Origin of the sequence: Emcibacter sp. SYSU 3D8 (assembly GCF_039655875.1) — a bacterium.
Lineage (GTDB): Bacteria > Pseudomonadota > Alphaproteobacteria > SMXS01 > SMXS01 > RI-34.
The window spans coordinates 281,128-337,018 of sequence record NZ_JBBYXK010000001.1 but is presented as its reverse complement, the minus strand read 5'-3'; the positions used below and the strand labels follow the sequence as shown (position 1 = coordinate 337,018).

Below are 55,891 nucleotides of genomic sequence, written 5' to 3'. Positions count from 1 at the left end.
CTCGGCCAGGATGCGGGCCGTGTCGTCGTCGGCGTCGCGGGTGTGGACGATCAGCGGCAGGCCGGTGTCGCGCGCCGCCTTGATGTGCTCGCGGAACACGTGCTGCTGGATGTCGCGCGGGCTGTGCTCGTAGAAATAGTCGAGGCCGGTCTCGCCGATGCCGACCACCTTCGGATGCTTCGCCCGCTCGATCAGCTGGCGCGCCACCGTGTCCGGTTCGGCTTCCGCTTCATGGGGATGCACGCCGACGGTGCAGTAGATATTGTCGTAGCGCTCGGCGATGGCGAGCACCTTGTCGAACCGGCTGAGCGCCGTGGAGATGGTCAGCATCATGCCGACGCCGGCCACCTCGGCCCGCGCCACCACGCCGTCGATATCGGCGATCAGCTGCGGGAAATCCAGGTGACAATGTGAATCGACAAGCATCCGTAAGCCGTTCCATAGCCTGCTGTATTCAGTTGTTTCCTGAATACACCAGGATCGCTTCCAATCTAGGGCGCCGTTTCCTCGACAAAACGCGGGAAAAGTCCCTGCGGCTGCGCGATAGGCGTACCGGCCGCGAGGCGCCCTGCTCTGCCCAGTGAACTAAAGCTGCGGGCGTCGCCGGCAACCCCGAGCATGTCGAGAAGCTTGCCCGCCGCCGCCGGAATCACCGGCTGGCTGAGGATGGCGATATTGCGCAGCGTCTCGGCCGCCGCGTAGAGCACCGTGCCCATGCGCGCCGGATCTGTTTTCTTCAGCGCCCACGGCTCGGTTCGCGCGATGTACCCGTCGCCTTCCGCAACAAGCGCCCACAAGGCGCTGAGTGCATTGTGGATTTCCTGGACCTCAATGGCATCGCGCATGGCCGTCGCGGTGGCGTCGACAGCGGCCAGCAGCGTCTCGTCTCCAGAATCGAAGGCGCCGGGCTGCGGCATGGCGCCGTCGCAATTCTTGAAGATCATGCTCAGCGTGCGCTGGGCCAGATTGCCGATCCCGTTCGCCAGGTCGCCGTTGATGCGGTGGATGATGCCTTCGCGCGAAAAGCTGCCGTCCTTGCCGAACGGTACTTCGCGGGCGAGGAAATAGCGAATCTGGTCGAGGCCGAACTCGTCCACCAGCGCCTCGGGCGTGATCACGTTGCCCAGCGACTTGGACATCTTCACGCCTTCCAGGTTCAGGAAGCCGTGGGCGAAGACGCGCTTTGGCAACGGCAGTTCGGCCGACATCAGGAAAGCCGGCCAATACACTGTATGGAAACGGATAATGTCCTTGCCGATCACATGCACGTCGGCTGGCCAGTAGCGCGCGAACTTCTCCGCGTCCGTGGGGAAACCGGCGCCGGTGATGTAGTTGGTCAGCGCGTCCAGCCAGACATAGACGATGTGTTTCTGCTCGCCCGCCGCGTCGTCCCCGGGAATCGGAATGCCCCAGGTGAAGCTGGTGCGCGACACCGACAGATCCTTCAGGCCGCCCTTCACGAAGCTGACGATCTCGTTGCGGCGTGTGTCGGGCAGGATGAAATCCGGCTGGCTCTCGTAGAGCGCCAGCAACTTTTCCTCGTAGGCCGACAGCCTGAAGAAGTAGCTGGGTTCCTCGACCCACTGCACCGATTTGCCCTCTTCCGTGCGGAACTGGCCGTCCTCGCCCTTCACCAGCTCGGATTCGGGAAAGAATGCTTCGTCGCTGATCGAATACCAGCCCGCATACTTGTCCAGATAGATGTCGCCCCGGGCGATCATCCGGTCCCACATCTCCAGCACGGCCGCGTGGTGACGCGGCTGGGTGGTGCGGACGAAGTCGTCGTTGGAGATGTTCAGCAGCCGGCACATGGCCTCGAACTTGCCGGCGTTCTCGCCGGCGAATTCGAGCGGCGTCTTTCCCGCCTTGCCCGCCGACTGTTCGACCTTTTCACCGTGTTCGTCGGTGCCGGTCAGGAACAGCACGTCATAGCCGTCCAGCCGCTTGAACCTGGCGAGGATGTCGGTGGTGATCTTCTCATACGCATGGCCCAGATGCGGCGCGCCATTCACGTAGTCGATCGCGGTGGTGATGGTGAACGTCTTCGTCATGCCGTGATGGCCTGGAGCCTGCTGAATATTGTGAGCGTCACCTGCTTCGGATCGAGATTGACCGCCTCGCCCCGAGCGAACAGGTGGCCGGTGTTCTCCCATACCTCAAGCCATTGATCAAGGCCGGCTCGTCCGGCGACGCCGGCGAAGATCTCGGCCTCGCCGGGCACGAATCCGTTTTCGGCGCCCCGGGTGGCCGCATAGGTGATCAGCCGCTTCAGTATGCCGTCGAGCAATTCGCCGAGCAGGCGGAAGTCGTCAATGGCCTGGCGGCCCGCGACGGCATCGCCCAGCGCGTGCAGCGCCGACGGATTCATCCGCGGCAAATCGGCCAGGAGGGCGGCGGCCTTCCTGTAGAGTTCGGCGCCGCCTGACTGGGCCAGCGCCATGGCTCGTCCCGCGCTGCCGGCCGAGAGTGCGATGATCAGGTCCCGGTCGGCGGGCGGCAGCAGCACGCCCTGCCCCTCCAGCACCGCGGCCACCTGGTCCGCCGTCAGCGGCCTGAGCGGCAGTGTCTGGCAGCGCGAGCGGATGGTGGGCAGCAGCCGTCCCGGCGCATGGGCGAGCAGGATGAGCACTGCGCGCTTGGGCGGTTCTTCCAGCATCTTCAGCAGCGCATTGGCCGATTGCCGGTTCATTTCGTCGGCGCTGTCGATGATGGCGATGCGCCAGGATGCGTCCGCCGTCATGCCGAAAAAGCCATGCAGCTTGCGCACGTCGTCGACCACGATCTCGCCGCGCAGGCGCTTGGCCTTGTCGTCCCAGGCGCGGGTGACCACGGTCAGGCCCGGATGGCCGCCTTGCGCCAGCAGGCGTCCGGTGTGTGATTCCGGGGATACCGCCAGATTCGCCGGTACGGGCGCGCCGAACAATCCGCCTGCGTCGTCCGGCTGGCCGTTCTCCAGGAGGAATCTCGCGAACCGGTAGGCCAGCGTGGCCTTGCCAACGCCGCGCGGACCGGTAATCAGCCAGGCATGCGGCACCCGTCCGCTGTTATAGGCGCCAAGCAGCAGGTCCTCGGCGGCGCCGTGGCCGATCAGGTCAGCTGTCAACCGGGGATGGCGCTCGTTCGCCTCGGGTTTCAGCGCCGCCTGAGCCATCAGCCTACCTTGAAGCGGTTTTCGACCGAGGCCCAGATGGCTTCGTGAACGGTTTCAACCGGCCGATTGGCGTCGATCAGCACGCAGCGCTCGGGCTCTCTCGCGGCGATATCAAGAAATGCCTCGTGAACGGCATCGTGAAATTTGCGGCCCATCTGCTCGTAGCGGGTTTCGTTGCCCTGACGGCGCGCCGTGCGGTCGAGGCCCAGGGCAACCGGCATATCCAGCACCAGGGTCAGGTCCGGCTTCAGCCGGCCGGCAACAAGGCGGTAGAGCTTTTCGACAGCCGGCCGGCCCAGCTGCTGCGCATAGCCCTGATAGGCCATGGTGGAATCGGCGAAACGGTCGCACAGCACCCAGGCGCCTTCGTCCAGCGACGGCACGATGGTATCGGCGAGGTGTTCGGCGCGGGCGGCGAAATGCAGCAATGTCTCGGCCATGGGCGTCCAGGCCCGATCCCCCTGCACCAGCAGGTTGCGGATCGGGCCGTTAGGTTCCCGGGTCTCGACCACGCCGATGCCGTGTAGCCTCAGCCGCGCCGCGAGCAGTCCCAGCTGGGTCGACTTCCCGGCGCCCTCGCCGCCCTCGAACGTGACGAAGATGCCGCGCCGAGGCATCACTTCTCGCCCGACGAGCCCGACAGCAGATAATCGATCGCCGAGCCGATCTTGCCGGTGGCTCCCACCTTCTCGATGTCTTCGGCGACAATCAGCGGCACCTGGATATCGTCCATGCCCGGCAGGCTCACGGTAACGGTGCCGACCTGCGTCCCCTTGGCAGTGCCGGCCTTCACCGGGGCGACATATTTGATCCTGGCCTTGGCGCCCATCTTGGCCTCGCGGCTCAGGGTCAGGGTGACGTCCTCGGCAACGGTCAGGCCGACCTTGGCCTTGGTGCCCAGCCAAACCGGCGCTTCCTCGATCACGCTCCCGGCCTTGAGCAGGGTGTAGGTGTCGAAGTTGCGAAAGCCCCATTCCATCAGGCCGCGCGATTCCTCGGCGCGAACCCTGGTGCTGGGCATGCCGTTGACCACCAGGATCAACCGGGTGTTGCCGCGCTTGCCTGAAACGGTCACGCCATAGCCGCCGTCTTCAGTGTACCCGGTCTTCAGGCCGTCAACGCCATCGACCACGCCCAGGGTAGGATTGCGGTTCTGCTGGCTGATCGGGTCGCCGGTCTGCAGGTTCTCGCCATAGGCGAATTTGCGCTGGGCGTAGTACGGATAATATTCCGGAAAATCACGGATGATATGGCCTGCGAGAATCGCCAGGTCGCGCGCCGTGGAATAGTGCTCGGGGTCGGACAGGCCGTGCGGATTCACGAATTGCGAGTTCTTCATGCCGAGCTGGGCCGCCATCTGGTTCATCATGTTGGCAAAGCCTTCCACCGAACCGCCCAGGCCCTCGGCCAGCGCCACGCAGGCGTCGTTGCCGGACACGATGATGGTGCCTTTCAACAATTCCTCGACCTTCACCCGGTCGCCGACCTTCAGGAACATGGTCGATCCGCCCATTTTCCAGGCGCGTTCGCTGACGGTCAGTTCCTCGTCCAGCTGCATGGCGTTCTTTTTCAGCGCGTCGAAGATGACGTAGTCGGTCATCATCTTGGTCATCGACGACGGCGTCATGCGCTCGTCCGGGTTCTTTTCCATCAGCACGGTGCCGGTGGTGTAGTCGACCATGATCGCCTGCTTCGCCTGGATCTCGTAGGGCGGCGGCGCGGCATACGCGGCCAGCGGCAGGCCGATGATGACAGCCAGTAGAAGCGGCAAACGGTGAAGTCGCGGCATGAGTAGGGTTCCGTGTCGTTGATGCGGGTTGATTCTAAGCGCACGCCGGACCTATCGCAAGCCGTGCGGCACAATACGTTGTGGTCCCATAGGGAGTTATCCACCATAAAATGCGACCGGCATCAAGGGTGCAGACGTTGCGCCGTACACGAAATCCGGCGTAAATTTGTCGGGGTCAGATCAAGTTTATGGCGAACGTGACAAGACCGAAGTAAATACAGCTTACGTCAAAATGGAAAATGTGGTGTGTCCATACCGCCCCGTTGCGGCGCGGCACATCAAAGTGGAAACAATCCCCGAATACTGATATAGAGAACCTACTGGGCTGGGTTCTACATGGGCTATGCTGCCTTCTCGGCAGTCGAGGTTGAACATGAAATTGTATCGAGCTTATGTGCGATGCCGCAAGGCGAGTGTCGCAACCGTATTCGCGCTGGTTTTGCCGGTGCTGCTGGGTTTCACGGCGCTGGTCGCCGAATATGGCAGTGTGCTGGTCACCGAGGCCCACAACCAGCGGGTCAGCGATCTCGCGTCCTATGCGGGCGCTGTCGCCTATAATTCCGTGTCATCGGGCAAGGAAGCCGCCGCGACCGCCGCTGCCCAGCGCATCACCGCGATGAATGGGGTGCCGAGCGACAAGGTAACCGTGACCTTCCCCACTTCGGTGAAGACGCCGGGCGCCGTGTCGGTACAGGCGCAGGTCACCACGGAGTACCCGTTGCTGATCGCCCGCGTGCTTAACGCCTCCACCAAGGTGCCGGTGACGACCGACGCCTTTACCGAGATCAGCGGCGGGGCCGCGAGTTGCATCCTGGCGCTGGACGCTGGCGGCACTGGCGTGACGATGACGGGTGCGGGCGCCATCAACGCGTCCACCTGCGCGGTCAATTCCAACAACAAGGTTGCCGCGCCGTGCGGCACCAGCATCACCGCCGCGGCCGTGAGCTGGAATACGAGTTATTCCTATTGTACGTCGACACCCAATGTCACGGCGTCCACCATTGTGCAATCGGTCACCACGGATCCGTTCATCGGCAATGCCGGCGTCGCGGCCATGTATGCGCGTGTCGCCACCGTGGACGGCATGTCCCTCCCCAGCCCGCCGAACAGCGGCCTCAGTGGCAGCGCGCTTACGCTGGCCTATGCAGGGGCGCCATGGCCTGAATCCACCTACACCGCCACGGTGGGCGGCGGCTGCACCGCGACATCGCCAAATTACAGCGGCAACTGGACCATCACCTGCCCGAGCGGCGGCGGGACCTATACTTTCGGCAATTTCAACATGTCGTCGAAGACGCTGGACTTCGCGGTCGGTGGCGACCCGAACAACACCTACAATTTCGTCGGCACAGCGAGCTTCTCCGGCATAGTCAACATGGGACCCGGCAAGTATAATTTCGAGAAGGGACTGACCGGGACCGGCGGCAGCACCGTGGTCTTCGACAGCGGCACGTTCAAGATGGGCCGCAACACCAGCAACTGCAACGGCTCCGGGCAGTACAGCATCTGTGCCACCGGCACGACCATGACGTTTCGCGGGCCCAGTACCTTTGAGCTTGGCTCCGGCATCAGTGTTCCGGGCGGTTATACGTTGAGGCTCGGCTACGACGCCGCGAACGCCAATCTGACGGGCAACAGCTATTCGCTGGGCGCAAGCAGCACCGGCCACGCCATCAATGTCGGCGGCGGCGGGAAGTTGTACATGGCCGACGCCACCGATTCCGGCAAGGTCTTCCAGGCCAACGGCAACTTCAATGGCGGCGGCGGCGGCAGCTGCACGCTGCTTCCGGCGGCGGGCCATCATGATATCGACGGCTACATGCTGATGACGGGAGCTGTCGTTCTCGGCAGCGGTGTTTATACCATCGACGGCTACATGGCACTTGGTGCATCGGGCGGCGGCGGCGGTACCTGTAACGGCGAAACCATCAGCGTCAAGGGTGTCGACGTCAACATCATGATCTCGGGATCGTCGACCCCGGGCAGTGGCAATTGTTCGGGCAAGGCGTTCTGCGTCGGCGCCGGTTACAGCGATATCATCCTGAGGGCGCCGACCACCGGGGCGTTGGCGAATCTCGCAATTATCGGCCCGCAGAACTCGAGTTATACAGGCGGCGGACTGTTTTCCGAGGGGGCGATGGGTGGCCAGGTCAGCGGCGCCTTCTATTTCCCTTACGGGCCGATGACCATGACCGGCGGCGCGGGCGTCGCTGACGCGGGCGCCTGCCTGCAGGTGGTCGCGACCAATGTGTCGATCACGGCGGGGACGACGCTGGCGTCCAGCTGCGTCGGCGGCTCGGGTACCGTGACCGCCAAGCTGGTCCGATAAGACGCCATGAACCGTCCCGTGCCTCCTTCCTGTCCAGCCTCTCACCGGCGCGGCTTCTGGCGTGATTGGCGGGGCGTCGCGGCCATCGAGTTCGCGATCATCCTGCCGATCCTGTCGCTCATCCTGGTCGCGTCGATTGATTTCGGCCTGGTGCTCTATGTGCGCTTCGGACTCAACGAAACCGTTTCGGCCAGCGCCAATTATGTGCTGGTCAATGCCGCGAACGTCTCCGCCAGCTCGGGCCCGACCCTGGCGAGTAACCTTGCAGCCATCATGCCGACCAACGTCAACGCCGTTGTCGTGGTCAACAACGGCCCGACCGTCACCCGTACAAATGGCGTGACGTCTTCGTCGGGCACGGCCTCGAACGCCAATTCCTGTTATTGCCCCTCGGTCAGTGGCACTGTAGTGACATGGGGTGGCGCGGTTGCCTGCTCGGCGTCGTGCGGCAGCGGCACTCTTGCCGGGAAGTTTGTCTCGCTCAATGCAAGCGTGTCCCACTCGCCGCTGTTTGGCAGTTATGGTTTGGTCCAGAACGGCATGGTATCGACCTTCTCCATGGTCCAAGTGCAATAGGCATGCGCGGTCTCAGACGCTTTTTCGGCGACGATACCGGCGCATCGGCGGTCGAGTTCGCCCTCGTCGTGGTCCCATTGCTGCTGTTCATCTTCGGCACGGTCGAATTTTCCCGCCTGATGTGGACCCGCCAGTCCATGCAATCGCTGGCGATCGAAGCCGCGCGGTGCATGGGCATCTTGCAGCCCCAGTGCATCAGCGGCACCACCTACAACGCGGCCAACACCAGGAATTACGTCATCTCGCGGGCTGGCAAACTGGGCGTGCCCCTGACCTCGTCCGACATCGCCCTGAACAACAGCGATTCCTGCAAGAGCGTCAGTGGTTTCTCGACGGTGACCATCACTTACACATTCAGTTCGGTCGCGCCCAGGCTGGTCACCGCCCTCACCGGCAGCACCAATCTAAGCGCCAGCGCCTGCTTCCCGAACAACGTATGAGTCGGTTGCTACCTGTCGACGACGATGAGCGCGTTGACCTCGCCGAGCCCGATCACCTGCGCCAGCGCTAGATCCGCATCCTCGACATTGGCATAGGGCCCGATCCGGACGCGGTAGAAATTGGCGCCGTTGACCAGTGCCGTGTGCACGCGGGTCGGGCCGATGGCCTGCAGTCTGCCTTTCAGCCGGTTCGCGTTGTCCGGATTGCCGAATGCGCCCGCCTGGACATAGATGCCCTTCGGTTCGGCCGCGAGTTGCTTCGGTGCTTCCTGCTTGACCGCCACGGCGACCGGCGCGCCGTTTTCCAGCGGCGCCCGGCCGACATACTCCACGCGGACCATGGCCGTGCCGGCGCCTTGGAAGCCCAGCAGCTCGGCAGCCTTTTTGGACATGTCGATGATGCGGCCGCGGGCATAGGGACCGCGGTCGTTCAGCCGAACGACCATCGACCTGCCGTTTTCCAGATTGGTCACCCGCACCAGCGAGGGCATGGGCAGCGTGCGGTGCGCGGCGCTGACCAGGTGCATGTCGAATATCTCGCCATTGGCGGTGCGCTCCCCGTTGAACTGGGGACCGTACCACGAGGCGATACCGGTCTCGGAATAGGTCGGATCTTCCCGGGGCACATAGGTCACGCCGTTGATCACATAGGGATTTCCCACCTTGTAGATGCCGCCCTTGCCGCTTGGCGCGGGCGCTTCTCCCCACGGCGGCGCGGTGGCCGGTGCGGCGGGTTTCGACGGAACCGGCGCAGTGGCGACCGGACCGCGCGGCTTCGGCGCGGCGCAGGCGGTCAGCGCGACGCAGGCGACGATCGCCAGAAACCCCCGAAAGCTCATCTTATTGCTTCACCAGATCGGCCAGCCTGCCCACCGCAATGGCATAGAAATTCGCACAATTGTAGCGAAGGATCGCGCGGTAGTTCCCAAAGGCCAGGAAGGCGCGGCTGGCTTCGCCATCGGGCTTAATCAGCGTTGCTTCCATGTCGCCCGGCGGCAGGTCTCTGCCCTCAAGGTCTCGGACGCCCATGGACTGCCATTCGGACAGAGGCAGCGCCCTGGAATGCTGGTTCATGGCCCGGCATCCGCCCTGATCGTAATCCCCCACGGCATGCAGTTTGGCCGCGAACCCTTCCGGCAGGCTGACCTCGAAGCCCCATGGCTGCTCGCCCTGCCACTTGTAGCTGCGCAGGTAGTTTGCCACCGAACCGAAGATGTCGCCCTTGTTGTTCCAGATATCCTTGTGACCGTCGCCATCGAAATCGTCGGCGTATTGCAGGTAGCTGGTGGGCATGAATTGAGGCTGGCCCATGGCGCCCGCCCACGACGCCTTCATTTCCGGCACCGAGATGAAATCGTCGTTGAGGATTTCCAGCGCGGCAAACAGTTCCTTGCGGAAATAGGCGCCGCGGCGCGGATCGTAGGCCAGCGTCGCCAATGCCTGGATGGCGTTCTCGCTGGGGAAATATTTGCCGTAATTGGTTTCCATGCCCCAGATAGCCACGATGTATTCGGGCTGCACGCCATGCTTTTCCGCCACCTGGCGCAGCAGGTCGGCGTTCTCGGCCAGCGCCTTGCGGCCGCCGTCGATGCGCGCCTGGCTGACGCGCTTGGCCAGATAGGTGTCCAGAGTCTCGACGAACTCGGCCTGGTTCTGGTCGGCCCTGATCACCCGCTCGAGCGGCGTCAACCCGGTCAGCGTCTGGTCGAGGATTTCGGCGCGGATCCCTTTTTCCTCGGCTTCCTTGCGCACTTCCTTCAGCCAATCCTCCCATTTGGGTTGGCCGTCCTGGGCGGCGGCGGCCGGGATCAGGGTGACGGGCAGGAGCAGCAGGGCTAGTACCAGTAGCAGGCGCATGCGGGCGGCGATCCTCTTGTTCACTGTGTTACCGGTATGAATTGGCGCGTGTGCCCGCCGGGCGCAACCGCGCCCTCACCGGATAGGGCCGATTACCGAGTCTTAGCCTGCGCGGCGGAAAGACGCCAGCCTGGCCCACGGCAAATTGCGCAGGCTGCAATTACCGGGTAGAAACTGCGCGAACGGATGGGTGGCCGAGCGGTTTAAGGCACCGGTCTTGAAAACCGGCGTGCGTGTAAGCGTACCGTGGGTTCGAATCCCACCCCATCCGCCATAAACCTATTTTCTGGCATCCACCACTATCCACTAAACCCAGTTAAACAGCGGTCTTTAGGCACATTAAGATGCGTCAGCGTCCGTTGACATTCACCTCCAACCACCCAACTATGTGGGGACAGGTGTGGGGACGAATGAGGTTGGGTGATGGGAAACCTGAATGCCACTCAGGTTCGGGCGCTGAAAGAGCCAGGCCGCTATTCCGATGGCGACGGCTTGATGTTGAACGTGAAGGACGGCGGCTCAAAGAGTTGGCTTCTTCGGATTCAGCATGACGGAAAGCGGCGAGAGTTTGGCCTGGGCTCGCTGAAAGACGTTTCGCTGGCCGATGCTCGGGAAAAGGCGGGCGAGATTCGCAAACAGGTTCGCCAGGGCGCGGACCCGGTGGCGGAGAAGCAGAAGCAGCGCGAGCGTGTCCCCACATTCCGGGAGGCTGCAAAAGCCGTTCACAAGGAACACAAACGCGGCTGGAAGAACGGGAAGCATCAGGCCCAATGGCTGGCGACCCTCGAAACCTACGCCTTCCCGGCCATAGGCGACATGAGCGTTGAGGCTATCGAGGGCCGCATGGTTCGGGATGTACTGGCCAACATATGGCTGGAGAAGCCGGAAACGGCGCGGCGGGTGCGCCAGCGTATCGGCGCGGTGCTGGACTATGCCTATTCCAAGGGCTGGCGTACGCAGGAAGCGCCCATGCGCTCGGTCACCAAGGGTTTGCCGCGCCAACCGCGAAAGACTGGCCGGTTCGAGGCCATGCCCTATTCAGACGTTCCTGACTTTCTGGAGAAACTGCGCGAGCGTGACAGCATGGGGCGGCTGGCGCTGGAGGCGCTGATTCTGACGGCTGCGCGCTCGGGCGAGATACGCGGTGCGACATGGGACGAGATCGACCTGGACACTGCCTTGTGGACCATCCCAGGTAAACGAATGAAGGCGGGAAAGGCCCACACCGTTCCCCTGTCCCCGGCCACTGTAGAGGTATTCAAGCGCGCGGCTGCCCTCCGCCTCAAGGGTAGCGAACTCGTGTTCTATGGGCAGAAGCCGGGGCGACCGCTATCGGACATGACGCTGTTGAAGGTGCTTCGGGATATGGAGTTGCCATTCACGGTTCACGGCTTCCGCTCCGCGTTCCGTGATTGGGCGGCAGAGGAAACCAGCTTTCCCGGTGAAGTGGCAGAGGCCGCGCTCGCCCATGCCATTCCGAACAAGGTTGAGGCCGCATATCGGCGCACTGAATTTTTAGAGAAGCGGCGGTCGATGATGGAGGCTTGGGGGCGATTCAGCACTGGCGCGCCGGTGAATGTCTTGCCGTTGACGGTCACAAGGTAGCCGAGTGGGGACGCCCCGCTCTAGCTTAAGCCGCGATACTAGATATTGGAGAACAAAAAAAGGCCAAGCACCACAATTTTTGGCGTCTTTCCGCTGTCCGCACATTATTATGGTGGTCCGTGGTTGACCCCAAATTTCGCCACGGATGTCAGCAACAGCACGGAGGAATAATTTTGCAACCAATCCTGTGTTCGATTAGTGAGGCGGCAAAGGCCTTGGGTCTCGGCAGGTCTAAAACCTATGAGCTCATTGCTGCCGGCCAACTTGAAACCGTCTCCATTGGACGGCGACGGCTGATACGCATTGAGAGTGTTAAGGCCTTTGCTGAAAATCTGGAGGTGTGACATGCCTCCAAACATAAGTACCCCCAGCACTGCGCCAACAGTGCCAGGGGCGTATACCGTCGTCGAGAATGAAGCTCCCTCATCGACACCGAATGTTGACACACCTTCGGCCCTGATTGCTACCCGCAAAAAGCGGGCAGCGGTCACGGCAATCGCGAATGGCTCGACGTTTATCGTCACTGGCCAGGTTGCCAAGGCGCTGCTGGCGCTTACGGCGGTTGGCTCGAAAGGTGTCACTGCAATGGAGGTAGCCACCTGGGCCTATCGCCTGGGTGCCTATGTTCACACGCTGCGGCGTGAGTACGGCCTTGCCATCGACATGGTGCATGAACCGCATGACGGAGGCTGGCACGGTCGATATGTGCTGCGCTCGCCTGTCTCGATCCTGGAGCATTCGCCATGAGCGGCGTGGTTCTGTTCGAGCATAGCCATCGCGGCAACGTGTGGCGCCTCGAAGTCGCTACGCACAATGGCCACACGTTCCTGAACTGGCGAAAGTGGTACTGGGACGGCGAAGCCTTCAAGCCGACGCGGGAGGGCTGCACTATCCCGCTGGAGCGATTGCCTGACCTGATGGATGGCGTGGCAAGCTGGTTATCCGGGGACGGCGCCAGCGAGGCGGAAGGCACGCCCTAACTGCAATCGGGGAGCGGCTGGAAACGGTCGCTCCCCCTTTTTATTCCGCAATCTTGAAACTTGCGAAAGGGGGCGCAATTTGGCGTTTTCCCGCTCACGCGCTGTGCCCGGAAGTGGCGGCAATCCGCCAGTCACCGAAACTGGCACGGACCTTGCTATTTATACTAAGACCTTAGGTGGGGTGCCATCTCCCTCCCCTGCCCGCCAGACATGGGGCGGCGCTCGCAACCGAGGCGACCGTGTAAGTCATGCCCTGACGCTGAAACAGGCCACCAACATCATCGAGGCGGCGCGGCACGCCATCAGGGTTGGCCTGCCCTTTAACCGGCACATCACCATTCACTGGGAGACGACGGGTATCCCGGATAGACGGGCGGCATGGGCAACGGGCCGCTATCTCAAATTAATGGGCGACTGTGTGGCAAAACAGGGTGGGCGCATTGCCTGGGCATGGGCGCGCGAGAACGGCGCCGGCAAAGGCAGCCATGTTCACATCCTGGTTCACATCCCTGCAGACTACCCGCTGGTCAGGATGCAGCGGCGCTGGCTTCGGAACATCACCGGGCGGCCCTATGCAGCAGGCACTATCAGGACCAAGAGTATCGGCGGCGCGTTGGCGGTGGCTCAGGCGGTCACTGATGCTTATCTGGTCAATTTGGGGGAAGCAGTAGCCTACATCCTGAAAGGCGTCTCAGCGGACTCTGCAGCGGCGCTGGGGCTGGATAAGCTGGAACCGGGCGGACGCATCGTCGGCAAGCGAGTTGCAACATCTCAGAATATCGGACCTACAGCGAGGCTGGTTGCACAAAAACAATGGGCCGCAAGCTAACGCTCACGGCCCAAAGTTTGCTGCTGTCATCCATTCGGCGGGAGGGGACCGTCGAGTGAACACTGTCTCTGCCGCTCAATCTGAACGGTGTACTCGACGGGAGGGGTGTCGTCGAATGCACACTGTTTAAGCCGCCAAATGTGAATGGCAGATTAACACAGCGGGTGATGTAAAATATCCGCCTCAGAGCAAATCCGGTAGGGGATTGCCTAGCAGCGTATCGTGGGGAAACGGTGCGGCGCCTCTGAGAACATTGGGGAGGAGGCACGGAAGCATTGATGTAGGTGACACCCTGAAAACCATCACATTCGTGTGATACAGTCATCAGTGAATGGTTTCTGTTTGCATGCCGAAATGTTTTAGGCGAACGGTGATATAGAAGGTTTGGCTCACCCCCTCACCTTCAAGCCTCGACGCCCTCCGCGAGCCCCCTCATGGAGGGCGTCGCCTTTTGTAGCGGCTCTAATCCGCCACCCTGACGGGCAGGTGGAGCCGCTATGAGCAAAGTGGGTGCCTTGAGCAGGGCGCTGCAGCGGTGAATGATTATTCACCGTCACGGACTCGGAACAATTCCAAGGGCACAGTTGTTCGTGCAATTGGGAGGCAAATCCGATGCGCCAGTTGAAAACAAGTGACGCGGCAAGAAGTTTGAGGCGTCGGCAATTCCATCCACGTCCCACTGTTCTCGGCGTCTATGTCTTGATGCCGAGCCGGCGGCAGCCACGGAGCCTCGTATTGATAGCCCTCGTGAGCTTGGGCGCCATATGGCTGATTGCAGTGCTGTCGGCCTGGTTGGCCTGAAACCTCGTATACCTTTCACCAGATGTTCGCCTTGACCCGATGCGGCGGCGTTGGTTGAAGCGTGTCCCTGGCAAACCAAACAAGGCTGGAACAACCTATGCGACGCGTATTGCGGTACGTCAACACCAGCTCATGCTGCTACAGAGACACATCTGACGAATTTGTGGGAAGCACATCCTGAAAGGCGTGCCAGGGAACTCCGCAGCGGCGCTGGGACTGGATAAGCCAGAACCAGGTGGCAGCATCATCGGGAAGTGATGTGGCACGTCTAAGAATATTGGGGAGGCGGCGCGGCGATTGACTGGAGGGAATTGAATGTTGAGAGGGGACCCGTGGGGCTGCTGCAAGTATCCGGGGGATACCCTCGATAGTACGCTGCAGCCTTGGCCAATTGGCTTGCAGGTAATACTCACCAATTTTCAACCACAAAGGCAGGCACATGGCCAGAGTGTCCAGCCGGTGGGGCTCCGCGCCACCCCTAACTACGCTCGCCGCTGATTTTCAGAGCGTGGACTCAAAAGCGTCTTGGATGCCGTGGGCGCTCGCACGGAAACTATCCAGTACCGCCGGGTCGAACTTTCCCGGATGAAGGCGGTCAGAACCGTCACCGCCCAAGATCATGCCCATCACATCATCATGAGATAGCGCAGCGCGATATGACCGTGGCTCCCGCAAGGCATGGTAGACGTCACAGATTGCGACGATGCGCGCCTCCAGCGGAATCGCCGTTCCCGAAAGTCTCGTCGGGTAGCCCGAACCGTCCCAGCATTCGTGGTGGTAAAGTGCAGCATTCGCCGCCAGTTTGAGGGCATCATCTCCGAAATTACGAAGAATATTGAAACCCATCATCGGATGCCGCCGCATCACCTTCTGTTCTGTGGTGTTGAGCGGCGCGGGTTTGTTAATTATGGCGTCCGGGATGACGACCTTCCCGATATCATGCATGCCTGCGGCGAATGATAGCTTAACCGCAAGACCTGATTGAATTCCCATTCCCCGGCACAGGGCGGCGCATATGGCGGCTACACCGGCGTCGTGGTTCCGCAACGTGGCGGAACGCATCTCCTCAAGCGCGATTAGGCAGTTGTGAACACTCGTGGCAACTTTATTCATGGCCGCCCCCGCGATCTAATGACGGGGCTGGGCTCTTAGATTCGTCGTGCTTGTAAATCCAGATGAAGGTGTCGGAGAGGGCGAAGAACGGGATGAAATTGTTAACATGCCGGGTTGGAACAATTGCATCAGTGCGATTGTCCAACTGGAACCATTCGGAATCTTGCAGGCTCCTCACGACCACAACGGCATGAGGGGTATCGTCGAGCAAGCGTCCGACAACAATCAGCGTTGTGCTTCTAAGCCACCCGCTCTCCCTCAGCGCGAGGAATTTGGCGATGGCATAGCCAATGCATTCACCTCCAGAAGTGATGAACTCCAGCGGGGTGGGCCACTGTAGGTCATCTATCCTGTTGCTTCGAGATCGGTAAGGCACCTGATTGATGCTGGCGTTGAGAGAAACGAGCTGCGACACCGATTTCATATTCTCGCCTTGTGTGATGGCGTATTGCCAACTCTCGATGGCGTATAGGGGAAATCCGTCGAAATTTTGCCCCTTCAGAACCTGATATCGTTCCAAGACCGATAGGAGTCTAGGCGACGCACCTTGGTTTTCGAGAAGGATTGACGAGCTAGGGTAACTGGGAGGTTGCCATTTGTCTTCGCTGCTCGCCGTGTCGGACGCAGCATGAACCGATGAAACGCCTAGAAGGACCGTGCAGCAAAAAAAACAATAGCCGACAAGCGAAGGCTTCATGACATCTTGTATCGTATCATAAAATCAATCTGGGCCTGAAGGCCAACACAAGTCAATTCACTATAATTTTAGGAAAATCCGAGGGCGCAATGGGTGGGTGGAACTCAGGCCGACGCGGGGGCAGGCCGACGATTGAGAGCGGGCTAACCCTCAGCCTGCCCATGATGATGCGGCGCGGCTGGATACAGGACGGCGGGGGTGGTTCGGGCACCATTACCTGGTCGACCAACGGCCAACAGACAAGCTCCATCGGGTACTCCTACGGCATGTGGGAACCGGACTATCCGTGGATGGAACTGCGGTTCACCTGCACTCCCTATGGGAGCGAACCGCGCTCAGTAAAACAACGCATTTCCCTCACCTGCACCCGGCCGAACTACGGCGGGCGACGCTGGTGGATGCTCTGTCCACAGACCAATAAGCGAGTGCTGAAACTGCACCTGCCCCCTGGAGGCGACAAGTTCCTCAGCCGCGAAGCCTGGGGGCTGGGCTATCGCTCGCAACGCGTTTCCAGCAGTGACAGAACACTGGCGAAGCTGTTCAAGCTGCAACAGAAGCTAGGCGGCGAACCCGGTTGGGATAGGGGATTGCCGCGCCCCAAAGGCATGTGGCAACGAACCTATGACAGGCATCTGGACAAATTCGAACGGCTCGATGCGGCTGTAACAGTCAATATGATGCAGCAGTTAGAGGTGCTGGGCGGGCACATGAAGGCGGCAGGCATCGGTGGCAACGGTCGCCAGCGTTGATCCGGTGCGAAACGAAACGGTCGCAATTCGCTACCACTGGAAAGGCGGTGCGCGTCAGCCATCCGCAGGTGATTGAGGGGTTGAAGAACCTAGAAATTCGCTGGAGGGGACCCGTGGCATAGACCTACGCCCACCCGGGGGCACCTTCCTGCAGGAAATGGAAGTATCGATTCAGCGCCACGCATGAAAATTTTTCCCAATTCTGGCGCCGCCATGCATTGCTTGAGATCCACTCGTTCTAAGCCTGCATCGGTACGCAATGTGGGGACAGATGTGGGGACAAGGCAAATCCTAATATAATATATTTATATAATTCAATGGATTGATAGGCATGGTTCTACGGACACCCCATCCGCCATTTGCCACCTGTGCGGACCTAGGCTGCGGTTCTTGGCGGAAGGCAAGCGCTCGAGTATCGGACGTCTGGATGATGCGACCGGCCACCTCGCCGGTTCCCCGCGCGAGAGCGCGCCCGAACGTTGGCTGGTGCGACCGTCAATGCAACTGGTAGGAAAGTCCCATGATCCGATCCGCGCTCATCCTTGGCCTGGCATGCGTCGTGGTTGCGGGTGGCACTGCAGACGCCAAAACCGATGTGGTGCTGCGCCCCGATGTTTCGTTCCAGCCGCTTAACCCGGCTCGCGGAAACGCCAGCCCGCAGGCGGGCGTACTGTGGGGCGATCTCCGAGACGACGTGCCGACCGGCGCGATCATTGAATTCGGAGCAGGCTTTTCGTCGCCGCCGCACATCCACAACATTACCTACCGTGCCGTCGTGATCGAGGGAGCCGTGCACAATGACGATCCCGATGCCGCGAACATGTGGATGGGTCCAGGGTCGTTCTGGACGCAGCCCGCGGGCAAAGACCACGTCACCTCAGCCGCGGCCGAGACCGGCGCGTCGATCTTCCTGGAGATTCTCCAAGGCCCGTATCTGGTTCAGCCATCAGAGGAGGCCTTCGAAAGTGACGAGCACTCCATCAATCTGGAGTCTGGCAACATCGTCTGGCTTGAGGCCTCCGATGTGACATGGATACAGCAGGACGAAGGACCGCAAATGGCGTTCCTTTGGGGCGGCACTGCGGCGAACGAGATGAACGGGACCTTCCTGAAGCTCCCGGCCGGCTTCCGAGGAGAACTGCGCGGAAACGGCGCCCAGATTCACGCCGTGACGATCCGCGGTGAAGTCACGCTTGATATTCCGGGCCAGGACAGGTCGGCGGACCTGGTGCCCGGCAGTTATTTCGGCGCCGCTGACGACCGGGGCCGCCGGATTACCTGCAAGGCGGAGCGGGACTGCGTCTTCTACATCCGCACCGAGGGAAAATACGATCTGATCCGGTCGTGAGGCTGGAACCCGCCACTGCCACGTCGAGCAGCCCGGCCGGTTCGCCCCGTGCGACGCGTCACGGCCTTGTTTGAGTAGGCAAACTCTTCCTCGTCATGTCATAGTTTCGTGTCATGGATCGGTCTTTTGGGGGCACGATTCCATGGAGGGAGAATGATCATATGCCGTTACTCACACCGCCCGACGACCCGTCAGCAAAGCGGGTAAACCTGGCGATCGGAATATCCCTGTTCGCCGTCGCTCTCGGTTTTCTGAATCTCTGCTTCTTCCTCTGGAGTCGGTAGCACTTCCATAGGGCTATCCGGCCCGGCTGCAGATTCAGTCGCCGTCAGGCCCCGCCATCTTGGCGGCGCCGGGCCAGCCCGTATGGGACAGGTCGAAGACGATGCCGTCGGGCGACAGGAACTTGGCTTCGTAGAACGCCTTGTCGCCGGGCGGCGATGACCCCATCGATACCGCTCCTGCCGCGATAGCCTGCTGACGGGCGCTATCCAGGTCATCGACCCACAGACCGAAGTGGTCGATGCCAAGCCGTTCCTCGGGTGTCTCCTTCTTCAGCAATGCCACAGTCATGACCCCGTCGCTCATATGACAGCCGCAGCGGGCCTCGCCCGTGCGCTTCATGCCGAATGCGGCGGCGAAGAACCGGGCAGATGCCTCGGGGTCTTCAACAATAAGGGCGATATGCCGCAACTTGGCCATCGTGAGTCTCCGCGTGGTTCAGGCGTCCGATGGTGCCGGCGCGGGCGCGCCGGGCCGAAGCGCCAGGCTCCAATCCGTATGAAAATCCGACAGGAAATCGATGAGCTTGCCGCTCGGTGCGGCGGCGATTTCGTCGACCTCGGTGATGGCCAGAGGCGAAGGCGGCGAGCCCATCACCGGCTCCCACGCCCGCAGCATCTCCTGGCGGAAGGCGCCGGGAATAGGGCTGACAATACGCAGCCTCAGGGTAAAACGGTTCTGTAAATCCTGGTGAAGCTGGTAGCGCCGCAGAAACCGGAGATCCTCCGGCGCCTGGCGCTCGATGGCGTTGCGTATGGCGCGGACCCGCTCGCGCGAACCCGAGGGCAGGTCCGCATAGCTCCTGTACCGGCCCGCAATATCGCCGAACACTGGCAGCGTGCGGCCGCACGGACAGGGTCCGTCCATTGCCTCGGCAAGGTCGCCCGTATCGTATCGGATCAGCGGCTGGGCCACATTGTTGAGACCGGTTACCAGAATGTGGCCCACCTCGCCCGGCGCGCACGCACTGCCGTCGCCACGGGTGATCTGTACAAGGCATAATTCACTATTCACATGATAGCGGCCGGCCGCGCAACGGGTCGCGACCTTGCCGATCTCGTTCAGCCCGTATGACATGTGCACAGGGCAGCCATAATATTGCTCCAGCCGGGCGCGTAGCGACGGCGTCAGCTGCGAGCCGATCCCGACAATGGCCTTCAGGCTGTCGACAGGCTTCTGGCCCGAATTGGCGAGCAGCCATTCCTCGAAGACACCGGGAAAGGTGGTGGCGTAGGCTGGGCGCAATTGCTGGAGCAGTTCGACCTGGCGTTCCATGGGCGTCGAAACCGCGATGCCGTATTCTGGGCCCGTATGGAAGTGAAGACCGAGATGGTTCCATTGCGACGCTACGGAATATCCACCATCGCCAATCTGCAGGCCCTCGCGCGTGGCTTGCAAATCCAGCCGTGGCCGCACGTCGATGCGGGCTTCCATCGGGTGCAGCCCGTGCCACCTGGCCGTACGTTGCCGCAGGAGGCCAAACATGGCAGAACTCTTGAATGTGTGCAGCACGGACACTGGGCGTCCCGTGGTCCCGGAGGACTTCGTGCCACCGTAAAGCTGTTCGCCGGGCGGGAGACGCGGGGCAGCCATCTGGCTCGAATACTCGAGCAGATCGTGTTTGGTCAGCGTGGGTAGCTTCGCAAGATCTTCGGGTGTCTCGATGTGCCTGCAAGTCAGGCCCAGCCGCTTGAACAGCGACGCATAATAGGGCGTACCTGCGGTTGCAAATGCGACGATCCCCTGTACGGCCCGCGCCATCCTGATCTGGTGCTCGGCAGGCGCAAGGAATTCATTTTTCAGGAGTTCGTCATATGCCCGAAAATTGGCGAATTCAGGTTTCAACCGCCAGCGACTGTGCTCCTTCAATTCGCGTTCCAGGGCGTCCATCAGTCCTGTCCCGCGAACAAGGATGAGGATTGTCCCCAGGCTTCCTCGAAAACGATCTCCTCGAGCGGACGGCGGGTACGCGGTCCGGTCTCCCTGACGCGCAGGTCAGGTGGCAGCGCGCCCGGATCGCCCAGGTAGCCGACCGCGATTATGATTCCCGGTGCAAACAATGGCGGGATGTCGAAGTCACGTTGGGCCTTCTCAGGATCGAACGCCGCCATTGGATGGCAATGCAGACCCAGATGCTGACCCTGGAGCATGAACGACATGACCGAGAGTCCCAGATCATGCATGCAATGGGGATAAGGCACGAAGTCGGCCTTCACCTGGCTGAAGCGCCGGCGCATCACCGAAGCCAGTACCAGCACCGGCACGCAATGGGCCCATTCCCTGTTGTGAGGGTCGAGGCACGTGAACAGCTTCTCGTACGCCATGCCGCCCTTGCGGCCGAGCAGGAACCGCGATGGTTGTGTGTTATGGGCCGAGGGCGCCAGCCTTGCAGCCTCGAACATGCTCTGCAGCTTGTGGGCTTCCGGTTGGCGACCGGCGAAACTACGGGGGCTCCATCGCTCGAGGATGGCCGGAAGCACCGGATAGCGGGTGTCCAGTCGGTTGTTCACCAGCAGGTTCCTGAATGTTTCATCGAGGTTGCCGACGCCAGACACCCGACTTTATGCCAAAAACTTTTCAACCGGATAAAACGAATCGCTCCGCTCCTCGCAGGCATCCTCGTACACGCCAGCGCCATCCCGCGCCGACCAGTCCCACGCCTTGATCGTCCAGCGGAGGCAGGCCTGCATGGCCTCCTCGACCCGTTCAGCGGTCATCCCGACCGCGTGCAGCACGTCGTCATCCATGCCCGACTTCAGCAGCGTATCCCGACGGCCGCTGACATTGGAAATCCACTGGTCGCGGTTCAGATGGAAGGTGCCCGGGTCAAAAGGCTGAGGTGAGAAGCGGAGCGATACGGGAAACGCCTGTGCCCTGCCCGGCTCGAACAGCACCGCGAAGCGGAGATCCCACAGATGGTCGCCGTCCGCCATGGGATAGCCGGTCGAGCGGACGAACTCAAAACCACCTATCGGAAATATGGTCGCTTCTGTGTTCTCGCCGTATTTTGCCAGGCAGTCCGCCAGCAGTGCGTCAATGCGGCCGACGATAGCGTCCTCGCCCATCTCGGGCACGGCAACATGTACACCGGTGCCGCCGCTTGTGTCGCTGGGCTTCAGAACGACAGGACCATGCTCCAGCATGACACGGGTCTTGGCCAACGCCTCGTCCCGGGACTGTGCCGAGAAGTGACGCAGTGGCCGAATGCCGGTGCCGGTGAGCAGACGTTGCTGCAGGCACTTGTCGTGGAAGGTCCCCGCAAGACGCCACGCGTGGAGAACTCGCAAATCGGCCTCGGCCATCCGCCTGTCATCGCGCTGCAATGTGCCGATCCTTGTCAACTCGGACAACAGGTTGGGATTGCCCATGAAGATCAACGGCCGGCCGCGATATTCGAGTTGCCGCGTGGCCGGATTGATGTCCACATGCGCCGCGATGGACGGCACATCGCCCATGACCACGGCGACGGGTGCGTCGTCCAGGGCGTCGGTGGCGGCATGTGTCGATACGGCGATCCCCGGCAACATGCGGTCCAGTGTCTCGGCGAACAGGTCCACGCGGGGATAGAACTCGCCCCCGGTGCGGAAGAATTTCCAGTGCTGGTGCGCATGAACGGTGGCCACGGGTCGGGTCAACGTGCCGTCGGCGCGAAGGTAGCCGAGTTCGCGGGCGCGCCGAATCGTCTGGCGCGCCTCGTTGTCTGCCCGCAAACTGCTGTCGCCGGTCAAGGCGTCTGATCCGACGGCGTTGGGGCCGTTCACTTCATGGCAGGCCAACATTCCGGTGGCGGAATCGAGCACAAGGTCGGCAAAGATGATTCCATAATCGTCGATCAGGTCGGCGGAATAGTGCCGCGGATAGCCCTTCGCCGCCGCCAACGCGGCGTCGCCCAGCCGCCATTCTTCGATATCGTTCATGCCGGAAAAAATATTGCGGATGAATCGGTGCCGATCAGGTCTCATGCCACCTGCTCCATTATGAGGGGCTTGAGTTCCACAGACACGGTCGGCATCGCGACCGCGATCCGGCCGCCGGTATCGGTCGTCGTCGATGGCAGCCTGGCCCGGCGTATTCCCGCCCGGGTCGGATAGGACAGCATACCGTCCGCAAAGCAATCTTCCAGCCACGGCACCCAGCGCGCTGCCAGGGCGATGGTGGCCAGGCCGGTTTGCGGCGCGCCGCCATGCTGGCCGTTGGCATTGTGGAATTCGACGATTGCATCGCCATGTCTGCCGCTGATGATAGCGAGTTTGCAGGCAGGATCGTCGCCCAGCAACTCGCGTCGGGCGGATTCGGGCCTGAGACCGGCGGGCAATCCGCCAAACACCAGCGCGTAATCGTTGAGCGCGGGCACGAGGACGACACGGCGACCGTGCCATGACCGTTCTTCCGGCGTGGTGGCCGGCACATGCCAGGTCTGTGACACCGCCGCGCCGTCGATCTGTGCCGCAACGTCACAGGGGAGCGCCGCGGCGCCATGCACCTTTGTCCGAACGATGCCGCTTCCGCCAAGGCTGGCGATCGCCGCCGCAGTGGAGTTGCCGCAGAAAACCCGCGCCGCCGTGCCGCCTGAGGTTGCCTGAAATGTCCAGATACCGAACCTGTCGAGCATCACCAGCTTGCCATAGGCACACGCATCCGCATCCGGTCTGGCGAGTTGGGCCAGACTGTGAATATCCATGGGGTCGGGGGTGGATGTGTGGCGCCGGTCAGCGATGATCCCGGCGGTCAACGGTCTGCCGCTGTCATGAGTGAGAAATGTCGAGACCATGGCCATCAATTACATCGGCCCCCTCGGCCAAATTCCGCGATGGCGGAAGAATAGAGCGGCGCATGTGCCTGACGAACCGGGCCGTCCGCCAACAGATGCTATGCGGGTTTTCCTCGATCCTCAAGGGTGGCTCGATTGTTACTTGAGCGTCGCGGTGATACCTGGCGGATATCGCAGCAGCGCATCCGGCTTCTCCGGTGCATGGCATCGGACCCGGGGCGTCCTGCAGCGTTCTCCTGTGCATGCGCCGGTGCCGGAGAGACCTGTCATGAACGTCATCGTCATTCAGCCATTGATCGCCCTGATCGCCGGGACCGTCATCCTGCTGGTTCCGAAGAGTCTCAACTACGTGATCGCCATTTCCCGACCCTGGCGGGGCTTGTACGCCTGTTCCCGGCGCTCACGGGATGTGCGCCATCCGCCGGCGCAGGATTGCCAGCAATCCCCGCGCCAGCGAGGTGGCGGTGAATCGCCGGGACAACGGCGGCACATGCACGAACGCTGTGTATCGGGGCCAGCCGTTGTTCATGCTGAAGTTCAGCAATGACCAGTAAGTACTGTTACAGACATAGCTACCGGCATTATCGGATACGCGGTACGGCAATTTCGAGAGACGGAGCGACAGTCCGATCTCGGCCACGGGCCATGCGCCGTGAAGCCGTCCCGGAGCGCCGGCCCTGCCAACGCCCGATGAAGGCGCGCCAGCCTTTCGACACGCAGATGCGGGCCGCGCGCCAATCCGGTGAGCAGACACGCATCGGGACGGTGCCGCTCCAGCAACATCTTCAGCGTCTGCGCCGCTCGTGTGTGATGAACCGGCAGGCGCTCGACGATGACATTTGGGCCGAGGGCCTTGCCGGCGATGCGGGTTGCCTCCCAGCTCGAATTGATCCGATGACCGCCGAACGGCTCGAAACCGGTGAGAAGAATGACGGGCTTGCTGTGCATGGCACGACGTTAGCACAACAGGGTAGGCACATCCCGGAGGGCTGGATATTCTGGCCCCAACCGAGGAGGAGGTGTCGATGAAGGACTTGCGGGACAAGGTTGCCGTCATAACCGGCGGCAACAGCGGCATCGGTCTGGGCGTTGCCCGGGCGCTGGCCGCCGAAGGTGTGCATCTCATGCTCACCGGCCTCCACGCCGACAAGTCGGAGCGGGCGGCCGGGATGTTGGCGGCAGAATACGGCATTCGCGCCATCGGCGTCGGCAGCGACGCATCGAAGCGCGAGGATGTCGAGGCGCTGGCAGACCGTGCATTCAAGGAATTCGGACAGGTCGACATGCTCGTCGCCAATGCGGGCGTGGGGATTCGCGGCCAGATGCACAGCATCAGCGACAACGATTGGGACTGGCTGATGGGCGTCAACGTGCGCGGGGTCTATCTTGCCTGCTCGGCGTTCATTACCCGCTTCCTTGGCCAGGGCAAACCGGCGCATATCGTCATCACCGGTTCCGAGCAGAGCGTCGGGATGACTCCCTATGGCAGCATGCCGATCTATGCCGCCTCGAAACACGCGCTGCTCGGTCTTGCCGACGCCGTGCGCGCCGACTACGCCAGCAACGACATCTCGGTCACCTTGCTATGTCCCGGCCCTGTGGCGACCGATATATGGGACATCGAGCGCGACCGGCCGGCCCAGTATGGCGAGCGCGCCGCCTCGAACGAGGAATCGAAAAAGCTGATCATGGACCTGGGCATGGACGCCGACCTGGTGGGACGAATGGCGGTGGAAGGCGTGAAGGCCGGCGACTTCTACGTGTTCACCCACGAATACATTCGCGACCTGGTCGAGGGACGCTACAAGGAAATGATCGCGGCGCTCGACAAGACGGACGCGTTTACCGGATAGGTCCGCCGGGCACTCGCGCGGCATGCTGACGGGGCAGTGCCGTCGGCTTCAGTCGCGCTTCAGCCAGTCCATGATGGCGGGATAGGCCGAGCGGTCCTGCATGACGAACAGGTGGCCGCCTTCGAAGATCTTCAACTCGGCGCCCGGTATGCGCGCGGCCATCCTTTCCTGGGTGGCCGCGAGCGCGATGCCATCATAGCGGCCGCCGCATATCAGGGTCGGGGCTCGGATTTCGTCCAGGCGATCGAACGTATCGTGGCCGCGGCGGGCATCGAGTTGCCGCGCCCTGCCCTCGGCCCAGCCGGGCTCGTCCGCGTGCTGCCGTTCGGCCGCCAGTGACTGGCCGATAAACTGGGACACCTCTTCGGGATGGGCGGCCTGCCATTCGGGTGTTCGGCGCAGATCGGCCAGCGCCATGGCGCGCCGCGCACGTTCTTCAGGTCCAAGTTTTGCCAGTTCATGCAGCGGGTAGGAGGCGCCTCCGGCGCCGCCCGGCGAGGTGACGCACAAGACCAGTCTGTCGACGCGTCCCGGATGACGGATGGCGAATTCCTGCGCCACCATGCCGCCGAACGAATAGCCGAGCACATGGCAACTCTGCCATCCGACTGCGTTGAGCAGCCGGGCCGCGTCGTCGGCGTAGTCACGCATGGTGTAGGGACCAGCCGGCTTGTCCGTCTGGCCGAGACCGCGCTGATCATAGGCCAGCAAGTTGAACTGCTTCGCCAGGGGCGACTGCATCGGACCGATCGGATTACGCAAATCGCCGCCGGTGCCGTTGATGAACAACAGCCGGTGACCATTACCCGTCATTTCGTAATAAATCCGGATGCTGCCGGCCTGGATGAAGGGCATGAGCCCTCTCCTGCGCTCTGTCTCTCCTTGCGCCCGAGCGTGCACCGGGCATGATGGGGCCGCAAGCGGCAAACAGGGGAACGTCGTGCCATTTACTTCCAATCTGACACCGGCGCTGTTCGATGAGGCGCTGATCGATGCCGAGACGCGGGCGGTTATCGACCGCATTGATGCCGCCCTTGCCAAGGCGCCGCCCATCGAGACCGTGCCGCCCACGGTGATCCGCGAGGCCCGCGCCCGCGGCGATGGCGTCTTCCCTGCCCGCCCGAAGTCGGCCAGGGCCATGACACGCGAGATTCCGGGGCCCGGCGGTCCCATCCAATTGCGACTGGTGGCGCCCGAGCAGCCTCGCGGCGTCTATATGCACATTCACGGCGGTGGCTGGATGAATGGCGCAAATGATCAGAATGACCCCTTGTTGGAGCATCTCTGCGACCGCCACGGGCTGGCTGTCGTCAGCGTGGGCTACCGACTCGCGCCGGAGAATCCCTATCCAGCCGCGCCTGACGATTGCGAAGCAGCGGCGCTTTGGCTGGCGGCCCATGCCGCCACCCAGTTTGGAACCGACTGGTTCGCGATCGGCGGTGAATCGGCAGGCGCCCATCTCGCGGCGGTGACCATGTTGCGTATGCGCGACCGCCACGGCTTCCAGTTCCAGGCGGCCAACCTCGTCTATGGCGTGTTCGATCTGGCGCTGACGCCGAGCGTGCGCAATTGGGGCGCGCGCCGGCTGGTGCTGAACACCCATACGATTACCTGGTTTCGCGACGTGTTCGCCACCGATCCCGCGACCTGGCCGACACCGGACGTGTCTCCCATCCAGGGCGACCTGCACGGCTTCCCTCCCGCGCTTTTTACCGTGGGAACGCTTGATCCGCTGATCGACGACACCTTGTTCATGCACGCAAAATGGGCTGCGGCGGGCAATCATGCCGAACTCGAGGTCTTCCCTGGTGGGACCCACGGCTTCCCGGCGTTCGGCGGACCCCTGGCCCGGCGTTTCCGCGACCGGGTTGACGATTTCCTTGAACGTTGCCTGATCTGATCCGCTCTACCCTGTCTAGGCAGCGCCTTCCGAGAGCGCAATGGGTTCGTCGGCGCCGGTGAACTCGGCGACCTTGTTGCGGCCTGCCGACTTGGCCGCATAAAGCGCCTTGTCGGCACGGTTGAGCGCAGGGGTCAGTTCGCTCTCGTCATCCCGGACAAGGGTGACGCCGATGCTGATGGTAAAGCTGACAAAGCCCGACTCTGTCGGCGTTCGAAGCCGGGCCACGTCACCGCGAAGCCGTTCGGCCATCTGCATTGCGCGCTCGAGCGACACGCCGGGCATCAGGATAGCGAATTCTTCACCGCCAATCCGCCCAAGCACATCGGAATTTCTGGAGCGCGCCGCGAGGGCCGTCGCCATGGCCATGAGGACCTCATCGCCGGCTTGATGGCCCTGGGTATCGTTGATGCGCTTGAAGTGATCGGCGTCGATGCTCATCAGTGCGCTCGGCGCGCCGTCACGGCGGGCACGCCGCACCTCGGCGAAGGCGCTGTCGAGGAAACTGCGCCGGTTGAGAAGACCTGTCAGCGGATCCGTCGAGGCCAGCTGTAGCAGGTCCGTCGTATAGTGCACGATGCGTCTGACCATGGGATTGAAGATGATCCCGGCTTCCATTGCCAGGGTTAGAAAGACCATGGCCAGCATTGAGTTCTGCATCCGCTCTAGACGTCGCAATTGCTCGATGGTGTAGGCGTTGTAGATGTCGACGATGCGTCTCAGTCCCTGGTAGACGGCGCCGTCGGCATCGGCCAGAACCAGGGCAAGGTCCTGATGAATCTCCGCTGAACCCGGCTGCGCTGCGGCGACTCGCCGTGCCGTGTCGACATAGGTGTCGATTCGAGCCTTGAGGCTGGTTTCCCCGAGATAGACCGACCGGAGAGCGGCGATCACCGCCTCGGGCAGCTTTGCCGCATCCATGTGGGCAATCAGCGCGTCGTGATCGGCGGACAGATGGTCGATTTCGCGTACCAGGCGATTGTGGGCGCTGACATCGCCGGCTGCGTACTGCGAGGCATAGCGCGCAATGAGCTGCACGAGTGTCTGCTGCTGGCCGCTGACCACGTTGAGAAAGGTCGAGCCGCCATTTTCACGCAGTACGCGGGTGAACGAGACATGCGAGGCTACGGCGATCATGGCGAGGATGGCCAACGCGACGACGTAGCGGAACGTCAGGATGCGGGCAGATACCTCCTGTGCGGCAACGCGCTCGCCACCGGAGCGTATTTCCGGCATGTCCCCTCCATTCTCGGGCCACATACTCGGCCCAGGTGCAGACAAGCAAGACCCGGAAATGCCCGTTACGCAAGCGTATCCAGCACTGGAGGCAATAAAGGGGGACCCCAGTCTGGGGGGTGCCCTAGCGGTAATACTCCAGGTAGAAGCGCGAACCGGCCTGCGGCAGGATGCGGTGCATCACCACCGGCTCGATCACGGCCGGCGCCTCGGCGGTTACCGTAACCTGTTCGTTCCGTTCGGGGATTTCGTAGACCACCTCGCCCTTCTGGACGACGATCTTGGCCCAGACACCAGAGCGTACGCGATGGTCGTTCTTCATCATGCCGGGCGTGGTCTTGTCGGTGTAGACCTGCGTCTTCTGGTACGGACGGACGGTGTCAGGAATCTCCTGCATGATTCTCCCCATTCTCGCGCGGAAGCAAACTGTTCGCCCAAATCCTGCCCAAGTCGGCGGTCAGCATGCAACCATTGATTTCAGGAGCCGAAGGCAGCGGCTGAGAGGTTCATACATCATGCGCCAGAGCGCTTGAACCCCATTTGACCTGCCGCTCGGGATTCGACCGCATTCCTCCAGACTGGGCGCCGATGGCGCCCATTTTTTTGAGTGCCGCGCTTTACGCACGAGGCAGCGCCGCGCCATAGTCTGGTCCATGGCCCTTCGGTTGCTCGTGCTCCTGTCATTGCTGATCGTCACGCCGGCCATTGCAGCCGGTCCCATGCACGGAATCGCCATGCATGGCGCGCCCAAATACAGCGCGGGTTTCGAGCACACCGACTATGTCAATCCGGCGGCGCCCAAGGGCGGGCGGTTGGTGCTGTCCAGGGCCGGTTCGTTCGACAGCCTCAACCCGTTCATTATCCGGGGCAATCGGGCTGACGGCGTCTCGCTGGTATTCGATACGCTGATGACGCGCGGCCTCGACGAACCGTTCACACTCTATGGGCTGGTTGCCGAATCGATCGAGGTGCCTGACGACCGCTCCTGGGTGATCTTTCGCCTGCGGCCCGAGGCGCGGTTTCACGACGGCAAGCCGGTGACGGTCGACGACGTGATCTTTTCCCTGGAAACATTGCGCGATCATGGCCGCCCCAACCATCACACCTATTATTCGCAGGTCACCAGGATTGACCGTGTCGGCCCGCGCGGCGTGAAGTTCACTTTCGGCGCGTCCGCCGACCGCGAATTGCCGCTGATCCTTGGATTGCTGCCGGTGCTTCCCCGGCACTGGTTCGACAACCGGCAGTTCGATCGTCCGAGTCTCGACGTGATCCCGGGTACCGGCCCTTACCGGGTTGAATCCGTCAGTCCGGGCCGGAGCATCACCTATCGCCGTGATCCGGGCTATTGGGGGCGCGATCTGCCCATCAACCGGGGGCGGTTTAATTTCGACGAAGTCCGCTACGACTATTTTCGCGACGACGACATGGCGTTGGAAGCCTTCAAGGCAGGTTCGGTGGACTTCCGGGCCGAAAGCAGCCCGCGCAAATGGGCAAGCGCTTATGACAGCAAGGCATTGCGCGATGGCCGGATTGTCAAACGGGTGCTGCCCAACGGCCTGCCCGCCGGGCTGAACGGCCTGGTGTTCAATACCAGACGGCCGATGTTCCGCGATATCAGGGTGCGGGCGGCGCTGGTCGAGGCCTTCAATTTTGAATGGCTGAACCAGAAGCTGTTCTATGGCGCCTATTCACGGACCCGGGGCGTGTTCGACAATTCCGAATTGTCCGCCCCGCTCACGCCCGGCAAGGACGAACTGGCGCTGGCGGCCGAACTGGGCGCATCGTCCCACCCTGCCCTGCGCGGGCCACTCACTCCGCCGCCCGTGTCGGGGCCTGACGATGGAGGACGGGTCAATCTCGCCAAGGCCAAGACGGCATTCGACGCGCTGGGCTACAAGGTCGTGAACGGGGTGCTGACGGGGCAGGATGGCATGCCGTTCACGTTCGAGATCATGCTCGATGATCCCGCCAATCTCCGGGTGGCCCAGCAATATGCCCGCGACCTTGAGCGCCTGGGCATCCATGTCGACGCCCGGTTGGTTGATAGCGCCCAATACCAGGAGCGGATGACCACCTACGATTTCGATATGGCGGTCTATTTCTGGGGCCAGTCATTGTCACCCGGCAACGAACAGGCATTCTATTGGGGTGTGGCAGCTGCCGACAGCCCGGGAACGCGCAACTATATGGGCGTGAAGGACCCCCTGATCGACAGGCTGGTGCAGCGGATCACCGCCGCGCGGACTCGGGCCGGGCTGGTGACGGCCACGAGGCTGCTCGACCGGGTGCTGCGCGCCGGCGTCTACGTGATCCCGCTCTATCATCTCAAGGGTGACCGGGTCGCATACTGGACCAGGATCGCCATGCCGGCCGTCACGCCGCTGACCGGCTATGCCCCGGAAACCTGGTGGTCCACTGGCAAATAGCGCCGTCCGGCCATACATACCGCTCCGGAGGTTAGCCCATGAAGCGATCGACCTTTCTCATGGCCCTGGTGGCTGGTTTGCTCGGTTGCGCCGCGCCCGACCAGATGCGGTCCGAAGTCACCCGGTTCAACCAGCTTCCGGCCACCGGCGGCTCCGCCCTGCTGGTTGCCGCTGACCCGCGCAAGTCGAGCGACCCCATGTTCAGGCTCTATGCCCGGCGGGCCAGTGACCGGCTGCAAGGGGCGGGATTCAAACTGGCTGCAGGTGGCGAGCCGGATTACGTCGTCCAGCTGGATTACTGGCAGCAGCCGGTCGAAGGCGGGCATGACGACAGCAGCCCGCGCCTGAGCCTCGGAATCGGCGGCGCGTCGTTCGGCGGGCACTCAACGGTCGGCATGGGCGTGGGCACCAGTTTCAGCCTGGATGGGCGCAACCGGGACCCGCTTGCCCTTCGCATGGTCAGCGTTGTGATCGAGCGCCGCGCCGATGGTTCGCGCGTGTTCGAGGGCCGCGCCCAGAGCGTGGGACCGGCCGGCAATTTTGCCGGCGCGGTTCCCTACATGATCGATGCGATCTTCACCGGCTTCCCCGGCGAAAACGGCAAGACGATTACCGTGAACGCCGTGGTGGAGCCTGCGCGCTAGATCGCGCCGGCCGTCTTCAGCTTTTCGATGTCGGCGCCGCTGAACCCATAGGCCTTCAGCGCTTCCTCATTGTGCTCGCCGGGTGCGGGCGACGGGCGCTGGACCTGCGGCTTGGTGCGCGAGAAGCGCGGCGCCGGGCCGGGCTGACGGACGCCGGCCACTTCGATGAAGGTGCCGCGCTCCTTGTTGTGCGGATGTTCGTGGACCTCGTTCATGGACAGGACGGGCGCGAAACAGACATCGGTGTATTCCATGATGGCGCACCATTCGTCCCGCGTCTTGGTCTTGAACACCATTGTGAGGGTATCCTTGTAACCCCTCCATTTATCTTTGTTATGCTGATCCGAGAAGACGTCGGCATCGATGCCGGATTTCTCGACCAGCAGCTTGTAGAACTGGGGTTCGATGGAGCCGACCGAGATGTATTTGCCGTCCTTGGTCTCATAGACCTCATAGAAGTGGGCGCCGGTGTCCAGGATGTTCACGCCGCGCTTGTCGCCGTTCCAGCGGCCCATGGCCTGCATGCCGTACATGGGCGCCATCAGCAGCGCCGCGCCGTCGACCATGGCGGTGTCGATCACCTGGCCCTTGCCGGACTTGCTGGCCTCGATCAGGGCGCAGGCGATGCCGAATGCCAGCATCATGCCGCCGCCGCCGAAGTCGCCGACCAGATTCATGGGCGGCACCGGCTTGCTGTCCTCGCGGCCCAGCGCATGCAGCACGCCCGACAGGGCGATATAGTTGATGTCGTGGCCGGCAACGGGCGCATAGGGGCCTTCCTGGCCCCAGCCGGTCATCCGGCCATAGATGATCTTCGGGTTGCGCTTCATCACCTCGTCCGGACCAAGACCGAGGCGTTCCATGACGCCCGGGCGGAAGCCCTCGGTGATCACGTCGGCGGTCTCGCACAGCTTCAGCACGGTCTCGATCGCCTCGGGCTTCTTCAGGTCCAGCGCCAGCGAGCGGCGGCCGCGATTCAGCACGTCAAACCGGGCGTTGCCGCCGGCCGTGGTGCCACCCCTGCCCGACGGATCCTTGCGGTCGATGCGGATGACGTCGGCGCCCATGTCGGCCAGCATCATGGCGCAGAACGGACCCGGTCCGATGCCGGCTATTTCGATGACCTTGACGCCCTGAAGCGGACCCATGGCATTCTCCCTTTTCCCTGAAGTTCCCGTTGTTTTGCGGCTACCATAGAAAGCGATCCTATCGAAACCAACAGGAATCACCATGCCCGTGCCGAGCGGAAAGATCACGTTCAAAGGGACACAGGGGCAGGATCTCGCCGCCCGTCTCGACATGCCCGATGGCGAGGTGCGCGCCTATGCCCTCTTTGCCCATTGCTTTACCTGCAACAAGGATGCGCTGGCGGCGAGCCGGATCGCGCGCGGCCTGTCGGAGCGCGGCATCGCGGTGCTGCGTTTCGACTTTACCGGCCTGGGTTCATCCGACGGCGATTTCGCCAACACCAGCTTCTCGTCGAATGTCGAAGACCTGCTGGCGGCGGCAGAGTTCTTGCGGCGCGAGCACCGGGCGCCTGCGATCCTGGTGGGACACAGCCTTGGCGGCGCGGCCATGCTGCGTGCGGCGGTGGACATTCCCGAAGCCAACGTGGTTGCCACCATTGGCGCGCCTGCCGATCCGGCGCATGTGGCGCGCCTGATCAAGGATCCGGAGGACGAGATCAGGCGCAAGGGCAAGGCGGTCGTCGATGTCGGCGGCCGTCCTTTCGAGATCGGGGCCGGGTTTCTCGACGATCTCAGGACCCACCAGCCAAGCGACTATCTGGGCAGGCTGCACAAGGCCCTGATCGTGTTTCACGCACCGCTGGACCAGACCGTGGGCATCGAGAATGCCGGCGATATTTTCCTGGCGGCGCGGCATCCCAAGAGTTTCGTGTCGCTGGACGGCGCCAATCACCTGCTCAGCAACGTCGCCGACGCCGCCTATGTCGCCGACATTCTCGCTGCCTGGGCCTCGCGCTACATGGAGGGCGCGGAAGCGGATGCAGGCGAGTTCCCGCCGGACGGGCTGGTCCGCGTGTCGGATACCGGGCCAGGCCGTCTGGAACAGGATGTGCGCGTCGGCCGGCACCATCTTGTTGCGGATGAGCCCACGACCATTCCCGGCGGTGCCGATCGCGGCCCTACCCCGTATGATTTGCTCGGGGCATCGCTGGGCACCTGTACCTCGATGACCCTGCGTCTCTATGCCGATCGAAAGAAATTCGATCTGCGGCACATCGTTGTGGACGTCGTGCATGACCGGATTCACGCAACCGATTGCACCGATTGCGAAACTCGCGAGGTCAAAATCGATGTACTGCGCCGGACCATTCGCCTGGAAGGCGACCTGTCGGACGAGGAGCGGGAAAAACTGATCGCCATTGCGGACAAATGCCCGGTGCACCGGACACTGACCAACGAGATCAGAATCGAGACGGTGGAAGCCTGACGGCCGTCGTTTCAGCCTGCCAGCCGGTCAAGCCGTTCAAGCGCCAGTTTGACCAGTTCACCGGCGCAGGTGACCGGGTCTGCCCGATAATCGGCCAGCGCGGCGCCAAATCCGTTGGCGTGGCACCACGCCTCCCCCGCCATGCGCCAGGTCGGGTCCTCGGACAGCGAGTATATGGCCGCCATCTCGAAGCAGGCGATGGGGGCCGGCTTCCATATCTCGATCACGGCGTTGACGATCCGCGACCATTCGGGCACCTGCTCGCCCACATAGCGGGCATCATAGGCAAGGCGCCATACTTCGTGCTTGTCGCCTGCCGCGCTGAGAAAGAACAGCCGGTCGGACCAACTCAGCATGGCTGTCTGGCGGACGGCATCGAGAGCGATGCGCTGGAAGCGCGAGCTCAGGGTCGCGAAATACGCGCCGGTCGGGCTGAAATCGATGCTGCGCACCCTACTCCCCCCAATAAAACCGAAACATAAGCGGCCCGCATCAGGGCAACGCTGCATCTAACGTCGTTGCGGCCGACTCCGCCAACACCCCAGTCACCCAAAATGGGTTGCTGGCGATCGGTCACGTATCAAGCCTTCTTTTCTTCCTGCACGACCCGGATGTGCAACTCGCGAAGCTGCTTGTTGGTGGCCGGCGCCGGCGCGCTCATCATCAGGTCTTCGGCTTGCTGCGTCATCGGAAACAGGATGACTTCCCGGATATTCGGCACGTCAGCGAGCAACATCACGATACGATCGATACCGGGCGCGATGCCGCCATGCGGCGGGGCGCCATAGCGGAATGCGTTGAGCATGCCGCCGAAGCGGTTTTCCACGTCCTCGCGCGTGTAACCGGCGATTTCGAACGCCTTTACCATGAGGTCCGGGCTGTGGTTTCGGATGCCGCCCGACGAGAGCTCGATGCCGTTGCAGACAATGTCGTACTGGAACGCAAGAATGTCCAGCGGGTCCATGGTCTCAAGCGCCTCCATGCCGCCCTGGGGCATGGAGAACGGATTGTGGGAGAAGTCGATCCGCTTCTCCTTGTCGTCATATTCGTACATCGGAAAATCGACGATCCAGCAGAACCGGAAGGCGTTTTCCTCGATCAGGCCGAGGTCCTGGCCGAGCTTGGTCCGCGCCAGACCCGCCAGTTCGGCGGCCTTTGCAGGTGTGCCGGCGGCAAAAAACAAGCTGTCACCATCGCCCAGGCCGGTCGCCGCCTTGAGCTGTGCGATCCGGTCGGCGTCGAGGTTGTTGGCGATCGGACCCTTGCCGCCACCATCGGCGAAGATGATATAGCCCAGACCCGGCGCGCCATTGCTGCGGGCCCACTCGTTCATCTTGTCGAAGAAGCTGCGTGGACGATCCGACGACTTCGGTGCCGGAATCGCGCGCACCACCGAACCATTTTCGATGGCGCGGGCGAACACGCCGAAATTCGAGCCGCGGAACGCTTCGGTCACGTCGGTAATCAGCAGCGGATTGCGCAGGTCCGGCTTGTCATTGCCATATTTCAGCATGGATTCGCGGTACGGGATGCGCGGGAACGGCGCCGGCGTGATGGTGCGGTCCGAGAACTCGCTGAATATGCCGTGCATCACCGGCTCAATGGCCTCGAACACGTCGTCCTGCGTGACGAACGACATCTCCATGTCGAGTTGGTAGAACTCGCCCGGCGAACGGTCGGCGCGAGCGTCCTCGTCACGGAAACACGGCGCGATCTGGAAGTAGCGGTCGAAGCCGGCGACCATCAGCAGCTGCTTGAATTGCTGCGGCGCCTGGGGCAACGCATAGAACTTTCCGGGATGGATGCGGCTGGGGACCAGGAAGTCGCGCGCGCCTTCCGGCGACGACGCGGTCAGGATCGGCGTCTGGAATTCCATGAAGCCCTGGTCGATCATCCGGCGGCGGATGCTGGAGATGATCTTCGAGCGCAGCACGATATTGGCGTGCATGCGCTCGCGGCGCAGATCCAGATAACGGTGCTTCAGGCGGATGTCCTCGGGATATTCCTGCTCGCCGAACACCGGCATGGGCAGCTCCTGCGCCGCCGACTGGACAGTGACCGCCTGGATGCGGACCTCGATCTGACCGGTGGGCAGATCGTTGTTGATGGTCTCCGGCGTGCGGGCGACGACCTTGCCGTCAATCGTGACGACGCTTTCGGCCCGGGAGCCGTCGATGATGCCGAAACCGGGCTCGCCCGCCTCGATCACGCACTGCGTCAGGCCGTAATGGTCGCGCAGGTCGACGAACAGCAGATTGCCGTGGTCGCGCTTGCGGTGCACCCAGCCGGAGATCCGGACAATCTGGCCGACATCTTCTTCGCGCAGGTCGTTACAGGTGTGCGAGCGGTACGCGTGCATCGTGTTGGTTTCCTTCAGTGCGGGCGGGCGTAAAGCACACATTTGCCAGCGTTTTGTCAAGCCAAGGACGGGGGTGGTGACGGGACCGAGGAATGGCTGTATAGGATCGATCGATGAAAGTAATCGAGAAGACTGCCGATCTGGCCGAGATTTGCGCGTCGCTGCGCGATTCGGCATTTGTGACCGTCGATACCGAATTCATGCGCAGCAACACCTACTGGCCGAAGCTGTGTCTGATCCAGGTTGCCGGCGACGATGGCGCGTGGGCGATCGATCCGCTTGCGGACGGCATATCGCTGGAGCCGTTCATTGAATTGATGGCCAACGAGAACATCCTGAAGGTGCTGCATGCGGCGCGGCAGGACATGGAGATTTTCCTGCACGATTTCGGCGCCCTGCCCGTTCCTGTCTTCGACACGCAAGTGGCTGCCATGGTTGCCGGTTTCGGAGATTCCGTGGGCTACGAAACGCTGGTCAATCATTTCACCAAGGCGCGGGTGGACAAATCGTCGCGCTTTGCGGACTGGTCGCGCCGGCCGCTGACCAACAAGCAGGTGCAATATGCGCTGGGTGACGTGATTCACCTGCGGGATATCTACAGGGGCATCGCCAAGATCCTGGAAAAGAACGGCCGGCAATCCTGGCTGAAGGAAGAGATGGACGTGCTGGAAGACCCGGCAACCTACGTCGTCCAGCCTGAGGATGCCTGGTTGAGGCTGAAGCCGAAAAGCTCCAATCGCCGCTTCATGGCCTGTGTCAGGGCTGTCGCCGAATGGCGTGAGCACCGTGCTCAGAAGATCGATGTGCCGCGCAACAGGGTGATCCGCGACGACGTGGTGCTGGAAATTGCCGCACACCCGCCGTCCAGTCTCGACGAATTGAGGAATGTGCGCGGCGTTGCCGAGAACCTGGCGCGCGGCCCGAACGGTGAAAGTCTGCTGAAGGCTCTTAACGACGCCCGCGCCCTGCCCGAAGACATGCTGCCGGCCGCCGAGCAGCGCCGGCAAATGCCGCGCGGCATCGGCCCGATTGTCGACCTGATGCGCGTGCTGCTGAAAATGCGCTGCGAGGAAGAGAACGTGGCGCAGAAACTGGTGGCCAACATGTCCGACCTCGAAGAGCTGGCGGCCAACGACGAGGCCGACGTTCCGGCCCGGCATGGCTGGCGCTATGACGTCTTCGGCAAGGATGCGCTCGCGCTCAAGCACGGCAAGATGGCGCTGTCGATCCGACGCGGCAACGTGATTCTCACCGAGCTTTAGGATAATCCCGCAACTATATTGATCTTTCTTGTGAAAGGTCGGCTTTTTTCCATTGTCCTGGGGCCAGCCCGGCGACACTCCAGTGCCCCACGCTCCATCGTACCAGCCGCAGCGTGGGGTGACCGACCGCGGCGGTCATTCTCCGGACCTGACGGTTACGCCCTTCGCGAATCGTCACCTTCAGCCAGGAATCCGGAACTGTCTTGCGAAAGCGGATCGGCGGATCGCGCTCCCAGATTCCGGGCGGATCGATCCGTTCCACGCTTGCAGGCTTGGTCATCAGATTGTCGAGCGGAACCCCGTGCCGGAGCAGCTCGAGGCTTGCGTCCGCCGGCTCACCTTCCACTTGCACGAGATAGGTCTTGGGCAGCTTGAACCTTGGGTCGGCAATACGCGCTTGCAGCTTGCCGTCATTGGTCAGGAGCAGAAGGCCTTCGCTGTCCTTGTCGAGCCGTCCAGCCGGGTAAACGTCGGGTACGGTCACGAAGGCGGAGAGCGTCGCATCGCTGTCGTGGGCAGTCCCTGACGTGAATTGCGAGAGTATTCCGTAGGGCTTGTTGAACAGGATCAGGCACCTGGCGGCGCCTGTTCTGGGAGACCGGACTTTCGCTGTCGCCATTTGGCCTTGCCCTGCTGGTCGGGTCGAAGATGGACCGCGGCCCTTGCCGGGCCTTCTAGGTCGCGGCAGGACCGTCATCGATGCTGATGGCAGACTGCCTGCCCAGTGCGGCCGCCAGCAAGTCCAGCCTGCGCTGCACCGATTCGCCGGCCATGTACTCGCCGTCAGGCTGTACCACGAGAGTCACTTCCTGATCGGTCGCATTGAGATGCGCCAGTCCCAGCAATTCCTTGGTCCCGCCTGAAATGCGCTGGGCCAGACGCAGCGCCAGCCCTACGGCTCGGGCACGGGCGGTTTCCTGGGGGCACAAAAGTGCCCTCGCCCGCTCAGTCGCGGCGTTGTCCGGCGATCCGCCATTGAGGACGAAAAGCGCCATGCCGATGAAGGCGCGGCCCGGATGGTCCGTCCCCAGCACCTGGGCCAGCATGATCTGGTCCATGGCCAGCTCCGCCCGGTAACTGGGGTGGCCGGACCAGGCGATGTCGCTGAGCAGGCACACGGCGTAACGCAGCCGCTTGTCGCGGGCGCTCTCACAGCGGAACAACGGGTCGATCCAGCGCATCAGGTCGTCGCCATGCTCCGGAAACCGGCTGCGGCGCAGTGCCATCTCGCGGCAGAACGCCAGCAGCGGATCGGCGAGCTTGAGCTCGTCCGGGGCATGATGGAACAGGATGCCTTCGCGCAGCCCCAGGCCCGAGATCACGATCCGCTTGGGCGAGACAAGCTTGAGCACCCGTTGCAGGATGAGCGATGCCACCGGCAGCATGGCCATGCGCTTCTTGGAGATTCCGGCGGCAAGAATCTCGGCCTCGCTGACGTGGCTCTTGATGTCGCGCAGGAAGCGCCGCAGTTCCTCGCGCTCGATTTCGTAATTGTGCAGAATGCGCAGCGGATATTTGCGGTAGGCCATGTGCAGACGGGCGATGGCGCGCCAGGTGCCGCCGACAGCGTAAAAATCGCGCCTGGCGAATTCCTTGATCCAGTCGTGCCCGACAAGCGCCGCGTCGATTGCCTTGTTGGTGGCGACCGCGTCATTGCCATGGGCGTCCATCAGCCGGAGCGTGCCGAGCGGCGTCGACTCGCCCTGCATCACGACACCCTTGCGGATGCCGACCAGTTCGAGACTGCCGCCACCCAGGTCGCCGGCGATACCGTCGGCTTCGGGGATGGCGGCGATCACGCCCAGGGCGGCGTAACGGGCTTCCTCGGCGCCTGAGATGATCCGCAACGAACGGCCGCCGGTGACCTCGGTGACGCGCGCGGCGAATTCGTCCCGGTTGGATGCTTCACGCACGGCCGCGGTCGCGACGATGTCGAGATGTGACACCCGCATCTGGTCGGTCAGCGTCACGTAGCGGTGGATGGTGTCGATCGCCATCTCCATGCCGTCTGGATCGAGCCGGCCGCTGGAGGCCATGGACTTGCCCAGGCCGCAGAATGCCTTCTCGTTGAAGATCAGCTGGGGAATACGGCCCTGGAGGTCGAACGCCACGAGGCGGACCGTATTGGAGCCCACGTCGATGACGGCGATGCGCGAAGGCACCTGCCAGACGACTTCCCTGGTCAAGGGTTGAACGGCGACGTTCATCGGGCTCGGCGCACTCCTTTCCGGCGGCGTCAACCTAGCGGCGAGGGGCCCGTATTGAAAGCCCCAATTGGCGCAGGGCAGGCTCTCAGTCCTCGTCGAGGACCAGGGTCGGCGTCGGCTTGTCGCGCAGCGCCTGCCCCCTGCCCGACAGGCTGGGGTTGGTCATGAAGTACTTGTGCGCGTTGAAGCCGTGTGGGCCGGCATCCTCGCGGACATAGGTGCCGTCGGGTTGCAGCCACCAGGTCTGCTGTTCGTCATTGAGACTGGCGACCATGACCTGATCGAGCACCTGTGCATGGACGGTCGGATTCTCCAGCGGAATCAGCGTTTCGACCCGCCGATAGAAATTGCGTGGCATCCAGTCGGCCGACGAAATGAACACCAGCCCGTCCTTCGACGGCAGATCGTGCCCATTGCCGAAGCAGATGATGCGCGAATGCTCGAGGAACCGGCCGATGATGCTCTTGACCCTGATGTTCTCGGACAGGCCCTTCACGCCCGGCCGCAGACAGCAGATGCCACGGATGATGAGGTCGATTTTCACACCGGCCTGACTGGCTTCGTAGAGGGCGTCGATGATCGAGGCATCGACCAGCGAATTCATCTTGGCCCAGATTTCGGCAGGCCTGCCGGCCTTGGCGTGGGCGATTTCACTCCGGATCAATTCGTGAAGCCTTGGCTCCAGGCTGATCGGAGAGATCGAAATCTTCTCGAAGTCGCGGGGTTCGGCATAGCCGGTCAGATAGTTGAACAGCCGTGTCGCGTCGCGGGCGATCACCGGATCGACGGTGAAGAACGACAGGTCCGTGTAGATGCGCGCGGTGATCGGATGGTAATTGCCGGTGCCGAAATGCACATAGGTTCGCAAGTCCCTGCCCTCGCGGCGAACCACCAGCGAAACCTTCGCATGGGTTTTCAACTCGAGGAAACCGTACACCACCTGAACGCCGGCACGCTCGAGATCGCGTGCCCACTGGATGTTGGCGGCTTCATCGAACCGGGCCTTCAGCTCGACCAGCGCGGTGACCGACTTGCCGGTTTCGGCCGCGTCGATCAGCGCCTTGACGATGGGCGAGTCGTCGCTGGTGCGATAGAGCGTCTGCTTGATCGCCACCACGTTGGGGTCGGCGGCGGCCTGCCTGACGAACTGCACCACCGCATCGAAACTCTCATAGGGGTGATGGACGATAATGTCCTTTTGCTGGATGGCGGCGAAGCAATCGCCGCCGTGATCCCGGATGCGTTCCGGAAATCGTGCGTTGAACGGCTCGAACTTCAGGTCGGGCCTGTCGTCGATGATCAGCTGCTTGCTGTCCGAAAGACCCAGAATGCCGTCGACCACGAACACGTCGCTGGCGTTGACGTGGAGTTCATCGATCACGAACTTGCGCAGTGATTCGGGCATGGTCGCGCTGATCTTCAACCGAATCACCCGGCCGCGGCGGCGGCGCTTCAGCGCGGTCTCGAACAGGCGGACCAGGTCCTCGGCTTCCTCTTCGATTTCGATGTCACTGTCCCGGACGATGCGAAACTCGCCGCGTCCGATCAGCGAATAGCCCGGAAACAGCTGGTCCAGGAACAGGGCAATCACATTCTCGAGGGTAATGAAGCGCACGGCCTGGCCTGGAAGGCGGAAGAAGCGGTCGGTCTGCCTCGGCATGGGAATGAGCGCATTCATGGGCGCGCCATCGCTGTCGCGGCGCAGCTGCATGGCCAGCACGAAGCCCAGATTCGGGATGAACGGAAAAGGATGCGCCGGATCGATGGCCAGCGGCGTCAGCACGGGGAACACGTCCTCGAGGAACCTGTCCTCAAGCCAGGCGCGCTCCTGCGCGGTCAGGTCGCCACTATCGATCACGGTAATATCGACGTCGTGCAGAAGCCGCTTGAGCGAACGCCAGCACGCCTGCTGCTGGTTCAACAGACTATTGGCCAGATTGTTGATGGCGTTGATCTGTTGCGTGGCGGTAAGCCCGTCATCGCTGACCGTTTCAATGCCGGCTTGAATCTGGCCGCGTATACCCGCGACGCGGACCATATAGAACTCGTCCAGATTGCTGGATGAAATCGAGAGAAACCTGACCCGTTCCAGCAGCGGATGCGCCGGGTTCATGGCCTCTTCGAGCACACGGGTATTGAAGGCCAGCCAGGACAGCTCGCGGTTGATGAAACGGGAGGGAGACGTCATATCCAGGGTCGCGGGTACGATCGCGGCGTCCTCGAGCGCATCGGTTCTGGATGTGGAACTGTCGGTCACCGTAACCCCCGTACTTTCAAGCCTGCGGCAGACGCTAGTCGCCGCCTGTGACAGTTGTGTGACGCTCTTCCGCCGCGTCTCCTGGTCAGTAGCCGAGTATACGTTTAGCGAACCTTGGCGTAATGGGCCGCTTTTCCCGCAGCGCGGCACGGTCGAGGCGGGAAACTGCATCGCCCAGCGCGGCGAACGAACGGTCGACCCTGGTCAGGATATAGTTCAGCAGTTCGGGTGCGACGACAAGTTGACGGTCGGCGAACAGCTTCACGGTCACGGCGGCCAACAGGGCGTCGTCAGGTTCCGACAGCGTCGCGGTGGGCGCCGCCTGCAGCCGCGACAACAGGTCCGGCAGGGCAATGCCCCAGTCCCGCACCGGCGCGCGGCCGGTAATCAGCAGGGTGCCACCCTGCTCGAGGGCGCGATTGAACAGGTGGAACAGCCCGGTTTCGTCCTCGACCCTGCCGTTGATGTCGATGCAGATCGCCGTTGGCTGGCTGCGGTCGCGCAGATGGGAGTCGAGGCCGGCGCCGTCATGCCAGACCGCATCCGCGCGTTGCTGCCACACCCGCGCCAGATGTGTCTTGCCGCTGCCTGCAGGTCCATGCAGGACCAGTGCCGGATAGGGCCACGCCGGCCACTGGTCGATCCAGCTGACGGCGTCGCGATTACATGCCGCGACGAGAAAATCCTCGCGGTCCATGGCCGGCCGGGCCGGAAGATCGAAGACAAGCTGCATCGCTATCGGCGCGGCGAGACGTACCAGTCTCCGTCGCGCTGCACCAGATCGATGCCGTACTGGATCATGGCAGGGGTAAGCTGCTCGGGCGGCACGGTGACGGTCATCCGGAACAGCGCCCTGTGCGAGGCGAGACTGGCCAAGGTGGCATTCTTGAGCATGGGGACGCGCTTGAGCCGGTCCTGGAGCGTAATCAACTGCTGCAGCGACGCAAGATCCATGACCGCCAGGATGTCGGTCTGGGCACCCTGCCCGACCATGGCATTGCGTTTCCACTCCTGCGTGAGGTCGTTGCCGATTTCGCGCGCGCCGCGCATCAGTAGGTTGTCGATGGTTTCGCCGGGAAGCTGGTTCAGTTCCCTGGTGCTGGATCGTTCGCCGGCGATCCCGTACTGGTGCGTTCTCACGATCAGCCTGGCCGCGCCGCCGTCTGTGCGCAGCGTCGCCAACGGCACGACCACCTCGCTGGTGCCGTACCGGCGGCCCAGCGCTTCTATCCACGGACCGCCACCCTGCATGACCTCGGCCGCGCTGAGGCCGGACGCATCCACGTCCGACGCTTGCGGCAGGGTCAGCGCCAGCAGGTTTTCCTGCCAGTCCTGCCGCGACCAGGCCGCCCACCAGGGATTCGACTCGGCGGCGATGCGGGATGAACCGCTGTCCAACACCGGCAGCACCAGAACCGGATGTGCCGGCGCCTCGGCGAAGGGAATGTTGTAGCGCCCCAGCAACGATCGAATCCCGCCGGGGTTGAAAGCGACGGTGACCTTGGCGATGTAGCGGGTGCTCGAATAACGTTCGTCGGCGAACTGGATGCTCTGCACCAGCCGCGAGACGCTGTTGCCGTCGAGCCTGGGCAGCCGGTCCCGGTCTCCCTTCAGCGTCATCCGGCGCAACAACAGGTCGAGCGCCCGCGACTGGGCTTCCCCGATGGCGATAGTGCGCGCGTTGGCCGCCGTGTCTGCGGTGATGTCGACGGGGACTTCCTTGACCTCGAACGGATTGAAATAGTCGGCGGCCTGTACCGGCCCGCCCCCGAGGAAGCCGCTCACGCATAGCAGGATGGCGGCGACGGCGAATGATTTCGGGCCCATGCCCCCTCCGAAAATTCTCATGGCCGCACTATACCAAGGCTGACGGAAGCACCCCACAGAATATGGGAGTCGATTTCCTGCCGGTAAATCCGTAAGTTCCCGCCGAAACATCCCCGGAAGCGCCGTGACCCGCAATACAGAGCCGCTCAACTACAAAACCGCCGGCGTCGACATCGACGCGGGTAACGAACTGGTCAATCGCATCAAGCCGCTGGCCGCTTCGACCAGGCGTGCCGGCTCCAACGCCGATCTGGGCGGCTTCGGTGCGTTCTTCGACCTGAAGCAGGCCGGCTACAAGGATCCGATACTGGTGGCCTGCAACGATGGCGTCGGCACCAAGCTGAAAGTGGCCATCGACAGCAACCGCCACGACACCGTCGGCATCGATCTGGTCGCCATGAGCGTCAACGACCTGGTGGTCCAGGGCGCCGAGCCGCTGCTGTTCCTCGATTATTTCGCCACCGGCAAGCTCGACGTGGAAGCGGCGGCTGCCGTGATCGCCGGCATTGCCGAAGGCTGCCGGCAGGCCGGCTGCGCCCTGATCGGCGGCGAAACCGCCGAAATGCCGGGCATGTATACGGGCGAAGATTACGACCTGGCCGGCTTCGCCGTCGGCGCCGTGGAACGCGGCCAGCAGCTTACCGGCGCCGCGGTCGCTGTCGGAGACGTGATCCTGGGCCTTGCATCCACCGGCCTGCATTCCAATGGCTTTTCCCTTGCCCGCAAGGTTGTCGAGCGCAGCGGCCTGTCCTATGCCGATCCGGCGCCGTTCGACCCGTCGCGGTCGCTGGGCGAGGCGCTGCTGACCCCAACGCGGATCTACGTGCCGAGTTGCCTGGCCGCCATACGTGAAGGCGCGGTGCATGCCCTGGCCCATATCACCGGCGGCGGCCTGGTCGAGAACATTCCGCGCGTGTTGTCCGGCACGCTGTGCGCCGAACTCGAGCAGAACAGCTGGAGCCGTCCAGCCGTTTTCGGTTGGCTCCAGCACGAGGGCAATGTGCCCGAGGACGACATGATCCGCACGTTCAACTGCGGTATCGGCATGGCCGTGGTCGTTCCGGCAGACAAGGTGGAGCAGGCGAAAGCCATATTCGAATCGAATGGCGAAACCGTTTTTCACATCGGCCGTATCCGCGCCCGCAAGGACGGCGACCCCGCCGTCAGCCTGATCTAGCGCCATGCGCTTCGCCACGCTGATTTCCGGCCGGGGCAGTAATATGCAGGCGCTGCTTGAAGCCTGTGCCGAGCCCGGTCACCCGGCGAAACCGGCCATCGTTATCTCCAACAAGGCCGATGCCGCCGGACTGGAGATTGCCCGGGCCCACGGCGTGCCGACCAAGGTCATCAGCCACAAGGATTTCCCCTCGCGCCACGATTTCGAAGCGGCGTTGCATCAGGCAATCGTCGAAAGCGGCGCCGAGATGATCTGCCTTGCGGGCTTCATGCGCCTGCTGGAGGCGGACTTCGTCGACCGCTGGCGCGACCGCATCCTCAATATCCACCCGTCCCTGCTGCCCGCCTATCGCGGCCTGCACACGCATCAGCGGGTGCTGGAGGACGGTGTGCGGTTTTCCGGCTGCACGGTGCACTTCGTGCGCCCCGAGATGGATGCAGGCCCCATCGTCTTCCAGGCCTGCGTGCCGGTTCGCGAGGGCGACACCGAAGACAGCCTCGGCGCCCGGGTGCTGGCGTGGGAGCACAAGCTCTATCCGCTCGCGCTGCGCCTCATGGCCGAGGGCAAGCTGCGCGTCGAGGGCAAGGTCGTCCATATCGATGCCCCGCTGGCGCTGCAGGACGGCCTCATGAATCCGTGTCCCGAGCGCAATTGACGGTATAGGGTAGCCGCCCATTTTCAGGAGCGGCTCCGGTGTCCGACCCCAGCACAACCCACATCCATGCCCGCTGGCGGGCCATGGCGGCGTGCGGCCTGCTGGTGGGAGCGACGATCACCGGCATGACCGGCATCGACCTCGTCCTGCCCGCCATTCCGATCCTGCCGGATGTGCTGGGCGGCACCGTGGCGGCGGCGCAGCTGGTGATCGCGGCCTTCGTCGCCGGAATCGCCCTGGGTCTGCTGGTGTTTGGAGCCCTTGGCGACCACTTCGACCGCCGGTCGATCCTGGGCGCCGCCCTTGCCGTCTTCGCAGCACTTTCATTCGCCTGTGCCCGGGCGCCGGACATGGAGACGCTGATCGCCCTGCGCTTCCTGCAGGGGCTTTCTTCCGCGGCAGCCGCGGTGTTGACGCCCGGCATGATCCGCGGCCTGTTCGACGACCGCGGCGCGGTCCAGGCGATCGGCGTGCTGGGAAGTCTGGAATCACTCGTACCGGCACTGGCACCCATCGCGGGCAGCGGGTTGCTGGCGTGGTTCGGGTGGCGCGCCTCGTTCGAGGCGACCGCCCTGCTCGCATTTGCGCTGGCTGCGGCAATTGTTCTGGGACGAGGGCTGATGCCCGGCGGGACGTCCGGCCATAAACAGGGCAGCTACCGCGCCCTGCTCCGCGACCGTGTCTTCCTGCGCTACACGCTGAGTCAGGCGTTTACGCTGGGCGGATTACTGATCTTTGTGTTCGGCGCACCGGCCGTTTTCGTGCGCGCCATGGGCGGCGAACTGGCCGATTTCATCGTCCTGCAGCTGTGCGGTGTGACCAGCTTCATCATGGCGACGACCAGCACTGGACGCCTGGTCGGCCGCTTCGGCACCGAACAGTTGATCTGGTTCGGTACGGCACTTGCCCTTGTCGCCTCGCTGGCGATCCTGGCGTACGGACTGGCGGGCGGCATGAACACCCTGGTGGTGACGGCGCTGTTCGTGCCGATGAATCTGGGGCTTGGCCTGCGCGGTCCGCCCGGCTTTTTGCGGGCCATCGTCGCCGCGCGGGGCGACGACGCGCGGGGCGCGGCCTTGCTTTTCCTGGCAGTGATGGCGGTGTCGACGGCGGGAACCGCGCTGTTGGCGCCGTTCATCATGGCGGGCCTGCCGGCGTTGGCCGGCGCGGCAACGGCGGTTCATGCCGCCGCCCTGATGTGTCTTGTTGCGTTTCCGCCGCTGGAGCTGCCGGCATTCATTGAACGCCGGCAAGCGGCGCCGGATGCCTAGGGTCGATCATCGCTCTGCCTTCGGGCCACGGCCCGAAGGCAGCGCAATTTCGCAATCAGCCGACGATTTCGATGCCGCTGAAGAAGTAGGCGATTTCGATGGCGGCATTCTCGAGCGAATCCGAACCATGGGCCGAATTGGCCTCGATGGACTCGGCGAAGGTCTTGCGAATGGTGCCCTCGGCGGCGTTTTCCGGGTTGGTGGCGCCCATCACATCGCGGTTCTTCTGCACCGCGTTCTCGCCTTCCAGCACCTGGACCACGACCGGACCCGAGATCATGAAGCTGACCAGGTCGTTGAAGAACGGGCGCTCGCTGTGCACGGCATAGAAGCCTTCCGCCTGGGCGCGGCTGAGCTGGATGCGCTTCTGCGCGACGATGCGCAGGCCGGCGTCTTCCAGCAAGGTGTTGATCTTGCCAGTCAGATTGCGGCGGGTCGCGTCGGGCTTCAGGATCGACAGGGTGCGTTCGGTAGCCATGATTTTCATTACCTTGTTGGGACACGGGTCGGCGGCTTCTTAGCCGCATCGCCCGCCCCGGGCAACGGAAGATTTGGCGGGCGCGGCGCCGTTAGCCCTTCTTCTCCCACCTGCCGTTCTCATCCTGCTGCCAGTACACCACGTCGTGGCCGGCGCTCTTGTAGAGACGCCACCGCTCGCGTGCGGCCTGCTTGGAGGGCTCGCTGTCGGTGAACATATCGAGGCAGCGCGCGAACCCGCCGATGAAATCCGGCACGCGCTCGTCGACCACCACGAGAATGGTGGCCCCGTTCGGATTTTCTTCGGCGGCGGTCAGGAAGATGGGCTGGTCGGCGGCGAAGGCATCGCGCGCCGTGCCGTGCGGCAGGAAGGAGTCCGGGCTGTAGGTCCAGAGCTGGCTGGTCAGCGCCTCGACCCGCTCGTCGGTTTCGGCCAGCACCACGGCGCGCTGGCTGGAGGCGATGACCCGCTCGAGCAGTTTCGGAAGCGAGTCTTCCAGCCGGCGGTACAGATGATAGAAGCTGACCTCGGTCACCGGCCCCTGCTATTTGCCCTCGTAATGATCCGCCACCAGGCGGTTGAGCAGGCGGATGCCGTAGCCGGTGCCGCCCTTGGGCACGGTCGGGTTTTCCGAATCCGCCCACGCCATGCCGGCGATGTCCAGATGCGCCCAGGGCGTGCCGCGCCGGATGAACCGCTGAAGGAACTGGGCGGCGGTGATGCTGCCAGCCTTGCCGCCTGTGCCCACGTTTTTCATGTCGGCGATCGGCGAATTGATCATCTTGTCGTAGCTGTCGCCCAGCGGCAGCCGCCAGACCTTCTCGCCTTCGGCCTCGCCCGCCGCCGACAGCAGCCGGCTCAGGTCGTCGTCGTTGGAGAACAGGCCGCCATATTCGTTGCCCAGCGAGGTGATGATGGCGCCGGTCAGGGTCGCCAGGTCGACGATGAACTGGGGTTTGAACAACTCCTGCCCGTAATGCAGCGCATCGGCCAGCACCAGCCGGCCTTCGGCGTCGGTATTGATCACCTCGATGGTCTGGCCCGACATGGACGTCACCACATCGCCCGGACGCTGCGCGGTGCTGGACGGCATGTTCTCGACCAGGGCCACCACGCCCACCGCGTGCACCTTGGCCTTGCGCCCGGCCAGCGCCTTCATGAGGCCGATGACGGCGCCGGCGCCGCCCATGTCCCACTTCATCATTTCCATGCCGGCTGCCGGCTTGATCGAGATGCCGCCGGTGTCGAAGGTCACGCCCTTGCCGACGAACATCACCGGACCCTTCTTCGAGCCCTTGTTGCCGTTCCATTCCATGACGACGAGCTGGCTCTCGCGGGCGCTTCCCTGGCCCACCCCGAGCAACGCTCCCATGCCCAGTTCAGCCATGCGCTCCTCGCCCAGAACGTCGACATCGACGCCGAGCTTGTTCAGGGACCGGCAGGCATCGGCCATGGTTTCAGGATAGATGACGTTGGCCGGTTCACTGACCAGATCGCGGGTCAGGAAGATGCCTTCGGCGATCTTCTCCAGCGGCTCGAACGCTTTCTTGGCGCCCTTGGGATCGTCGGTGACGATCACCAGCCGCTTGACGCTCACCCGGGAGTGATTCTCGTTCTTCTTGGTAAAGTATTTCTCGAACGAATAGGACTTGAGCAGGGCGCCATAGGCCAGGTTTGCGGCGAATTCCGCCGGCGACAGCGCCGCGCCGTCGAGCGCATCGGCGAAAATCATCACCTGTTCCTCGCCCGAGGTCTTGTACTGGCCCAGCGCCGCGCCGCCGGCGCTTTGCGCTGCCTGGACAGTCACGGAAGCGGCCTCACCCAGGCCCGAAACCAGGATGCGGTGGGCGTCCACATTGGCGGGCGCGAGAAGCTCGAAGGACTTGCCCTTGTCGCCCTTGTTGCGCGCTCCATCCATGCCGCGCCGGATGGCGCCTCCGGTGCGCGCGTCGAACGTTTCGGCGCTCGGCGTCAATGTCTTGCCCTTGAGGGCAAAGACCGCCAGCGCGCCGGAAGTCTGGTTTCGTTCGTCGGTAAAGGAAATGCGCATCGGAACTCTTACCTTTTGATTCAGGTACGTGGACATGGGGCTTCCCACTCGCCGGAAGGTCCCGCCGGTTGCATCTTAGCCGACGGCAACGAAATTGAAAGGGAACACCCTTGGCGGGGCAGCATGGCTTTCAATCCAGTAGCATCCGGCTTTACGAACGTGTAGTTACCGGCGCACGATGACCGTGTCCGATAAGGATCACCTGACCTGCCTGCCCGTTGGAATCCGTTGATGGCCTGGCTCGATACATTACGGAGGATGGCGGTTTTGGGTGCTGTCGCCAGCGTCTTTAACGTGCTGTCCGCCCAGGCCCAGCCGGCAATTCCGGCCGCCGAGCCGAAAAAGGCGACCTGGGCCGCCGACGAGATCGTCGTGGACGACAAGGGCGATAGGATCACCGGCAAGGGCAATGTCGAGATCGTCTATGAGGACATCACCCTTCGCGCCGACGAGATCGTCTATGACCGCACCGCCGACAAGGCCGTGGCGCATGGCCATATCCGGCTGGTCGACAAGAGCGGCAACGTGTCGACCGGCGCATCGCTGGAACTGACAGGCGACCTCAAGTCCGGCGTGGTCCAGAGCATGTATGTGCTGTTCAAGGACGGTGAGCGGCTGGCGGCCAATTCCGGCCGCCGGGTCGATGGCGAACGCAACATCCTTGACCATGCGGTCTATTCAGCCTGCGCCATTTGCGAGGACGAACCCGACAAGGCGCCGCTTTGGCAGATCAGGGCGATCAAGGTGGTCCATGACGAGAACCGCAAGACCCTGACCTACCACAACGCCACGCTGGAACTGATGGGCCTGCCGATCATCTACACGCCCTGGCTGAAGCATCCGGACGCCAGCGTGAAGCGCGCAAGCGGTTTCCTTTCGCCGGATTTCGGCACGTCGTCGGTACTGGGTTTCACGGCGGAGGTTCCCTATTTCTGGAACATTTCGCCAAGCAAGGACATGACCATCACGCCCATGATCACTTCGGGCGAGCGTGCCGTGCTGAAGCTGGAATACCGGCAGCGCACCAGGACGGGGCAGTTCAGCCTCGACGGCAGCGGCACCTATGTGAGCAAGCGCGACGACGACAACAACCAGATTCCGGGCGACGAATTCCGCGGCCACATCTTCGGGAACGGTCAGTTCCAGATCGACAAGGACTGGCGCTGGGGATTCGACCTGGCGCTGGCGTCCGACGATACCTATCTGCGCCGCTACGACATCTCGCGCGCTGACAGCCTGATCAACCATCTCTACCTCGAGCGGTTCTGGGAACAGAGTTACCTGCATATCGGCGCCTATGCGTTCCAGGGCCTGCGCGAGGAGGATATGGGCGGCACCACACCGATCGCCCTGCCCCTGATCCAGTATAATTTCGTCGGCAAGCCAAGCTGGCTGGGCGGTCATTTCAGCGCCGATGCCAGCATGTCGATGCTGACCCGCACCGACAGCGCCGACACCGGCCGCCTGTCGCTGGACGGACGCTATGAAGTGCCTTTCACCTCGCCGCTGGGCGATATCTACAAGCTGACCGTCGGCATGCGGGCCGACACCTATTACCTGCATGGGTGGGAGGATCCATCCGCCGCCGATCTCGTCGCCCAGCCCGATGTGCTGACCGGCAGCAACTTCGAGGGCCGCTACGTGCCCTATGCCGCGCTGGAATGGCGCTACCCGTTCATCCGCTATGGCACGACGTCGCACCAGATCATCGAGCCCATGGTCACCGTGGTGTCCAGTCCGGCCCATGCCAACAACGATGAAATTCCCAACGAGGACAGCCAGGCATTCGACCTGGACACCTCGAACCTCTTCGCCATCGACCGATTTCCCGGTTCGGATCGCTGGGAGGGCGGCACGCGCATCGCCTATGGCGTTCGCTATCGCTACTACGCCGACAACGGCGTCAAGGCGTCGGTGACCGTCGGTGAAAGCTACCGCTTCAACCGGGATTTCAGCCTGCCCGCCGATTCCGGCCTGCGCGAGCGCACCTCGGACGTGGTGATGACGGCCATGCTCGGTATCCCGGGCTTCTTCGATTATTATCACCGCATGCGGTTCGACGACGATGGCTTCAACCTCGTGCGCAACGAGGGTCTCGTCGTGTTCGGGCCTGCGGACTACCGGTTCGCGCTGGGCTATACCGACATCAAGCGCAACGGCTTCGACCCCACCCTTCCCGACCGCAAGGAACTCCGAACCGCCGCCAGCATCAAGTTGTCCCGGTACTGGACGATGAACGCCGACTTCGCCTACGACTTCGAGCGCGACGGTGGTGCCTTGACGGCGGGTGGCGGCTTCACGTACGAAGATGAGTGTCTCCGGTTCCGGCTGCGGGCGCGTCGGGATTTTACGGATGATCGGGACGTGCGGCCGTCGACCTCGGTAGGCTTCCAGCTTATCTTCAAAGTGGTAAGCGATCCCGGGACGAAGGACGCGGAACTACAGGACCTTCCCTTCAGTCCGACATTCGGGAACAAGTCGAAGTATTACAGGCAAACGGTGAACGGACTAGAATGACCTTGCGTATCAATACGTTAGCTGGAATTCTGCTGCTGCTCGCCGGCGCGGCCGGTGCGGCCTACGCCCAGTCGCACAGCGACGTGCAGCGGATTGTCGCCGTCGTCAACGACGAGATCATCTCGGAGTACGACGTCAACGAGCGGATGCAGTTGATCACCTCCACCACGGGCGCCTTGCGCAACCAGGAGGAATACGACCAACTGCGCAAGACGGTGGTCCAACTCCTGGTCGACGAGAAGCTGCAGCTTCAGGAGGCCAAGGAACAGAAGATCAACATCACCGATGAGGAAGTGCAGCAGCGGTTCAACGACATGGCCGCGCGCAACAATATCTCGGCCGATCAGTTCACCCAGGAATTGTCGCGCATGGGCGCGAGCAAGGACATGATCCTGCGCCAGGTCAAGGCCGGCCTTGCCTGGGAAGAGGTCATCAACGCCCGGTTGCGGCCGTTTCTCGCCATCGGCGATGGCGAGGTGAAGACCTATCTGGACAATTTGAAGAACAACAAGGGCCAGCCGGAATATCGCATCGGCGAGATTTTCCTTGCCGTTGATTCGCCCGACAAGGACGTGGAAGCCCGCCAGACCGCCGAGCGGCTGGTGCGGCAGATTCGGGAAGGCGCCGATTTCGGTGCCGTCGCCCGCCAGTTTTCCGATGTGGCGACGGGCGCCGTCGGCGGTGATACCGGCTGGGTGATTGGCGAACACATCAATCCCGATATCAAGGACGCGGTCCTGAAGCTGCAGGAGGGTCAGGTTTCCGACCCGATCCGGACTACGGCCGGTTACTACATCGTCACGCTCGGCGATCAGCGGGAGGTGCTGAGCGCCGACCCCGACGACACCCAGATCGATCTCCAGCAGGTCATCGTCAAGATCGGCAGTGACCCGGACGCGCAGCGTCAGCGGATTGCGGCGCAGGCGGCAACGCTGAAGGAGTGCAGCGGCGTGGGCCAGCTTGCCAGTTCTTTGGGCGCCACCGATTCAGGCAGCCTGGGTACGGTCCGCCTCGGCGACCTGCCGGCACCGGTGAAGAATGCCGTCCGTCCGCTTGAAATCGGGCAGGCCAGCGAGCCGCTGCGCACCGGCACCGATTTCCGCGTTCTGGTGGTCTGCGGCAAGACCGTCTCCGAGGTCAAGGAGCCGACGCCGTCCGAGATCGAGGACTATCTCAGCAACCAGCGCCTTGCAATGATGGCGCGGCGCTATCTTCGCGACCTGCGCCGTGACGCGATCATCGACTACAAATAGGCGCGCGCCGCCCCTCGCGCTCACCATGGGTGAACCCGCCGGGATCGGCCCGGACATATCCCTTGCCGCCTGGATGCGGCGCGGTCGCGCCAGGGTGCCGCCCTTCTTCCTGCTTGCCTGCCCCGACTTGATCCGGCAGCGGATTCGCCAGTTGAAGCTCGACGTGCCGGTTCGCGAGATTAGCCGACCGGACGACGCCGCCGATATATTTCCCAATGCGCTGCCGGTGCTCGCGCTCGCGCGTTCCGTGCGGGCCAATCCGGGTAGTCCTGATCCGGGCAACGGCGCGGCGGTGCTCGAGTCCATCGAAACCGCGACGGCGCTGTTCAGGCAGGGCAAGGCATCGGCCATCGTCACCAACCCGATTCAGAAGTCGGTGCTCTATGCGGCAGGATTCGAACATCCCGGTCACACTGAATTCCTCGAGTTCCTTGCCGGTCCCGATGCCTTCGCCGTGATGATGCTTGCCATCCCCGGTCTGCGTGTGGTGCCGGTGACGGTCCACCAGGCGCTTTCGGCGGTGCCCGCGGCGCTGACCGCCGACCTGATCGTCAGGACAGGCAGGACGGTCGCGGCATCGCTCAGAAACGACTTCGGCATCCAGGTGCCGCGCCTTGCCGTGGCGGGCCTCAACCCGCATGCGGGCGAAGCCGGCACCATGGGCCGCGAAGAGGTTGAGATCATCGCACCCGCCATTGCCGCGCTGCGCGACGACGGCATCGACGTTGCCGGCCCGAAGCCGGCCGACACCATGTTCCACAAGGAGGCACGCGCGGCTTACGACGCCGCCTTGTGCATGTATCACGACCAGGCGCTGATCCCCCTCAAGACGGTCAATTTCCACGAGGGCGTCAATGTCACCATCGGGCTGCCCTTCGTACGCACCTCGCCGGACCACGGCACGGCCCTGGACATAGCCGGTAGCGGCAAGGCCGATCCTCGCAGTCTGATCGCCGCGTTGAAGCTGGCCGGCAACATCTCCCGCGCCCGCGGCCGGGCAAAAAAGCGAGCTGCTTCATGAGCCTGCCGCCGCTGCGCGATGTCATTGCCCGCTACGGCCTGGCGGCGAAGAAGTCGCTGGGACAGAACTTCCTGCTCGACCTCAACCTGACGGCACGGATCGCCCGCGGCGCGGGGGTCGGTCCCGGCTCGGTGGTCTACGAGGTCGGACCTGGGCCGGGCGGCCTGACGCGTGCGCTGCTGGAAGCGGGGGCGACGGTAATCGCTGTCGAGAAGGATGACCGCTGCATTGAAGCGCTTGCCGAAGTGGACGCCGCCTGGCCGGGCCGGTTGACGGTGGTTCCCGCTGACGCACTGAAGGTCGACGAGGCTGAATTGCTTGGCGGCACCAAGGCGTTGGTCGTGGCCAACCTGCCCTACAACGTCTCCACCGTTCTGCTTGCCAAATGGCTGTCGCAGCCGGTCTGGCCACCGTTCTTTACGAGCCTGACCCTGATGTTCCAGCGCGAGGTGGCCGACCGAATCACCGCAGCTCCCGGCAACAAGGAATTCGGCCGGCTTTCCGTGCTCAGCCAGTGGCGGTCGGTACCGAGGCGTCTGTTCGACATTCCGCCGTCGGCCTTCGTGCCGCAGCCCAAGATCACGTCGACGGTCGTGCACTTCACCGTGTTGCCTGAACCGGTCGCACCGTCGGAGCTGCGCGACCTCAAGACTGTCGTTGACGCCGCCTTCAACCAGCGGCGGAAGATGCTGCGGTCCAGCCTGAAGGGCATCGGTGTCGATTCGGAGAAACTGATCGAAGGTGCCGGAATCGACCCGACGCGGCGGGCGGAAGTTCTGTCGGTGGCGCAGTTCTGCGCGCTGGCCCGTTCGCTCAATCGACTCCGCGCAGGCGATTGACGAAGTCGGCAAGGCCGACCTGCCGGGTTCGCCGGCTGCGCTCGGCCGACAGGATAGCCTTCAGTTTCGCCAGGCTTTCCTCCAGCTCCACGTTGATGACCACATAATCGTACTCGTTCCAGTGGCTCATCTCGTCTGCGGCCTTCGCCATGCGACCAGCGACCACGTCGGCCGGATCCTGCGCGCGGGTTTGCAGCCGAAGCTCCAGCGCCTCGGTGGATGGCGGCAGGATGAACACCTTCACCATGTCCTGGGCCACCTGGCTGCCGAGCTGCTGGGTGCCTTGCCAGTCGATGTCGAACAGCACGTCCCTGCCCGCCTGGAGCGCAGCCTCTACCGGCGCTTTTGGCGTGCCGTACATGTTGCCGAACACCTTGGCATGCTCCAGCAATTCGTTCTGCTCGACCATGGCTTCGAAGCGCGCGGTGTCGACGAAAAAATAGTCCTTACCGTCAATCTCGCCCGGCCTCGGGGCGCGCGTGGTCACCGATACCGACATGGTGATCTCGGAATCCTGAGCCAGCAGGAGCCGCGACAGGGTGGTCTTGCCCGCGCCCGATGGCGAGGACAGAACCAGCATCAGCCCGCGGCGTAGGATGGGCGCACTCATTCGATGTTCGCCACCTGTTCGCGCAACTGATCGATCACCGACTTCAAGTCCAGGCCGATGCGAGACAGAGCCGGGTCCGATGATTTGGAACACACCGTATTGGCCTCGCGGCTGAATTCCTGGGCCAGGAAATCGAGCTTGCGGCCGGCCGGTCCACCCCTGTCCAGCAGCTCGGTTGCGGCGACGACGTGGGCGCTCAAGCGGTCCAGTTCCTCGCGTACGTCGGCCTTCACGGCCAGATAGGCTGCTTCCTGCGCCAGACGGTCCTGGTCGAT

55 protein-coding genes and 1 tRNA gene (2 of these 56 running past the window's edge) are annotated in these 55,891 nt (G+C 63.0%); 26 read left to right on the top strand and 30 right to left on the bottom strand.

Going from position 1 to position 55,891, the window contains the following annotated elements; all coding sequences use genetic code 11:
- The 5 genes from WJU21_RS01715 to WJU21_RS01695 all read right to left on the bottom strand — a co-directional run.
- Nucleotides 1-426, bottom strand: partial view of a TatD family hydrolase gene (locus tag WJU21_RS01715; protein WP_346321650.1) — the 5' portion only. The gene continues 354 nt to the left of window position 1, outside the view; only the first 426 of its 780 coding nucleotides appear in the window; it begins with the start codon at nt 424-426; its stop codon lies beyond the left edge, outside the window.
- A 65-nt stretch (nt 427-491) separates the two neighbouring features.
- Nucleotides 492-2,051: a methionine--tRNA ligase gene (metG, locus tag WJU21_RS01710; RefSeq protein ID WP_346321649.1), complete on the bottom strand. Its 1,560-nt coding sequence runs from the start codon at nt 2,049-2,051 to the stop codon at nt 492-494.
- Nucleotides 2,048-3,151, bottom strand: a complete 1,104-nt coding sequence (locus WJU21_RS01705) for a DNA polymerase III subunit delta' (RefSeq protein WP_346321648.1) — start codon at nt 3,149-3,151, stop codon at nt 2,048-2,050. Before WJU21_RS01705 ends, metG begins: the two co-directional genes overlap by 4 nt.
- A complete protein-coding gene (tmk, locus tag WJU21_RS01700; RefSeq protein WP_346321647.1) occupies nt 3,151-3,768 on the bottom strand; it encodes a dTMP kinase in 618 nt (205 codons plus the stop codon). The genes WJU21_RS01705 and tmk overlap by 1 nt, the downstream gene beginning before the upstream one ends.
- Nucleotides 3,768-4,940: a D-alanyl-D-alanine carboxypeptidase family protein gene (locus WJU21_RS01695; protein ID WP_346321646.1), complete on the bottom strand. Its 1,173-nt coding sequence runs from the start codon at nt 4,938-4,940 to the stop codon at nt 3,768-3,770. The genes tmk and WJU21_RS01695 overlap by 1 nt, the downstream gene beginning before the upstream one ends.
- A gap of 373 nt (nt 4,941-5,313) precedes the next feature.
- On the opposite strand from WJU21_RS01695, the gene WJU21_RS01690 reads away from it, so the two are divergent.
- From WJU21_RS01690 to WJU21_RS01680, 3 genes are read left to right on the top strand one after another with little or no spacing between them, the layout of a single operon-like run.
- The gene (locus WJU21_RS01690; RefSeq protein WP_346321645.1) at nt 5,314-7,269 is read left to right on the top strand and encodes a Tad domain-containing protein; all 1,956 of its coding nucleotides are present in this window, start codon (nt 5,314-5,316) and stop codon (nt 7,267-7,269) included.
- 6 nt (nt 7,270-7,275) lie between these two features.
- Nucleotides 7,276-7,845 (top strand): TadE/TadG family type IV pilus assembly protein, encoded by a 570-nt coding sequence (locus WJU21_RS01685; protein WP_346321644.1) that lies wholly within the window; start codon nt 7,276-7,278, stop codon nt 7,843-7,845.
- 2 nt (nt 7,846-7,847) lie between these two features.
- Nucleotides 7,848-8,285, top strand: a complete 438-nt coding sequence (locus WJU21_RS01680; RefSeq protein ID WP_346321643.1) for a TadE/TadG family type IV pilus assembly protein — start codon at nt 7,848-7,850, stop codon at nt 8,283-8,285.
- Nucleotides 8,286-8,293: 8 nt separating this feature from the next.
- Here the strand turns inward: WJU21_RS01680 and WJU21_RS01675 are convergent, their stop codons facing one another.
- On the bottom strand, nt 8,294-9,124 hold the full coding sequence (locus WJU21_RS01675) for a septal ring lytic transglycosylase RlpA family protein (protein WP_346321642.1): 831 nt from the start codon (nt 9,122-9,124) through the stop codon (nt 8,294-8,296).
- 1 nt (nt 9,125) lies between these two features.
- The gene (locus WJU21_RS01670) at nt 9,126-10,142 is read right to left on the bottom strand and encodes a lytic murein transglycosylase (protein ID WP_346321641.1); all 1,017 of its coding nucleotides are present in this window, start codon (nt 10,140-10,142) and stop codon (nt 9,126-9,128) included.
- A gap of 184 nt (nt 10,143-10,326) precedes the next feature.
- Between WJU21_RS01670 and WJU21_RS01665 the strand changes: the two genes are divergently transcribed.
- The 6 genes from WJU21_RS01665 to WJU21_RS01640 all read left to right on the top strand — a co-directional run bounded on the left by WJU21_RS01665 (nt 10,327) and on the right by WJU21_RS01640 (nt 13,556).
- A tRNA-Ser gene (locus WJU21_RS01665) sits at nt 10,327-10,416 on the top strand.
- A 149-nt stretch (nt 10,417-10,565) separates the two neighbouring features.
- Entirely contained in the window at nt 10,566-11,747 is a 1,182-nt protein-coding gene (locus tag WJU21_RS01660) for an integrase arm-type DNA-binding domain-containing protein (RefSeq protein ID WP_346321640.1), read from the top strand.
- Nucleotides 11,748-11,866: 119 nt separating this feature from the next.
- Nucleotides 11,867-12,091 (top strand): helix-turn-helix domain-containing protein, encoded by a 225-nt coding sequence (locus WJU21_RS01655; protein ID WP_346321639.1) that lies wholly within the window; start codon nt 11,867-11,869, stop codon nt 12,089-12,091.
- A gap of 241 nt (nt 12,092-12,332) precedes the next feature.
- Nucleotides 12,333-12,494, top strand: a complete 162-nt coding sequence (locus WJU21_RS01650) for a hypothetical protein (RefSeq protein ID WP_346321638.1) — start codon at nt 12,333-12,335, stop codon at nt 12,492-12,494.
- Nucleotides 12,491-12,727 (top strand): hypothetical protein, encoded by a 237-nt coding sequence (locus WJU21_RS01645; RefSeq protein WP_346321637.1) that lies wholly within the window; start codon nt 12,491-12,493, stop codon nt 12,725-12,727. The genes WJU21_RS01650 and WJU21_RS01645 overlap by 4 nt, the downstream gene beginning before the upstream one ends.
- 79 nt (nt 12,728-12,806) lie before the next feature.
- Nucleotides 12,807-13,556: a hypothetical protein gene (locus tag WJU21_RS01640; protein WP_346321636.1), complete on the top strand. Its 750-nt coding sequence runs from the start codon at nt 12,807-12,809 to the stop codon at nt 13,554-13,556.
- A gap of 1,302 nt (nt 13,557-14,858) precedes the next feature.
- On the opposite strand, the gene WJU21_RS01635 is transcribed toward WJU21_RS01640, so the two are convergent.
- Together WJU21_RS01635 and WJU21_RS01630 are read right to left on the bottom strand one after the other, a co-directional pair.
- Nucleotides 14,859-15,470, bottom strand: a complete 612-nt coding sequence (locus WJU21_RS01635) for an HD domain-containing phosphohydrolase (RefSeq protein ID WP_346321635.1) — start codon at nt 15,468-15,470, stop codon at nt 14,859-14,861.
- On the bottom strand, nt 15,463-15,990 hold the full coding sequence (locus tag WJU21_RS01630) for a transglutaminase-like cysteine peptidase (protein ID WP_346321634.1): 528 nt from the start codon (nt 15,988-15,990) through the stop codon (nt 15,463-15,465). The genes WJU21_RS01635 and WJU21_RS01630 overlap by 8 nt, the downstream gene beginning before the upstream one ends.
- A gap of 338 nt (nt 15,991-16,328) precedes the next feature.
- On the opposite strand from WJU21_RS01630, the gene WJU21_RS01625 reads away from it, so the two are divergent.
- Nucleotides 16,329-16,916: a hypothetical protein gene (locus tag WJU21_RS01625; RefSeq protein ID WP_346321633.1), complete on the top strand. Its 588-nt coding sequence runs from the start codon at nt 16,329-16,331 to the stop codon at nt 16,914-16,916.
- Between the two features lie 559 nt (nt 16,917-17,475).
- Entirely contained in the window at nt 17,476-18,264 is a 789-nt protein-coding gene (locus WJU21_RS01620; protein ID WP_346321632.1) for a DUF4437 domain-containing protein, read from the top strand.
- A gap of 318 nt (nt 18,265-18,582) precedes the next feature.
- Here the strand turns inward: WJU21_RS01620 and WJU21_RS01615 are convergent, their stop codons facing one another.
- The 5 genes from WJU21_RS01615 to WJU21_RS01595 are packed head-to-tail and all read right to left on the bottom strand — an operon-like array spanning nt 18,583 to nt 23,323.
- A complete protein-coding gene (locus WJU21_RS01615) occupies nt 18,583-18,966 on the bottom strand; it encodes a VOC family protein (RefSeq protein WP_346321631.1) in 384 nt (127 codons plus the stop codon).
- 18 nt (nt 18,967-18,984) lie between these two features.
- Nucleotides 18,985-20,436, bottom strand: coding sequence for an AMP-binding protein (locus WJU21_RS01610; RefSeq protein WP_346321630.1), 1,452 nt, complete (start codon nt 20,434-20,436; stop codon nt 18,985-18,987).
- Entirely contained in the window at nt 20,436-21,056 is a 621-nt protein-coding gene (locus tag WJU21_RS01605; RefSeq protein ID WP_346321629.1) for a nitroreductase family protein, read from the bottom strand. The genes WJU21_RS01610 and WJU21_RS01605 overlap by 1 nt, the downstream gene beginning before the upstream one ends.
- A gap of 51 nt (nt 21,057-21,107) precedes the next feature.
- Nucleotides 21,108-22,508, bottom strand: a complete 1,401-nt coding sequence (locus tag WJU21_RS01600) for a hypothetical protein (RefSeq protein ID WP_346321628.1) — start codon at nt 22,506-22,508, stop codon at nt 21,108-21,110.
- Nucleotides 22,505-23,323, bottom strand: a complete 819-nt coding sequence (locus tag WJU21_RS01595; RefSeq protein WP_346321627.1) for a hypothetical protein — start codon at nt 23,321-23,323, stop codon at nt 22,505-22,507. The genes WJU21_RS01600 and WJU21_RS01595 overlap by 4 nt, the downstream gene beginning before the upstream one ends.
- Nucleotides 23,324-23,585: 262 nt before the next feature.
- Between WJU21_RS01595 and WJU21_RS01590 the strand changes: the two genes are divergently transcribed.
- The 3 genes from WJU21_RS01590 (at nt 23,586) to WJU21_RS01580 (ending at nt 25,170) form a co-directional block, all read left to right on the top strand.
- Nucleotides 23,586-23,864, top strand: coding sequence for a DUF3096 domain-containing protein (locus WJU21_RS01590; RefSeq protein ID WP_346321626.1), 279 nt, complete (start codon nt 23,586-23,588; stop codon nt 23,862-23,864).
- A 98-nt stretch (nt 23,865-23,962) separates the two neighbouring features.
- Nucleotides 23,963-24,346, top strand: a complete 384-nt coding sequence (locus tag WJU21_RS01585) for a hypothetical protein (RefSeq protein WP_346321625.1) — start codon at nt 23,963-23,965, stop codon at nt 24,344-24,346.
- Nucleotides 24,343-25,170, top strand: a complete 828-nt coding sequence (locus WJU21_RS01580; protein ID WP_346321624.1) for an SDR family NAD(P)-dependent oxidoreductase — start codon at nt 24,343-24,345, stop codon at nt 25,168-25,170. The genes WJU21_RS01585 and WJU21_RS01580 overlap by 4 nt, the downstream gene beginning before the upstream one ends.
- A gap of 48 nt (nt 25,171-25,218) precedes the next feature.
- Here the strand turns inward: WJU21_RS01580 and WJU21_RS01575 are convergent, their stop codons facing one another.
- The gene (locus tag WJU21_RS01575) at nt 25,219-26,025 is read right to left on the bottom strand and encodes an alpha/beta fold hydrolase (RefSeq protein WP_346321623.1); all 807 of its coding nucleotides are present in this window, start codon (nt 26,023-26,025) and stop codon (nt 25,219-25,221) included.
- 85 nt (nt 26,026-26,110) lie between these two features.
- On the opposite strand from WJU21_RS01575, the gene WJU21_RS01570 reads away from it, so the two are divergent.
- On the top strand, nt 26,111-27,070 hold the full coding sequence (locus WJU21_RS01570; protein ID WP_346321622.1) for an alpha/beta hydrolase: 960 nt from the start codon (nt 26,111-26,113) through the stop codon (nt 27,068-27,070).
- A 15-nt stretch (nt 27,071-27,085) separates the two neighbouring features.
- On the opposite strand, the gene WJU21_RS01565 is transcribed toward WJU21_RS01570, so the two are convergent.
- Nucleotides 27,086-28,306: a GGDEF domain-containing protein gene (locus WJU21_RS01565; RefSeq protein ID WP_346321621.1), complete on the bottom strand. Its 1,221-nt coding sequence runs from the start codon at nt 28,304-28,306 to the stop codon at nt 27,086-27,088.
- Nucleotides 28,307-28,430: 124 nt separating this feature from the next.
- Nucleotides 28,431-28,703, bottom strand: a complete 273-nt coding sequence (locus WJU21_RS01560; RefSeq protein WP_346321620.1) for a DUF1971 domain-containing protein — start codon at nt 28,701-28,703, stop codon at nt 28,431-28,433.
- 256 nt (nt 28,704-28,959) lie between these two features.
- Between WJU21_RS01560 and WJU21_RS01555 the strand changes: the two genes are divergently transcribed.
- Together WJU21_RS01555 and WJU21_RS01550 are read left to right on the top strand one after the other, a co-directional pair.
- Nucleotides 28,960-30,735, top strand: a complete 1,776-nt coding sequence (locus WJU21_RS01555; protein ID WP_346321619.1) for an extracellular solute-binding protein — start codon at nt 28,960-28,962, stop codon at nt 30,733-30,735.
- A 38-nt stretch (nt 30,736-30,773) separates the two neighbouring features.
- A complete protein-coding gene (locus WJU21_RS01550) occupies nt 30,774-31,379 on the top strand; it encodes a hypothetical protein (protein WP_346321618.1) in 606 nt (201 codons plus the stop codon).
- Here WJU21_RS01550 and WJU21_RS01545 read toward each other — a convergent pair.
- A complete protein-coding gene (locus WJU21_RS01545; protein ID WP_346321617.1) occupies nt 31,376-32,527 on the bottom strand; it encodes a CaiB/BaiF CoA-transferase family protein in 1,152 nt (383 codons plus the stop codon). The two genes, WJU21_RS01550 and WJU21_RS01545, sit on opposite strands and share 4 nt — an antisense overlap.
- An 82-nt stretch (nt 32,528-32,609) precedes the next feature.
- On the opposite strand from WJU21_RS01545, the gene WJU21_RS01540 reads away from it, so the two are divergent.
- Nucleotides 32,610-33,833 carry a bifunctional alpha/beta hydrolase/OsmC family protein gene (locus WJU21_RS01540; RefSeq protein ID WP_346321616.1) on the top strand — a complete coding sequence of 408 codons (1,224 nt, stop codon included), beginning with the start codon at nt 32,610-32,612 and terminating at the stop codon, nt 33,831-33,833.
- Nucleotides 33,834-33,844: 11 nt separating this feature from the next.
- On the opposite strand, the gene WJU21_RS01535 is transcribed toward WJU21_RS01540, so the two are convergent.
- Both WJU21_RS01535 and aspS read right to left on the bottom strand, forming a co-directional pair.
- Nucleotides 33,845-34,285: a hypothetical protein gene (locus WJU21_RS01535; RefSeq protein ID WP_346321615.1), complete on the bottom strand. Its 441-nt coding sequence runs from the start codon at nt 34,283-34,285 to the stop codon at nt 33,845-33,847.
- 128 nt (nt 34,286-34,413) lie between these two features.
- Entirely contained in the window at nt 34,414-36,192 is a 1,779-nt protein-coding gene (aspS, locus tag WJU21_RS01530) for an aspartate--tRNA ligase (protein WP_346321614.1), read from the bottom strand.
- Nucleotides 36,193-36,305: 113 nt separating this feature from the next.
- Between aspS and rnd the strand changes: the two genes are divergently transcribed.
- On the top strand, nt 36,306-37,454 hold the full coding sequence (gene rnd, locus WJU21_RS01525; protein WP_346321613.1) for a ribonuclease D: 1,149 nt from the start codon (nt 36,306-36,308) through the stop codon (nt 37,452-37,454).
- Between the two features lie 13 nt (nt 37,455-37,467).
- Here the strand turns inward: rnd and WJU21_RS01520 are convergent, their stop codons facing one another.
- The 5 genes from WJU21_RS01520 to WJU21_RS01500 all read right to left on the bottom strand — a co-directional run bounded on the left by WJU21_RS01520 (nt 37,468) and on the right by WJU21_RS01500 (nt 43,745).
- Nucleotides 37,468-38,073, bottom strand: coding sequence for a pseudouridine synthase (locus WJU21_RS01520; protein WP_346321612.1), 606 nt, complete (start codon nt 38,071-38,073; stop codon nt 37,468-37,470).
- A 55-nt stretch (nt 38,074-38,128) separates the two neighbouring features.
- A complete protein-coding gene (locus WJU21_RS01515) occupies nt 38,129-39,661 on the bottom strand; it encodes a Ppx/GppA family phosphatase (RefSeq protein WP_346321611.1) in 1,533 nt (510 codons plus the stop codon).
- Nucleotides 39,662-39,746: 85 nt separating this feature from the next.
- The gene (locus WJU21_RS01510; protein ID WP_346322433.1) at nt 39,747-41,849 is read right to left on the bottom strand and encodes an RNA degradosome polyphosphate kinase; all 2,103 of its coding nucleotides are present in this window, start codon (nt 41,847-41,849) and stop codon (nt 39,747-39,749) included.
- A gap of 154 nt (nt 41,850-42,003) precedes the next feature.
- On the bottom strand, nt 42,004-42,651 hold the full coding sequence (locus WJU21_RS01505) for a DnaA/Hda family protein (RefSeq protein WP_346321610.1): 648 nt from the start codon (nt 42,649-42,651) through the stop codon (nt 42,004-42,006).
- A 2-nt stretch (nt 42,652-42,653) separates the two neighbouring features.
- The gene (locus WJU21_RS01500) at nt 42,654-43,745 is read right to left on the bottom strand and encodes a DUF2066 domain-containing protein (RefSeq protein ID WP_346321609.1); all 1,092 of its coding nucleotides are present in this window, start codon (nt 43,743-43,745) and stop codon (nt 42,654-42,656) included.
- A 124-nt stretch (nt 43,746-43,869) separates the two neighbouring features.
- On the opposite strand from WJU21_RS01500, the gene purM reads away from it, so the two are divergent.
- The 3 genes from purM to WJU21_RS01485 are packed head-to-tail and all read left to right on the top strand — an operon-like array spanning nt 43,870 to nt 46,848.
- Nucleotides 43,870-44,922, top strand: coding sequence for a phosphoribosylformylglycinamidine cyclo-ligase (gene purM / locus WJU21_RS01495; protein WP_346321608.1), 1,053 nt, complete (start codon nt 43,870-43,872; stop codon nt 44,920-44,922).
- A 4-nt stretch (nt 44,923-44,926) separates the two neighbouring features.
- Nucleotides 44,927-45,577, top strand: a complete 651-nt coding sequence (gene purN, locus WJU21_RS01490; protein ID WP_346321607.1) for a phosphoribosylglycinamide formyltransferase — start codon at nt 44,927-44,929, stop codon at nt 45,575-45,577.
- A 38-nt stretch (nt 45,578-45,615) separates the two neighbouring features.
- Nucleotides 45,616-46,848 (top strand): MFS transporter, encoded by a 1,233-nt coding sequence (locus tag WJU21_RS01485; RefSeq protein ID WP_346321606.1) that lies wholly within the window; start codon nt 45,616-45,618, stop codon nt 46,846-46,848.
- A gap of 55 nt (nt 46,849-46,903) precedes the next feature.
- On the opposite strand, the gene ndk is transcribed toward WJU21_RS01485, so the two are convergent.
- From ndk to WJU21_RS01470, 3 genes are all read right to left on the bottom strand, one after another.
- Nucleotides 46,904-47,326, bottom strand: coding sequence for a nucleoside-diphosphate kinase (ndk, locus tag WJU21_RS01480; RefSeq protein WP_346321605.1), 423 nt, complete (start codon nt 47,324-47,326; stop codon nt 46,904-46,906).
- Between the two features lie 91 nt (nt 47,327-47,417).
- A complete protein-coding gene (locus WJU21_RS01475) occupies nt 47,418-47,861 on the bottom strand; it encodes a DNA polymerase III subunit chi (RefSeq protein ID WP_346321604.1) in 444 nt (147 codons plus the stop codon).
- A 9-nt stretch (nt 47,862-47,870) separates the two neighbouring features.
- A complete protein-coding gene (locus WJU21_RS01470; RefSeq protein WP_346321603.1) occupies nt 47,871-49,376 on the bottom strand; it encodes a leucyl aminopeptidase in 1,506 nt (501 codons plus the stop codon).
- A gap of 267 nt (nt 49,377-49,643) precedes the next feature.
- Here WJU21_RS01470 and lptD point away from each other — a divergent pair, with 267 nt between their 5' ends.
- From lptD to rsmA, 4 genes are read left to right on the top strand one after another with little or no spacing between them, the layout of a single operon-like run.
- Nucleotides 49,644-51,893: an LPS assembly protein LptD gene (gene lptD / locus WJU21_RS01465; RefSeq protein ID WP_346321602.1), complete on the top strand. Its 2,250-nt coding sequence runs from the start codon at nt 49,644-49,646 to the stop codon at nt 51,891-51,893.
- Entirely contained in the window at nt 51,890-53,146 is a 1,257-nt protein-coding gene (locus WJU21_RS01460) for a peptidylprolyl isomerase (RefSeq protein ID WP_346321601.1), read from the top strand. The genes lptD and WJU21_RS01460 overlap by 4 nt, the downstream gene beginning before the upstream one ends.
- Nucleotides 53,121-54,167 carry a 4-hydroxythreonine-4-phosphate dehydrogenase PdxA gene (pdxA, locus tag WJU21_RS01455; protein ID WP_346321600.1) on the top strand — a complete coding sequence of 349 codons (1,047 nt, stop codon included), beginning with the start codon at nt 53,121-53,123 and terminating at the stop codon, nt 54,165-54,167. Before WJU21_RS01460 ends, pdxA begins: the two co-directional genes overlap by 26 nt.
- Entirely contained in the window at nt 54,164-55,006 is an 843-nt protein-coding gene (gene rsmA, locus WJU21_RS01450; RefSeq protein WP_346321599.1) for a 16S rRNA (adenine(1518)-N(6)/adenine(1519)-N(6))-dimethyltransferase RsmA, read from the top strand. The genes pdxA and rsmA overlap by 4 nt, the downstream gene beginning before the upstream one ends.
- On the opposite strand, the gene gmk is transcribed toward rsmA, so the two are convergent.
- Both gmk and WJU21_RS01440 read right to left on the bottom strand, forming a co-directional pair.
- Nucleotides 54,981-55,616, bottom strand: a complete 636-nt coding sequence (gene gmk / locus WJU21_RS01445) for a guanylate kinase (RefSeq protein WP_346321598.1) — start codon at nt 55,614-55,616, stop codon at nt 54,981-54,983. The genes rsmA and gmk overlap by 26 nt on opposite strands.
- Nucleotides 55,613-55,891, bottom strand: the 3' portion of a protein-coding gene (locus WJU21_RS01440; RefSeq protein WP_346321597.1) for a YicC/YloC family endoribonuclease. 612 nt of this gene lie beyond the right edge of the window; only the last 279 of its 891 coding nucleotides appear in the window; the start codon falls outside the window, past its right edge; its stop codon occupies nt 55,613-55,615. The genes gmk and WJU21_RS01440 overlap by 4 nt, the downstream gene beginning before the upstream one ends.

Excerpts from the sequence above, each read along its gene's own strand:
- metG (WP_346321649.1), bottom strand. The coding sequence starts at position 2,051 with ATGACGAAGACGTTCACCATCACCACCGCGATCGACTACGTGAATGGC.
- WJU21_RS01705 (WP_346321648.1), bottom strand. The coding sequence starts at position 3,151 with ATGGCTCAGGCGGCGCTGAAACCCGAGGCGAACGAGCGCCATCCCCGG.
- tmk (WP_346321647.1), bottom strand. The coding sequence starts at position 3,768 with ATGCCTCGGCGCGGCATCTTCGTCACGTTCGAGGGCGGCGAGGGCGCC.
- WJU21_RS01695 (WP_346321646.1), bottom strand. The coding sequence starts at position 4,940 with ATGCCGCGACTTCACCGTTTGCCGCTTCTACTGGCTGTCATCATCGGC.
- WJU21_RS01690 (WP_346321645.1), top strand. The coding sequence starts at position 5,314 with ATGAAATTGTATCGAGCTTATGTGCGATGCCGCAAGGCGAGTGTCGCA.
- WJU21_RS01685 (WP_346321644.1), top strand. The coding sequence starts at position 7,276 with ATGAACCGTCCCGTGCCTCCTTCCTGTCCAGCCTCTCACCGGCGCGGC.
- WJU21_RS01680 (WP_346321643.1), top strand. The coding sequence starts at position 7,848 with ATGCGCGGTCTCAGACGCTTTTTCGGCGACGATACCGGCGCATCGGCG.
- WJU21_RS01675 (WP_346321642.1), bottom strand. The coding sequence starts at position 9,124 with ATGAGCTTTCGGGGGTTTCTGGCGATCGTCGCCTGCGTCGCGCTGACC.
- WJU21_RS01670 (WP_346321641.1), bottom strand. The coding sequence starts at position 10,142 with ATGCGCCTGCTACTGGTACTAGCCCTGCTGCTCCTGCCCGTCACCCTG.
- WJU21_RS01660 (WP_346321640.1), top strand. The coding sequence starts at position 10,566 with ATGGGAAACCTGAATGCCACTCAGGTTCGGGCGCTGAAAGAGCCAGGC.
- WJU21_RS01650 (WP_346321638.1), top strand. The coding sequence starts at position 12,333 with ATGGAGGTAGCCACCTGGGCCTATCGCCTGGGTGCCTATGTTCACACG.
- WJU21_RS01645 (WP_346321637.1), top strand. The coding sequence starts at position 12,491 with ATGAGCGGCGTGGTTCTGTTCGAGCATAGCCATCGCGGCAACGTGTGG.
- WJU21_RS01635 (WP_346321635.1), bottom strand. The coding sequence starts at position 15,470 with ATGAATAAAGTTGCCACGAGTGTTCACAACTGCCTAATCGCGCTTGAG.
- WJU21_RS01625 (WP_346321633.1), top strand. The coding sequence starts at position 16,329 with ATGATGATGCGGCGCGGCTGGATACAGGACGGCGGGGGTGGTTCGGGC.
- WJU21_RS01615 (WP_346321631.1), bottom strand. The coding sequence starts at position 18,966 with ATGGCCAAGTTGCGGCATATCGCCCTTATTGTTGAAGACCCCGAGGCA.
- WJU21_RS01610 (WP_346321630.1), bottom strand. The coding sequence starts at position 20,436 with ATGGACGCCCTGGAACGCGAATTGAAGGAGCACAGTCGCTGGCGGTTG.
- WJU21_RS01600 (WP_346321628.1), bottom strand. The coding sequence starts at position 22,508 with ATGAGACCTGATCGGCACCGATTCATCCGCAATATTTTTTCCGGCATG.
- WJU21_RS01595 (WP_346321627.1), bottom strand. The coding sequence starts at position 23,323 with ATGGCCATGGTCTCGACATTTCTCACTCATGACAGCGGCAGACCGTTG.
- WJU21_RS01590 (WP_346321626.1), top strand. The coding sequence starts at position 23,586 with ATGAACGTCATCGTCATTCAGCCATTGATCGCCCTGATCGCCGGGACC.
- WJU21_RS01585 (WP_346321625.1), top strand. The coding sequence starts at position 23,963 with ATGCGCCGTGAAGCCGTCCCGGAGCGCCGGCCCTGCCAACGCCCGATG.
- WJU21_RS01580 (WP_346321624.1), top strand. The coding sequence starts at position 24,343 with ATGAAGGACTTGCGGGACAAGGTTGCCGTCATAACCGGCGGCAACAGC.
- WJU21_RS01575 (WP_346321623.1), bottom strand. The coding sequence starts at position 26,025 with ATGCCCTTCATCCAGGCCGGCAGCATCCGGATTTATTACGAAATGACG.
- WJU21_RS01565 (WP_346321621.1), bottom strand. The coding sequence starts at position 28,306 with ATGCCGGAAATACGCTCCGGTGGCGAGCGCGTTGCCGCACAGGAGGTA.
- WJU21_RS01560 (WP_346321620.1), bottom strand. The coding sequence starts at position 28,703 with ATGCAGGAGATTCCTGACACCGTCCGTCCGTACCAGAAGACGCAGGTC.
- WJU21_RS01555 (WP_346321619.1), top strand. The coding sequence starts at position 28,960 with ATGGCCCTTCGGTTGCTCGTGCTCCTGTCATTGCTGATCGTCACGCCG.
- WJU21_RS01550 (WP_346321618.1), top strand. The coding sequence starts at position 30,774 with ATGAAGCGATCGACCTTTCTCATGGCCCTGGTGGCTGGTTTGCTCGGT.
- WJU21_RS01545 (WP_346321617.1), bottom strand. The coding sequence starts at position 32,527 with ATGGGTCCGCTTCAGGGCGTCAAGGTCATCGAAATAGCCGGCATCGGA.
- WJU21_RS01540 (WP_346321616.1), top strand. The coding sequence starts at position 32,610 with ATGCCCGTGCCGAGCGGAAAGATCACGTTCAAAGGGACACAGGGGCAG.
- aspS (WP_346321614.1), bottom strand. The coding sequence starts at position 36,192 with ATGCACGCGTACCGCTCGCACACCTGTAACGACCTGCGCGAAGAAGAT.
- rnd (WP_346321613.1), top strand. The coding sequence starts at position 36,306 with ATGAAAGTAATCGAGAAGACTGCCGATCTGGCCGAGATTTGCGCGTCG.
- WJU21_RS01520 (WP_346321612.1), bottom strand. The coding sequence starts at position 38,073 with ATGGCGACAGCGAAAGTCCGGTCTCCCAGAACAGGCGCCGCCAGGTGC.
- WJU21_RS01515 (WP_346321611.1), bottom strand. The coding sequence starts at position 39,661 with ATGAACGTCGCCGTTCAACCCTTGACCAGGGAAGTCGTCTGGCAGGTG.
- WJU21_RS01510 (WP_346322433.1), bottom strand. The coding sequence starts at position 41,849 with ATGACGTCTCCCTCCCGTTTCATCAACCGCGAGCTGTCCTGGCTGGCC.
- WJU21_RS01505 (WP_346321610.1), bottom strand. The coding sequence starts at position 42,651 with ATGCAGCTTGTCTTCGATCTTCCGGCCCGGCCGGCCATGGACCGCGAG.
- WJU21_RS01500 (WP_346321609.1), bottom strand. The coding sequence starts at position 43,745 with ATGGGCCCGAAATCATTCGCCGTCGCCGCCATCCTGCTATGCGTGAGC.
- purN (WP_346321607.1), top strand. The coding sequence starts at position 44,927 with ATGCGCTTCGCCACGCTGATTTCCGGCCGGGGCAGTAATATGCAGGCG.
- ndk (WP_346321605.1), bottom strand. The coding sequence starts at position 47,326 with ATGGCTACCGAACGCACCCTGTCGATCCTGAAGCCCGACGCGACCCGC.
- WJU21_RS01470 (WP_346321603.1), bottom strand. The coding sequence starts at position 49,376 with ATGCGCATTTCCTTTACCGACGAACGAAACCAGACTTCCGGCGCGCTG.
- WJU21_RS01460 (WP_346321601.1), top strand. The coding sequence starts at position 51,890 with ATGACCTTGCGTATCAATACGTTAGCTGGAATTCTGCTGCTGCTCGCC.
- rsmA (WP_346321599.1), top strand. The coding sequence starts at position 54,164 with ATGAGCCTGCCGCCGCTGCGCGATGTCATTGCCCGCTACGGCCTGGCG.
- gmk (WP_346321598.1), bottom strand. The coding sequence starts at position 55,616 with ATGAGTGCGCCCATCCTACGCCGCGGGCTGATGCTGGTTCTGTCCTCG.